At 71.6% G+C, this 55,210-nt stretch carries 55 protein-coding genes and 1 riboswitch (2 of these 56 only partly in view); of the genes, 29 read left to right on the top strand and 26 right to left on the bottom strand.

The genetic code is table 11. The features are described from left to right. Positions 1-1,101, bottom strand: partial view of a 3' terminal RNA ribose 2'-O-methyltransferase Hen1 gene (locus tag AB0J40_RS16965; RefSeq protein ID WP_364453445.1) — the 5' portion only. The gene continues 267 nt to the left of window position 1, outside the view; 1,101 of the gene's 1,368 nt are visible here — the first part of the coding sequence; the start codon lies at positions 1,099-1,101; its stop codon lies off the left edge, out of view. Positions 1,102-1,166: 65 nt separating this feature from the next. Between AB0J40_RS16965 and AB0J40_RS16960 the strand changes: the two genes are divergently transcribed. The 5 genes from AB0J40_RS16960 (at position 1,167) to AB0J40_RS16940 (ending at position 7,796) form a co-directional block, all read left to right on the top strand. Next, positions 1,167-3,134, top strand: coding sequence for a thioredoxin domain-containing protein (locus tag AB0J40_RS16960; protein WP_364453442.1), 1,968 nt, complete (start codon positions 1,167-1,169; stop codon positions 3,132-3,134). A 78-nt stretch (positions 3,135-3,212) separates the two neighbouring features. Beyond that, a complete protein-coding gene (locus tag AB0J40_RS16955) occupies positions 3,213-3,770 on the top strand; it encodes a hypothetical protein (RefSeq protein ID WP_364453439.1) in 558 nt (185 codons plus the stop codon). Between the two features lie 113 nt (positions 3,771-3,883). After that, positions 3,884-5,263: a glycoside hydrolase family 28 protein gene (locus AB0J40_RS16950; protein WP_364453436.1), complete on the top strand. Its 1,380-nt coding sequence runs from the start codon at positions 3,884-3,886 to the stop codon at positions 5,261-5,263. An 80-nt stretch (positions 5,264-5,343) separates the two neighbouring features. Then, positions 5,344-7,233: an acyl-CoA dehydrogenase gene (locus tag AB0J40_RS16945; RefSeq protein ID WP_364453433.1), complete on the top strand. Its 1,890-nt coding sequence runs from the start codon at positions 5,344-5,346 to the stop codon at positions 7,231-7,233. A gap of 104 nt (positions 7,234-7,337) precedes the next feature. Further along, positions 7,338-7,796, top strand: coding sequence for a hypothetical protein (locus AB0J40_RS16940; protein ID WP_364453431.1), 459 nt, complete (start codon positions 7,338-7,340; stop codon positions 7,794-7,796). Between the two features lie 45 nt (positions 7,797-7,841). Here the strand turns inward: AB0J40_RS16940 and AB0J40_RS16935 are convergent, their stop codons facing one another. After that, complete coding sequence (locus AB0J40_RS16935; RefSeq protein WP_364453429.1) at positions 7,842-8,627, bottom strand: PRC and DUF2382 domain-containing protein; 786 nt, start codon at positions 8,625-8,627, stop codon at positions 7,842-7,844. Between the two features lie 293 nt (positions 8,628-8,920). Here AB0J40_RS16935 and AB0J40_RS16930 point away from each other — a divergent pair, with 293 nt between their 5' ends. Continuing rightward, complete coding sequence (locus AB0J40_RS16930) at positions 8,921-9,394, top strand: carboxymuconolactone decarboxylase family protein (protein ID WP_364453426.1); 474 nt, start codon at positions 8,921-8,923, stop codon at positions 9,392-9,394. 248 nt (positions 9,395-9,642) lie between these two features. Here AB0J40_RS16930 and AB0J40_RS16925 read toward each other — a convergent pair whose 3' ends face one another. Continuing rightward, positions 9,643-10,314, bottom strand: coding sequence for a hemolysin III family protein (locus tag AB0J40_RS16925; RefSeq protein ID WP_364453424.1), 672 nt, complete (start codon positions 10,312-10,314; stop codon positions 9,643-9,645). A gap of 80 nt (positions 10,315-10,394) precedes the next feature. Here AB0J40_RS16925 and AB0J40_RS16920 point away from each other — a divergent pair, with 80 nt between their 5' ends. Continuing rightward, the gene (locus tag AB0J40_RS16920; protein WP_364453421.1) at positions 10,395-11,171 is read left to right on the top strand and encodes an isoprenyl transferase; all 777 of its coding nucleotides are present in this window, start codon (positions 10,395-10,397) and stop codon (positions 11,169-11,171) included. Positions 11,172-11,231: 60 nt separating this feature from the next. Here AB0J40_RS16920 and AB0J40_RS16915 read toward each other — a convergent pair whose 3' ends face one another. Next, on the bottom strand, positions 11,232-11,480 hold the full coding sequence (locus AB0J40_RS16915; protein WP_086683841.1) for a hypothetical protein: 249 nt from the start codon (positions 11,478-11,480) through the stop codon (positions 11,232-11,234). Positions 11,481-12,201: 721 nt separating this feature from the next. Here AB0J40_RS16915 and AB0J40_RS16910 point away from each other — a divergent pair. After that, positions 12,202-13,494, top strand: a complete 1,293-nt coding sequence (locus AB0J40_RS16910) for a PhoH family protein (RefSeq protein WP_364453418.1) — start codon at positions 12,202-12,204, stop codon at positions 13,492-13,494. Positions 13,495-13,534: 40 nt separating this feature from the next. On the opposite strand, the gene AB0J40_RS16905 is transcribed toward AB0J40_RS16910, so the two are convergent. After that, on the bottom strand, positions 13,535-14,974 hold the full coding sequence (locus tag AB0J40_RS16905; protein WP_364453415.1) for a GuaB1 family IMP dehydrogenase-related protein: 1,440 nt from the start codon (positions 14,972-14,974) through the stop codon (positions 13,535-13,537). Positions 14,975-15,018: 44 nt separating this feature from the next. On the opposite strand from AB0J40_RS16905, the gene AB0J40_RS16900 reads away from it, so the two are divergent. Together AB0J40_RS16900 and AB0J40_RS16895 are read left to right on the top strand one after the other, a co-directional pair. Then, positions 15,019-15,486 (top strand): DUF309 domain-containing protein, encoded by a 468-nt coding sequence (locus tag AB0J40_RS16900; RefSeq protein ID WP_364453412.1) that lies wholly within the window; start codon positions 15,019-15,021, stop codon positions 15,484-15,486. Further along, positions 15,480-15,977: a hypothetical protein gene (locus AB0J40_RS16895; RefSeq protein ID WP_364453410.1), complete on the top strand. Its 498-nt coding sequence runs from the start codon at positions 15,480-15,482 to the stop codon at positions 15,975-15,977. Before AB0J40_RS16900 ends, AB0J40_RS16895 begins: the two co-directional genes overlap by 7 nt. On the opposite strand, the gene AB0J40_RS16890 is transcribed toward AB0J40_RS16895, so the two are convergent. Beyond that, complete coding sequence (locus AB0J40_RS16890; protein WP_364453407.1) at positions 15,974-16,597, bottom strand: MBL fold metallo-hydrolase; 624 nt, start codon at positions 16,595-16,597, stop codon at positions 15,974-15,976. The genes AB0J40_RS16895 and AB0J40_RS16890 overlap by 4 nt on opposite strands. Before the next feature lie 97 nt (positions 16,598-16,694). Between AB0J40_RS16890 and AB0J40_RS16885 the strand changes: the two genes are divergently transcribed. Beyond that, entirely contained in the window at positions 16,695-17,903 is a 1,209-nt protein-coding gene (locus AB0J40_RS16885; RefSeq protein ID WP_364453405.1) for an NADH:flavin oxidoreductase/NADH oxidase family protein, read from the top strand. Here the strand turns inward: AB0J40_RS16885 and AB0J40_RS16880 are convergent. From AB0J40_RS16880 to AB0J40_RS16860, 5 genes are all read right to left on the bottom strand, one after another. Further along, positions 17,875-18,495, bottom strand: a complete 621-nt coding sequence (locus tag AB0J40_RS16880; RefSeq protein WP_364453403.1) for a Pr6Pr family membrane protein — start codon at positions 18,493-18,495, stop codon at positions 17,875-17,877. The two genes, AB0J40_RS16885 and AB0J40_RS16880, sit on opposite strands and share 29 nt — an antisense overlap. 118 nt (positions 18,496-18,613) lie before the next feature. Beyond that, the gene (locus AB0J40_RS16875; protein ID WP_364453401.1) at positions 18,614-19,054 is read right to left on the bottom strand and encodes a hypothetical protein; all 441 of its coding nucleotides are present in this window, start codon (positions 19,052-19,054) and stop codon (positions 18,614-18,616) included. A gap of 427 nt (positions 19,055-19,481) precedes the next feature. After that, complete coding sequence (locus AB0J40_RS16870) at positions 19,482-21,014, bottom strand: ATP-dependent DNA ligase (protein WP_364453398.1); 1,533 nt, start codon at positions 21,012-21,014, stop codon at positions 19,482-19,484. A 40-nt stretch (positions 21,015-21,054) separates the two neighbouring features. Continuing rightward, positions 21,055-22,713, bottom strand: a complete 1,659-nt coding sequence (locus AB0J40_RS16865) for a substrate-binding domain-containing protein (RefSeq protein WP_364453395.1) — start codon at positions 22,711-22,713, stop codon at positions 21,055-21,057. A 51-nt stretch (positions 22,714-22,764) separates the two neighbouring features. Then, entirely contained in the window at positions 22,765-23,628 is an 864-nt protein-coding gene (locus AB0J40_RS16860) for a helix-turn-helix transcriptional regulator (protein ID WP_364453392.1), read from the bottom strand. A 100-nt stretch (positions 23,629-23,728) separates the two neighbouring features. Between AB0J40_RS16860 and AB0J40_RS16855 the strand changes: the two genes are divergently transcribed. Continuing rightward, the gene (locus AB0J40_RS16855; protein ID WP_364453390.1) at positions 23,729-24,754 is read left to right on the top strand and encodes an aldo/keto reductase; all 1,026 of its coding nucleotides are present in this window, start codon (positions 23,729-23,731) and stop codon (positions 24,752-24,754) included. A 4-nt stretch (positions 24,755-24,758) separates the two neighbouring features. On the opposite strand, the gene AB0J40_RS16850 is transcribed toward AB0J40_RS16855, so the two are convergent. Then, positions 24,759-26,156 (bottom strand): class II fumarate hydratase, encoded by a 1,398-nt coding sequence (locus tag AB0J40_RS16850; RefSeq protein ID WP_364453388.1) that lies wholly within the window; start codon positions 26,154-26,156, stop codon positions 24,759-24,761. A gap of 93 nt (positions 26,157-26,249) precedes the next feature. On the opposite strand from AB0J40_RS16850, the gene AB0J40_RS16845 reads away from it, so the two are divergent. The 5 genes from AB0J40_RS16845 (at position 26,250) to AB0J40_RS16825 (ending at position 30,457) form a co-directional block, all read left to right on the top strand. Then, positions 26,250-26,882 carry a GntR family transcriptional regulator gene (locus AB0J40_RS16845; RefSeq protein ID WP_364453386.1) on the top strand — a complete coding sequence of 211 codons (633 nt, stop codon included), beginning with the start codon at positions 26,250-26,252 and terminating at the stop codon, positions 26,880-26,882. Continuing rightward, positions 26,879-27,331 (top strand): OsmC family protein, encoded by a 453-nt coding sequence (locus tag AB0J40_RS16840; RefSeq protein WP_364453384.1) that lies wholly within the window; start codon positions 26,879-26,881, stop codon positions 27,329-27,331. The genes AB0J40_RS16845 and AB0J40_RS16840 overlap by 4 nt, the downstream gene beginning before the upstream one ends. 92 nt (positions 27,332-27,423) lie before the next feature. Continuing rightward, entirely contained in the window at positions 27,424-28,722 is a 1,299-nt protein-coding gene (locus tag AB0J40_RS16835) for a lipase family protein (RefSeq protein ID WP_364453381.1), read from the top strand. A 51-nt stretch (positions 28,723-28,773) separates the two neighbouring features. Then, entirely contained in the window at positions 28,774-29,418 is a 645-nt protein-coding gene (locus AB0J40_RS16830; RefSeq protein ID WP_364453379.1) for a TetR/AcrR family transcriptional regulator, read from the top strand. 49 nt (positions 29,419-29,467) lie between these two features. After that, positions 29,468-30,457, top strand: a complete 990-nt coding sequence (locus AB0J40_RS16825; RefSeq protein WP_364453376.1) for an NAD(P)/FAD-dependent oxidoreductase — start codon at positions 29,468-29,470, stop codon at positions 30,455-30,457. Here AB0J40_RS16825 and AB0J40_RS16820 read toward each other — a convergent pair whose 3' ends face one another. The 6 genes from AB0J40_RS16820 to AB0J40_RS16795 form a co-directional block, all read right to left on the bottom strand. Then, positions 30,458-31,207, bottom strand: coding sequence for a serine protease (locus AB0J40_RS16820; RefSeq protein WP_364453373.1), 750 nt, complete (start codon positions 31,205-31,207; stop codon positions 30,458-30,460). Positions 31,208-31,215: 8 nt separating this feature from the next. Then, the gene (gene glpX / locus AB0J40_RS16815) at positions 31,216-32,268 is read right to left on the bottom strand and encodes a class II fructose-bisphosphatase (protein ID WP_364453371.1); all 1,053 of its coding nucleotides are present in this window, start codon (positions 32,266-32,268) and stop codon (positions 31,216-31,218) included. A gap of 82 nt (positions 32,269-32,350) precedes the next feature. Then, entirely contained in the window at positions 32,351-32,572 is a 222-nt protein-coding gene (locus AB0J40_RS16810) for an exodeoxyribonuclease VII small subunit (protein WP_013229792.1), read from the bottom strand. Beyond that, complete coding sequence (locus AB0J40_RS16805; RefSeq protein ID WP_364453368.1) at positions 32,569-32,967, bottom strand: hypothetical protein; 399 nt, start codon at positions 32,965-32,967, stop codon at positions 32,569-32,571. Before AB0J40_RS16805 ends, AB0J40_RS16810 begins: the two co-directional genes overlap by 4 nt. After that, positions 32,964-34,199, bottom strand: coding sequence for an exodeoxyribonuclease VII large subunit (gene xseA, locus AB0J40_RS16800; RefSeq protein WP_364453365.1), 1,236 nt, complete (start codon positions 34,197-34,199; stop codon positions 32,964-32,966). The genes AB0J40_RS16805 and xseA overlap by 4 nt, the downstream gene beginning before the upstream one ends. Continuing rightward, on the bottom strand, positions 34,196-34,921 hold the full coding sequence (locus AB0J40_RS16795) for a lipid droplet-associated protein (protein WP_364453362.1): 726 nt from the start codon (positions 34,919-34,921) through the stop codon (positions 34,196-34,198). Before AB0J40_RS16795 ends, xseA begins: the two co-directional genes overlap by 4 nt. 143 nt (positions 34,922-35,064) lie before the next feature. Here AB0J40_RS16795 and AB0J40_RS16790 point away from each other — a divergent pair, with 143 nt between their 5' ends. Then, positions 35,065-36,060, top strand: coding sequence for a 4-hydroxy-3-methylbut-2-enyl diphosphate reductase (locus tag AB0J40_RS16790; protein WP_364453360.1), 996 nt, complete (start codon positions 35,065-35,067; stop codon positions 36,058-36,060). A 232-nt stretch (positions 36,061-36,292) separates the two neighbouring features. Here the strand turns inward: AB0J40_RS16790 and AB0J40_RS16785 are convergent, their stop codons facing one another. Continuing rightward, entirely contained in the window at positions 36,293-37,219 is a 927-nt protein-coding gene (locus AB0J40_RS16785) for a DUF6542 domain-containing protein (protein WP_364453357.1), read from the bottom strand. A gap of 266 nt (positions 37,220-37,485) precedes the next feature. Further along, entirely contained in the window at positions 37,486-38,400 is a 915-nt protein-coding gene (locus AB0J40_RS16780) for a DNA recombination protein RmuC (RefSeq protein WP_364453355.1), read from the bottom strand. A 226-nt stretch (positions 38,401-38,626) separates the two neighbouring features. Between AB0J40_RS16780 and AB0J40_RS16775 the strand changes: the two genes are divergently transcribed. From AB0J40_RS16775 to AB0J40_RS16765, 3 genes are read left to right on the top strand one after another with little or no spacing between them, the layout of a single operon-like run. Further along, positions 38,627-39,778, top strand: coding sequence for an exonuclease SbcCD subunit D (locus AB0J40_RS16775; RefSeq protein WP_364453352.1), 1,152 nt, complete (start codon positions 38,627-38,629; stop codon positions 39,776-39,778). Beyond that, positions 39,775-42,726: an SMC family ATPase gene (locus AB0J40_RS16770; RefSeq protein ID WP_364453349.1), complete on the top strand. Its 2,952-nt coding sequence runs from the start codon at positions 39,775-39,777 to the stop codon at positions 42,724-42,726. The genes AB0J40_RS16775 and AB0J40_RS16770 overlap by 4 nt, the downstream gene beginning before the upstream one ends. Before the next feature lie 21 nt (positions 42,727-42,747). After that, the gene (locus AB0J40_RS16765; protein ID WP_364453347.1) at positions 42,748-42,897 is read left to right on the top strand and encodes a DUF1737 domain-containing protein; all 150 of its coding nucleotides are present in this window, start codon (positions 42,748-42,750) and stop codon (positions 42,895-42,897) included. Between the two features lie 37 nt (positions 42,898-42,934). Here AB0J40_RS16765 and AB0J40_RS16760 read toward each other — a convergent pair whose 3' ends face one another. Then, positions 42,935-44,317, bottom strand: a complete 1,383-nt coding sequence (locus AB0J40_RS16760; protein WP_364453344.1) for an AlkA N-terminal domain-containing protein — start codon at positions 44,315-44,317, stop codon at positions 42,935-42,937. A 102-nt stretch (positions 44,318-44,419) separates the two neighbouring features. Here AB0J40_RS16760 and ychF point away from each other — a divergent pair, with 102 nt between their 5' ends. Genes ychF through AB0J40_RS16745 form a run of 3 tightly spaced genes read left to right on the top strand, consistent with a single transcriptional unit; the run spans position 44,420 to position 46,611 of the window. Continuing rightward, positions 44,420-45,502: a redox-regulated ATPase YchF gene (gene ychF / locus AB0J40_RS16755; protein ID WP_364453342.1), complete on the top strand. Its 1,083-nt coding sequence runs from the start codon at positions 44,420-44,422 to the stop codon at positions 45,500-45,502. Between the two features lie 54 nt (positions 45,503-45,556). Next, the gene (locus AB0J40_RS16750) at positions 45,557-46,144 is read left to right on the top strand and encodes an ArsR family transcriptional regulator (RefSeq protein WP_364453340.1); all 588 of its coding nucleotides are present in this window, start codon (positions 45,557-45,559) and stop codon (positions 46,142-46,144) included. Beyond that, a complete protein-coding gene (locus AB0J40_RS16745) occupies positions 46,144-46,611 on the top strand; it encodes a hypothetical protein (protein ID WP_364453337.1) in 468 nt (155 codons plus the stop codon). The genes AB0J40_RS16750 and AB0J40_RS16745 overlap by 1 nt, the downstream gene beginning before the upstream one ends. Positions 46,612-46,813: 202 nt before the next feature. Here AB0J40_RS16745 and AB0J40_RS16740 read toward each other — a convergent pair whose 3' ends face one another. Both AB0J40_RS16740 and AB0J40_RS16735 read right to left on the bottom strand, forming a co-directional pair. After that, entirely contained in the window at positions 46,814-46,942 is a 129-nt protein-coding gene (locus AB0J40_RS16740) for a hypothetical protein (protein WP_364453334.1), read from the bottom strand. 74 nt (positions 46,943-47,016) lie between these two features. Beyond that, positions 47,017-47,301: a 4a-hydroxytetrahydrobiopterin dehydratase gene (locus tag AB0J40_RS16735; protein ID WP_364453331.1), complete on the bottom strand. Its 285-nt coding sequence runs from the start codon at positions 47,299-47,301 to the stop codon at positions 47,017-47,019. Between the two features lie 32 nt (positions 47,302-47,333). After that, positions 47,334-47,440, top strand: a riboswitch (TPP riboswitch). A 22-nt stretch (positions 47,441-47,462) separates the two neighbouring features. On the opposite strand from AB0J40_RS16735, the gene AB0J40_RS16730 reads away from it, so the two are divergent. From AB0J40_RS16730 to AB0J40_RS16715, 4 genes are all read left to right on the top strand, one after another. Further along, positions 47,463-48,515 (top strand): thiamine ABC transporter substrate-binding protein, encoded by a 1,053-nt coding sequence (locus AB0J40_RS16730; RefSeq protein WP_364453328.1) that lies wholly within the window; start codon positions 47,463-47,465, stop codon positions 48,513-48,515. Positions 48,516-48,625: 110 nt separating this feature from the next. Next, on the top strand, positions 48,626-50,182 hold the full coding sequence (locus tag AB0J40_RS16725; RefSeq protein ID WP_364453698.1) for an iron ABC transporter permease: 1,557 nt from the start codon (positions 48,626-48,628) through the stop codon (positions 50,180-50,182). Then, entirely contained in the window at positions 50,182-51,189 is a 1,008-nt protein-coding gene (locus tag AB0J40_RS16720) for an ABC transporter ATP-binding protein (RefSeq protein ID WP_364453325.1), read from the top strand. Before AB0J40_RS16725 ends, AB0J40_RS16720 begins: the two co-directional genes overlap by 1 nt. A 115-nt stretch (positions 51,190-51,304) precedes the next feature. Beyond that, a complete protein-coding gene (locus tag AB0J40_RS16715; protein ID WP_364453323.1) occupies positions 51,305-51,961 on the top strand; it encodes a DUF998 domain-containing protein in 657 nt (218 codons plus the stop codon). A gap of 58 nt (positions 51,962-52,019) precedes the next feature. Here AB0J40_RS16715 and AB0J40_RS16710 read toward each other — a convergent pair whose 3' ends face one another. Genes AB0J40_RS16710 through AB0J40_RS16700 form a run of 3 tightly spaced genes read right to left on the bottom strand, consistent with a single transcriptional unit; the run spans position 52,020 to position 54,957 of the window. Beyond that, the gene (locus tag AB0J40_RS16710; protein WP_364453320.1) at positions 52,020-52,892 is read right to left on the bottom strand and encodes an ABC transporter permease subunit; all 873 of its coding nucleotides are present in this window, start codon (positions 52,890-52,892) and stop codon (positions 52,020-52,022) included. Beyond that, positions 52,889-53,863 carry an ABC transporter ATP-binding protein gene (locus tag AB0J40_RS16705; protein ID WP_364453317.1) on the bottom strand — a complete coding sequence of 325 codons (975 nt, stop codon included), beginning with the start codon at positions 53,861-53,863 and terminating at the stop codon, positions 52,889-52,891. Before AB0J40_RS16705 ends, AB0J40_RS16710 begins: the two co-directional genes overlap by 4 nt. Next, positions 53,860-54,957: an outer membrane lipoprotein carrier protein LolA gene (locus tag AB0J40_RS16700; RefSeq protein WP_364453315.1), complete on the bottom strand. Its 1,098-nt coding sequence runs from the start codon at positions 54,955-54,957 to the stop codon at positions 53,860-53,862. The genes AB0J40_RS16705 and AB0J40_RS16700 overlap by 4 nt, the downstream gene beginning before the upstream one ends. A 148-nt stretch (positions 54,958-55,105) precedes the next feature. Between AB0J40_RS16700 and AB0J40_RS16695 the strand changes: the two genes are divergently transcribed. Further along, positions 55,106-55,210, top strand: partial view of a response regulator transcription factor gene (locus AB0J40_RS16695; RefSeq protein WP_285476454.1) — the start only. The gene runs 612 nt beyond the window's last position; the window shows 105 of its 717 coding nt (coding positions 1-105); the start codon lies at positions 55,106-55,108; its stop codon lies beyond the right edge, outside the window.

Raw genomic sequence — 55,210 nt, 5'->3', positions numbered from 1 at the left:
CACCGCGTGCTCCAGCGCCGGCAGCCGCTCCGGGTCGACGTGTTCGACGACCTCCATCAGCACGGCGGCGTCGTAGCCGGCCAGCGCCGGGTCGGCGTAGGTGAGCGCGGACTGCCGCAGCGTGACGCGGGAGTGCTCCTTCAGCCGCTTCTCCGCGACGTCGAGGGCGCTGGCCGAGACGTCGACACCGACGATCTCGGTGAACGTCCGGTCCTTCTCGAGGACGCGCAGCAGCGCGCCGCTCCCGCAGCCGAGGTCGAGCACGCGCCGCGCGCCCGCCGCCCGCAGCGCGGCGAGCACGCTGCCGTGGCGCTGCGTCGCCAGTGGCTCGGGGCGGTCCGGGACCTCGGTGACGAGCGCCTCGGCGTCCGCGGGGACGTCGTCCGCCTCGGCCAGCCGCGAAAGCGCGTAGCGCACCACCGGCCGCCGCCGGTCGAGGTAGCGGTTCGTGATGAGCGTCCGCTCGGGGTGCTCGGCGAGCCAGCCGTCGCCGGCGCGCAGCAGCTTGTCGGCCTCGTTCTGGCCGACCCAGTAGTGCTTGCCGCCATCGAGCGCGGGCAGCAGGACGTAGAGGTGCCGCAGCGCGTCGACGACCCGGTGGGTGCCGGTGAGCGTCAAGTCGACATAGCGGCTCTCGCCCCACTCCGGGAATTCCGGGTCGAGCGGGATCGGCGCGGTCGAGACGCGCCAGCCGAGCGGCTCGAACAACTTGTGCACGACCTCGGCCCCGCCGCGCGCGGACAGCGACGGCACGCGGATCTCCAAGCCGAACCGCTCGTCGACGAGGTCCGGACGCGCCGAGCAGCGGCCGGCGAGCGCGGTGGTGAACGCGGCCCGCAGCGCGACCGCGAGGTACGAACCACCCGCGTACGGCCGGTCGTTGACGTACTGGGTCAGCGAAGTCCCGCCGCCCCGGACGAGCCCGACCGGATCGATCTCGACGAACAACGCGACGGTGCAACGATCTTCGCCCGCCTCCGGGTAGAAGACGTGCGCGGTCCCGGCCGAGAGCGCGACGGACTGCGCCTTCTCCGGGTGCTTGTGCAGGAGAAAGCCCAGGTCGGTGGCGGGTCTCCGGGTGGTGGTGATCGTCAGCAGCACCGGCCCAGTGTGGCCGACGGCCCGGTGACCGCGCGCCCGGTTTTCCCGGGTGCCACCCTGGACGCATGAACCGTCTCGCGAGCGCGACCAGTCCGTACCTGCTCCAGCACGCGGACAACCCCGTCGACTGGTGGCAGTGGGGTCCGGACGCGCTGGCCGAGGCGCGCCGGCGGAACGTGCCGATCCTGCTCTCCGTGGGGTACGCCGCGTGCCACTGGTGCCATGTCATGGCGCACGAGTCGTTCGAAGACGCGGAAACCGCGGCCGCGATGAACGAGCACTTCGTCAACATCAAGGTCGACCGCGAGGAGCGGCCGGACATCGACGCCGTGTACATGGCCGCCACGCAGGCGATGACCGGGCAGGGCGGCTGGCCGATGACCTGCTTCCTGACGCCGGAGGGCGAGCCGTTCCACTGCGGCACCTACTACCCGCCGTCGCCGCGGCCGGGCATGCCGTCGTTCCGGCAGCTGCTGGCCGCCGTCGCCCAGGCGTGGGGCGAGCGCCCGGCCGAGCTGCTCGAGGGGGCGAAGCAGGTCGTCGCGCACCTCGCCGAGCAGACCGGGCCGCTCAAGGAGTCCGTTGTGGACGAAGCGGTGCTGGCCGGCGCGGTCGCGAAACTGGAGCAGGAGGCGGACCCGGTCAACGGTGGCTTTGGCCGCGCGCCGAAGTTCCCGCCGTCGATGGTGCTGGAGTTCCTGCTGCGCCACCACGAGCGCACGGGATCGGCGGTCGCACTGTCTCTTGTGGACAAGACGGCCGAGGCGATGGCCCGCGGTGGCCTGTACGACCAGCTGGCGGGCGGCTTCGCGCGGTACTCCGTTGACGCCGAATGGATCGTGCCGCACTTCGAGAAGATGTTGTACGACAACGCGTTGCTCCTGCGGTTCTACGCCCACCTGTGGCGGCGGACCGGCTCGGCGACGGCGTTGCGTGTCGCTTCCGGGACGGCTCAGTTCCTCTTCGACGCGTTGCGGACCCCCGAGGACGGCTTCGCGTCATCACTGGACGCCGACACGGAAGGTGTCGAAGGCCTGACCTACGTCTGGACACCGGAGCAGCTGCGTGAGGTGGTCGGCGACGACTCGGCGGCCGAGCTGTTCGGCGTCACCGAAGAGGGCACGTTCGAGGAGGGCGCCTCGACGTTGCGCCTGTTCGGTGACCTCCCGGAACCCCTGCGCGTCAAGCTCCTGGAGGTGCGCGCGAAGCGGCCGCAACCGGGGCGTGACGACAAGGTGATCGCGTCCTGGAACGGTCTGGCGATCACGGCGCTGGCCGAGGCGGGCGTCGCGCTGGACCGTCCACAATGGATCGACTGGGCGGTTGCCGCGGCCGAGCTGCTGCTGCGGGTCCACGTCGTCGACGGCCGGTTGCGACGCAGTTCGCGCGACGGCGTCGTCGGCGAGTCGGCCGGGGTGCTGGAGGACTACGCCTGCGTCGCCGACGGCTTCCTGGCCCTGCACCAGGCGACCGGCGAGGCGAAGTGGCTCACCGAGGCGACCCGGCTGCTGGACCTGGCGCTGGCGCACTTCGCGTCACCGGACGTCCCCGGCGCGTATTTCGACACCGCGGACGACGCCGAGACGCTGGTCCAGCGGCCGGCCGACCCGGGCGACAACGCGAGCCCGGCCGGGGCGTCCGCGCTGGCCGGAGCGCTGCTGACGGCGTCGGCGCTGGCGGGTCACGACGATTCGTCGCGGTACCGGGAGGCGGCCGAGCAGGCGCTGCGGCGGGTCGGCGTGCTGGCCGCGCGGGTGCCGCGGTTCGCCGGGCACTGGCTGTCGGTCGCGGAGGCGCTGCAGGCCGGTCCGGTGCAGGTGGCGCTGGTCGGGGCCGACCCGGCGTTGCGGCTGGCCGCGGCGCGGGGCGTGCACGGCGGCGGCATCGTGCTGGCCGGCGAGCCGGACGCGCCGGGCGTCCCGCTGCTGGCCGATCGGCCGTTGGTGGCCGGCTTGCCCGCGGCCTACGTCTGCCGGGGGTACGTGTGCGACCGTCCGGTCACTTCCCCCGAGGAGCTGGCGGCTCAGCTCTGAGTGAACGACCTGCTCTTTCACCTGTATTTGGCGTAGCGTCAGTAGCGTTGTAATCATGTAATCGCGGAGGTGGCGAACATGGGACGAGGCTGGCGAGGTGGCCGAGGCTGGCAGCAGGCCGAAGTGCCCCCGGCGGACGACGCGGCGGCCTGGTTCGGCGGGCGCCTGCCCGACGGCTGGTTCACCGGCGCCCCGGAGGTGACGGTCGACCGCGAGGAGATCATCGTGGTGGGCGAGCTGCCGGCGCTGACCGAGGAGTACGCGGACGACGCCGCCCGCGCGGCGGCCGAGGAGGGCCGCATCAGCCGCTACCGCGAGGAGACGCGCGACGAGCGCATCGAGATCGCGCGGCAGGCGGAGCACCGCTACCAGCGCAAGGTGGCGTGGGGCGCGAAGCTGGGTGGCACGAAGGCGCTGTTCACGACGCATTCGGCACCGGTGATGACCCGGCTGCGGCAGCCGGAGCGCCTGGTCCTGGACACGCTGGTGGACGCGGGCGTGGCCCGTTCCCGCTCGGACGCGCTGGCCTGGGCGGTCCGCCTGGTGGGTGAGCACGCGGACAGCTGGCTGGGCGAGCTGCGGGAAGCGATGAGCAAGGTCGACGACCTGCGTTCCAAGGGCCCCGACCTGGCCTGAGCGCGATCTGGTCTGGACCGCGGGCCGCGGGCACGCCTAGAGTTCGTCGTGCCCGCGGTCCACACCGGGGGTTCCGCCGTCGCACAGGGTCTTTCACGTGAAGGAACGCGCCCATGGACGGCAGGTTCACCCGACGGCAGCTCATCAAAGGCGGGCTGGCGGTGGCGGCGGTGCCGCTGCTGCCCGGCACCGCCTCGGCGGCGCCACGCTCGTACCGCGTCGACGTCCCCGCGCTCCCGTGGCCGGCGGCGAACGACATCGTCGCGAACACCACGATCCCCGCGTTCCCGGACCGGAGCTTCCCGATCACCGGTTACGGCGCGAAGAACGACGGCAAGACCGACAACACCGCGGCGATCAAGAAGGCGATCGAGGCGTGCGCCGCGGCCGGCGGCGGCCACGTGGTCGTGCCGAGCGGCACCTTCCTCACCGGCGCGATCCAGCTCAGGAGCAACGTAGACCTGCACCTGGAAAAGGGCGCGGTGCTCAAGTTCAGCGGGGACGCCTCGAAGTTCCCGAACGTGCTGACGCGCTACGAAGGCATCGAATGCGTCAACCGGTCGCCGATGATCTACGCCTACGGGGAGAAGAACATCGGCCTCACCGGCAGCGGCACGCTCGACGCCGCCGCGACGTCGTCGTGGAACAAGGGCAGCGATCGCGCCTACCTGGAAACGCTGGTGGCCAAGGGAACCCCGCCGGAGAAGCGCGTCGTGCCGGGGTCCGGGCACAGCATGCGCTCGGCGTTCGTCGAGCCGTACGCGTGCGAGAACGTGCTGATCCAGGGCGTCACGCTGAAGAACTCGATGTTCTGGCAGCTGCACCCGACGCTGTGCCGCAACGTCACCGTCGACGGCGTCAGCACCGATCCCAGCACCGCGCACTCCAACACCGACGGCTGCGACCCCGAGTCGTGCGACCACGTCGTCATCGCGAACTGCACCCTCGGCGCGCACGACGACAACATCGCGATCAAGTCCGGCCGCGACGCCGACGGGCGGCGGGTGAACGTCCCGTGCCAGAACCTCGTCGTCGTGAACTGCGTGATGAACGGCAACTGGGGCGCGATCACCTGCGGCAGCGAGCAGACCGGCGGGATCCGCAACGTCTACGCCTACCGGCTCACTGTCAAGGGTGACACGAAGTTCGCGCTGTACGTCAAATCGAACACGCTGCGTGGCGGGTTCTCCGAGAACATCAACCTCGACAGCGTTTCCGGCACCTTCGCGCGGAACTTCGTGTTCGTGACGTCCACCTACAACAGCCAGACCGGCGGCTACGTCCCGTCGTTCGGGCCGTTCACGATCAGCAACTGCTCGAGCACGAAGATCGCCGGCAAGACGTTCGACGTCAGCGGCCTTTCGAACGCCCACGTGCACGGGTTCGCCGTGGCGAACTCCACGTTTAAGGGTGTCTCCGACACGTCGAACACGCTGAAGTACGTGGACAACGCGCGCTTCACGAATGTGACGGTCAACGGCAAGCCGATCTGAACCTGCGCGATCGGCGAGGCTGCGGCAGGCTTACTACCAACGAGTAGGAAGCCTGCCGTCAGTCCTTTCCGGAGGTAGCCGTGGACGTTCCCGAAGTGCCCTCGAAGGTGGATCCGGACGCGCTGACCACCGTCCTCGACGGCCGCTGGGCCGAGCTGCGCCGCGGGGTCCGCGCGCAGATGGCCGGCGCGGAGTTCCGGGACCCGGTGGACCTCGATGTCGAAGCGCACCGCGCCCAGGTGCTCGACCAGCTGCGCGAGCTCGCCCGGACCGACCGGCCCAGCCTGGGTTTCGACCCGGCGTACGGCGGCGGTGGCGACGTCGGCGGCTCGGTGACGTCCTTCGAGCTGCTCGGCTACGGCGACCTGTCGCTGATGGTGAAGGCCGGCGTCCAATGGGGACTGTTCGGCGGCGCCGTCCAGCTGCTCGGCACCGAGCGCCACCACGCGCGCTACCTGCGCGACATCATGGACCTGCGCCTGCTCGGCTGCTTCGCGATGACCGAGCACGGCCACGGCTCCGACGTCCAGCACCTGCGCACCACGGCGACCTTCACCGACGGCGGGTTCGTCGTGCACACGCCGGATGCCATGGCGCAGAAGGAGTACATCGGCAACGCGGCCCGCGACGGCCGGCTGGCGGTGGTGTTCGCGCAGCTGATCACCGGCGGCGAATCCCGGGGCGTGCACGCGTTCCTGGTGCCGATCCGGGACGAGTCCGGCGCGCCGATGCCGGGAGTGTCCATCGAGGACTGCGGGCCGAAGGCGGGCCTGAACGGTGTCGACAATGGACGGTTGAGCTTCGACAACGTCAAGGTGCCCCGCGAGGCGCTGCTGAACCGCTTCGGCGACGTCGCCGAGGACGGGACGTATTCGAGCCCGATCGAGAGCGACGGCCGCCGGTTCTTCACGATGCTGGGCACGCTGATCCGCGGCCGGGTGAGCGTCGGCGGCAGCGCGGGGAGCGCGACGAAGCGCGCGCTGGCCCTGGCGATCCGCTACGGCGAGCAGCGCCGCCAGTTCATGACGCCGGACGGCGACGAGGTCGTCATCCTCGACTACCTCGGCCACCAGCGGAAGCTGCTGCCGGCGCTGGCGAAGACGTACGCGCTGCACTTCGCCCAGGAAGAGCTGGTCTCGAAGCTGCACGACATCGACTCGTCGGCGCCGGAGGAGGAGCAGCGCGAGCTGGAGTCGCGCGCGGCCGGGCTGAAGGCGCTGAACACGTGGCACGCGACGGCGACGATCCAGGCGGCGCGCGAGGCCTGCGGCGGCGCCGGGTACCTCGCGGAGAACATCCTCCCGGGCCTGAAGGCCGACACGGACGTCTTCACGACGTTCGAAGGCGACAACACGGTGCTGCTGCAGCTGGTCGCGAAGGGCCTGCTGACCAGCTACAAGCAGGACTTCGAGGACCTCTCGCCGCTGGCGACGGCCCGGTTCTTCACCGACCAGGTGGTCGGCACGCTCCTGGAGCGGACGTCGGTGCGCAAGGCGCTCGAGTCGCTCACCGAAGGGTCCGACGCCGACGTGTTCTTCCGTCGCGAATGGCAGCTGAAGCTGTTCGAGGACCGCGAGGAGCACGTGGTCGAAGGCGTGGCGAAGCGCCTGCGCAAGGCGGCCGCGGACCCGTTCGGGGTGTTCAACGCGGCGCAGGACCACGTGCTGCGCGCGGGCCGCGTCCACGTGGAGCGCCTGGTGCTGGAGGCGTTCGCGGCGGCGGTCGAGCGCTGCGCGGACCCGGACGCCCGATCGCTGCTGGAGCGCGTCTGCGACCTGTACGCATTGTCGGCGATCGAGGAGGACCTGGCCTGGTTCCTGGGCCACGGCCGCCTGACGGCGTCGCGCGGGAAGGCCGTGACCGCGGCGGTGAACGGCCTGTGCGCGCAGCTGCGTCCCCACGCGCGGGCGCTGGTGGACGCGTTCGCCATCCCGGAGCAGTTCCTGGCGGCGCCGATGCTGCGGTCGTGATCGGGCGTTTTGCGAGGTTTCTTCGGTGAGGCAACGGAAAGCGGGCCGCGGGGATCACTTACCCTTGCGCGTCCCGCTTCTCCGAACCCCCCGAAGGACCCCTGATGGGCGCACGCCGCGAAAGACGCTTGCTCGAAACCGCCGCACCGATGATGCAACCGGGCGAAACGCCCGAAGTGGTCGCCATGGCCAAGGTGGGGTCGCTGCGGAAGGTGCTGGGCGAGCACTTCGCGCTCAGCATCGCGACCGCGGTGCTGAGCGGCGGAACGATGTTCTCCCTCACCAGCCAGCGTGAGCTCTACCTGCTGCTGACCGACCGTCAGCTGCTGTTCTTCGAGGCCGACGCGTACACCGGCGGACCGGGCAAGGCCCTGTTCGGCGTGCCGCGCACGCACGTCGCGATCACCGAGCCCACGCGGGGCTTCCTGGTGAAGTTCGAGCTCCACATCCACGGCTGGGACCAGGCCATGACGCTGTCGATGCCGCCGATCCCGCCGTCGCTGCGGAAGAAGGGCCTGAAGCTGATCGCCGGCCTGCCGCGCGTCCAGGCCGCGGTGGCGTGACGAAGGGGTGGCCGGTGTCGGGAACCGGCCACCCCCGCGCGTTCGTCAGGACCGGCGGTGCTTCTTGCCCTCGTCGTCGGTCACTTCGAACTGTTCCTTGCGGACCTTGCCGGAAACGGTCTGCTCGTCGGTCACCGTCTCCTTGCGCAGGCGCGCCCGCTCGACCGGCACGGTTTCCTTGCGCACCACGGGTTTCTCCGAGTGGAGGACGACGTCCTGCTCGGCCTCGCCGATGTCGGTCCCGCGCTCCCCGTCCCTGATCGGCTCGCGTTCGATGCGCACCTCTTCGTGCCGCACCGGGACGGTGACCTGCTGCTCTTCGGTGACGACGTACTTGCGCAGCCGCACGTGCCCGGTCTCGACCTGCTCGGTGCCGACGTTGAGCCGTTCCTCGGACCGGGTCATGGCGTCCTTTTCGGACTTCCCGCGCGTCCCGGCGGCGTCCGTGCGGCCGCGGCCGCCCATGGCGGGGTCCCGGCCCATCCGGTCGCCCATCCGGCCGTCCGGCGACGTCCGCGGCACGGGCAGGCCGTAGTGCTGGTAGAGCTGGGTGCTCTCCTCGGGCGAGAGGTGCCCGTCGGCGTCGATGCGCGGCGCGTCCGAGACGGCGTCCTTGTCGACCTGGACGTGCACGCCGTCCTTGTCGGTGTGCGCGCCGGAGAGCGGGACGAAGCTTTCCTTGGTGCCGAACAGACCGGTCTTGACGGTGATCCACTCGGGTTGGTGGGTGGCGTCGGCGAGGTAGACGTTGCCGACCTTCCCGAGCTTGTTGCCGGCCGGGTCGACCACGGCACTGTCGATGAGCTCCTGGGGCTGCATGGTCTTGGCCATCGCTGGTGCTGCTCCTTTCGCGCGTTGGGTCTGTGGGAGCCACCGTGGAACGCGCCGGTGATCACGGCAACCGTCGTGGTGTCCCCGTGGGTGACCCCGGAAAGTGGTGGTTTGAGACGCCGTCCGCTGGCGAGGTCCGGCGGGTCCTCGCAGGTCCGGAGGGGTGTGTAAGCCGTGATCGGGAAGGTGGGTGATGGCGCGAAGGTGTGGATGTGACCGGCGCCACTTCCGACGCTGTCACAACGCCGCGGCGGGCCTCGTCAAGGGGGTGACACCGACGAAGGGAGACGGTCATGGAACCGCGGTTCAACATGTTCGAGAACGAGGTCACGAGCAAGTTCTTCAAGCGCCTGATCGCGGCGTCCCGCCCGATCGGGGAGTCGTCCCTCCCGAAGGCGACGCAGGAGCTGGTGAAGATCCGGGCGAGCCAGATCAACGGCTGCGGAATGTGCCTCGACATGCACACGAAGGACGCGGCGGCGGCGGGCGAGACGCCGGTCCGCCTGGCAATGGTGGCGGCGTGGCGCGAAGCGGTGGTGTTCACGGAAGCGGAGCGCGCTGCGCTGGCCCTGGCGGAGGAGGGAACGCGCCTGGCGGACAACCACGCGGGAGTGAGCGACGAGACGTGGGAGCAGGTCCGCAAGCACTACGACGACGAGCAGATCGGCGCACTGGTGTGCTTGGTGGCGGAGATCAACACGTGGAACAGGCTGAACGTGATCGCCCGCAACCCGGCGGGCGAGTACCAGCCGGGCATGTTCGGCTGACCAGGGGCTGGGGACTTCCAGGGGGAGGTCCCCGGCAACTGGCAGGACAAGCTCAAAAAGGGGGAGCCGTCAGCAAACCGGCAGCCGGCAGCAAAACCCGCACCCCATGAAGCCAGACCCGCCCCTGCATCCCGATCCCAAGCCAGAACACGGCCGGCCGCGCCGAGTCAAGACACGCTTTCCCGTCTTGACGCGGTGCTGCCGGCCGTAGTCACAATAAAGAGATCGGGATGAAGGGGCATGCCAGGCTAAGCGTACATGGCCAGCCAAATCGCGATGTAATGCGAAACGGCAGCCAAAACGGTACAGGCATGGAAGTACTCGTGATACCCAAAGGTATCCGGCCAATGATTAGGCCACTTGACGGCATAGAAAACCGCCCCAAGGGTATAGAACAACCCGCCGACACAAAGCAAAACCAAAGCCGCCACCCCAGCATGGGCCAACAGCTCAGGGAAGACGAAAACGGCAACCCACCCCAGGGCGATGTAGATCGGCACCCCAACCCACCGCGGAGCATGCGGCCAAAGCATCTTCAAGGCAACCCCGAGAACCGCCCCACCCCAGACGATCGACAGGATCACATACCCCGTCGGCTTGGGCATAGCCAACAACGTGAACGGCGTATAAGTCCCCGCGATGAACAAAAAGATCATCGAGTGGTCGGCACGCTTCATCCACTTGTAAGCCCGCGGGCCCCACAACCGCCGGTGGTACAACGCACTCACCCCGAACAGGCCGAGGATCGTCAACCCGTACACCGAAGTGGACAGCGCCGCGAGAGGCGACACAGTGGACGCCGCAATGATCAGCGCCGCCGCCGCGGCCAAGGCGCCGAAGAACGTCCAGAAGTGGATGTGGCCTCGCAACCGCGGGCGGAGGTCCACTACGGGCTCGGGTGGTTCCGTCGTCACGCTCACCACTCCAGGTTACGGGACCGTAGGTTCCCCGGCAGCGGTCGAGTCACGCGCCTCACACCGAGTGCGTAGGCTGCTTCGACGTGAGTGTTCGCTCGTTCTTGTCCGACGTCGTGTACAGCGCCTACGGCCGGCGCCTCATCCAGCAGGCCGCCGGCCGGCATCCCCGGCACATCGCCATCATGCTCGACGGCAACCGCCGTTGGGCCCGTGAAGCGGGCTTCACGGACGTTTCGGACGGCCACCGCGCCGGGGCGAAGAAGATCGCGGACTTCCTGAGCTGGTGCCAGGAGGCCGACGTCGAGGTCGTCACCATGTGGCTGCTCTCGACCGACAACCTCAACCGCGACCCGGACGAGCTCACGCCGCTGCTGAAGATCATCACCGACGTCACCGACGAGCTGGCCGCGCCCGGCAAGAGCTGGCGGCTGCGGATCGTCGGCGCGCTCGACCTGCTACCCAGCGACGTCGCCAAGCGACTCAGCGAAGCCGCCGCGCGCACCGAGGGGCGAACCGGGATGGAGGTCAACGTCGCGGTCGGTTACGGCGGGCGCCAGGAAATCGCGGACGCCGTGCGCAAGCTGCTGCTCCAGCACGCCGACGAGGGCCGGACCATTCACGAACTCGCGAAGATCCTCGACGTCGACCACATCTCCGAGCATCTCTACACGTCCGGGCAGCCGGATCCCGACCTCATCATCCGGACGTCGGGTGAACAACGCCTTTCCGGATTCCTGCTCTGGCAGTCCGCGCATTCGGAATTCTGGTTCACCGAAGCGTATTGGCCGGCATTCCGCCGCGTCGACTTCCTGCGCGCCATGCGCGACTACGCCTGGCGGCACCGCCGCTTTGGTTCCTGAACTTCCCGAAGACGCCGAAGGGCCCCGAAGCGGAACTCCGGGGCCCTTCGCAAGCCACACTCAGTGGTGGTGGTGCTCCAGCGAGTGGAGGATCAGCGCCGGGGTGGTGGCGATGCCCGTGTAGGCACCCGCGACCAGGGAGGCCGCACCGTAGCCCAGGGCGCCGCCGCCCTCGATGAACGTGGCGTAGGCGTCGCCGAACGTCGGGTCCGGGGTGCCCGTCGTGTCGCCCGTCGCGGCGAACGCGGTGCTGCCGATCATCATGAGGCCCGCAGCGGTGGCCGCGACGAAACCAGCCTTCTTCAGCACTTCGCACACTCCTAGGTAGAACTGTTGGGATTGGGGCACCGGGGGTCCGGTGGTGTGTCCCGCAGTGAGAAAATTACCTGTCGAACTGGCGTCTCGTCCGGGTTGTACGCCCATTGTGTGAGCCTGGAGCAGGCGCTTTCACTCGGACCGGTTCTCTGTTGGGCGCGTGAAATGCGCCGCTCAACCGAACGTGGTAAAAGCGCGTCAATCGATCTTGTGAATACGACGGGTCAGCAATTTCCGCAAGATCATTCCGACGAGTGTGCACCGTTCGAGAGGTCGATGACGCACGGTAGTCATCACCAAGCGTCGATGTCGGGCGACCGACAGTGAGGTGACGATCTGGCGAATCACCGTGTTGGCTCCCTGCGCGATCCGGCATTCGTGGGTACCTTCCGAAGAGAGGACACGCGTTCCGTGCGGGTCCTCGCGGGAGGCCCTGGTCGTGACGGTGATCGAGGGGGCGGCGCAGCCGCCCACGAGACGCACGAGGGGGCCGGCACCCGGCCCTCGTGGCCGCGCCACCTGACCCAGGTCAGGAGGAGTGGTCCAGCCAGGGAGGTGCCCGGCCCAGCGAGTGCGGGCGTGAGGTGCACACGCCCTCGAGGGAGATGCCGTCGTGACTGCGCAGCGTTTGCCCCGTAAGGCCTCTGGCCACTCTTCGACCGGTGCCGTTCCCGGCCCGGGGAAAGCCTCGACCTCGCCCGAATCCCAGCAGCACATGTACGTGCTCGACACGTCGGTCCTCCTTTCGGACCCGTGGGCCGTCACTCGGTTCGCCGAGCACGCCGTCGTGCTTCCGCTGGTCGTCATCAGTGAACTGGAGGCGAAGCGCCACCACCCGGAGCTCGGCTGGTTCGCCCGGGAATCCCTGCGCATGCTCGACGACCTGCGCCGGCAGTACGGCAGGCTCGACGCGCCGCTCCCCATCGGGGACCACGGCGGCACGCTGCAGGTGGAGCTGAACCACTCGGACCCGTCGGTGCTCCCGTCCGGGTTCCGGACCGACTCCAACGACCACCGCATCCTCGCCTGCGCGCTCAACCTGGCGGCGGAGAACGCGGCGGTCACGCTGGTGACGAAGGACATCCCGCTGCGGGTCAAGGCCGGGGCCGTCGGTCTCGAGGCGGACGAGTACCGCGCGCAGGAGGTGACGCCGTCCGGCTGGACCGGCATGGCGGACGTCGACGTCCAGCAGGAAGTGCTGGACGCGCTGTTCGGCGGCGGCACCGTCGACCCCGTCGAGTGGGGCATGGACGAGCTCGCGGCGCTGCCCTGCCACACCGGGCTGCGGCTGCTCGCGGGCACGTCCAGCGCGCTGGGGCGGATCACGGCTGACAAGCGCATCCGGCTGGTGCGCGGCGACCGCGAGGCGTTCGGCCTGCACGGCCGCAGCGCCGAGCAGCGCGTCGCGCTCGACCTGCTGCTCGACTCCGACGTCGGCATCGTGTCGCTGGGCGGCCGGGCCGGCACCGGCAAGTCGGCGCTGGCGCTGTGCGCCGGCCTCGAAGCCGTGATGGAACGCCGCCAGCACCGCAAGGTCGTGGTGTTCCGGCCGGTCTACGCGGTCGGCGGCCAGGACCTCGGCTACCTGCCCGGGTCCGAGAGCGAGAAGATGCAGCCGTGGGCGCAGGCGGTGTTCGACACCCTCGGCGCGCTGGTCAGCCAGGACGTCCTCGACGAGGTCTTCGACCGCGGCATGCTCGAGGTGCTCCCGCTGACCCACATCCGCGGCCGCTCGCTGCACGACACGTTCGTCATCGTCGACGAGGCGCAGTCACTGGAGCGCAACGTCCTGCTGACCGTGCTTTCGCGGCTCGGCACGGCGTCCCGGGTGGTGCTCACGCACGACGTGGCCCAGCGCGACAACCTGCGCGTCGGCCGCCACGACGGCGTCTCGGCGGTGATCGAGAAGCTGAAGGGCCACCCGCTGTTCGCGCACGTGACCCTGACGCGCTCGGAGCGTTCGCCGATCGCCGCCCTGGTCACCGAAATGCTGGAGGACCACGGCTGACGGACTCCGGGAGCGGCGTGCGAGCGCCGCTCCCGGCTCGTCACCAGCCCGAGGGCAGCGGACGTCCCTCCGCGAAGCCGGCCGCCGACTGGACGCCCAGCAGTGCGCGCTCGTGGAACTCCTCCAGGGTGCGCGCGCCCGCGTAGGTGCACGAAGAGCGGACGCCGGAGCCGATCGAGTCCAGCAGGTCCTCGACGCCGGGGCGCTGCGGGTCGAGCGCCATCCGCGACGACGAGATGCCCTCCTCGAACAGCGCCTTCCGGGCGCGGTCGAAGACGTTGTCCGTCCGCGTCCGCGCGCCCACCGCGCGCTTCGACGCCATCCCGAACGACTCCTTGTACGGCCTGCCCTGCTCGTCGAACCGCAGGTCACCGGGGGATTCGTAGGTGCCGGCGAACCACGAGCCGACCATCGCCGCGGACGCGCCCGCGGCCAGCGCCAGCGCGACGTCGCGGGGGTGGCGGACCCCGCCGTCGGCCCAGACGTGCTTGCCCAGCTCGCGCGCGGCGGCCGCGCAGTCGGCGACCGCGGAGAACTGCGGGCGGCCCACGCCGGTCATCATCCGGGTCGTGCACATCGCGCCCGGCCCGACGCCGACCTTGACGACGTCGGCGCCGGCCTGGATCAGGTCGCGCGTGCCTTCCGCGGTGACGACGTTCCCGGCGACCACCGGGACCTGCGGCGACACCGACCGGACGGCCTTCAGCGCGGCGATCATCTTCTCCTGGTGGCCGTGCGCGGTGTCGACGACGAGCACGTCGACGCCCGCCTTCAGGACGGCGTCGGCCTTCGCCGCGACGTCGCCGTTGACGCCGATCGCGGCCGCGACGCGCAGCTTGCCGTCGGCGTCGACGGCCGGGGTGTAGATGTCCGCGCGCAGCGCCCCGACGGCGGTCAGCACGCCCGCGAGGCGGCCCTCGGCGTCCAGGCCCAGCGCCAAGTTCGCGCCGTGGCTGTGCAGCTGCTCGAAGACCTCGCGCGACGGCGTGGTCAGCGGCACCGCGACGGCCGCGGGCTGCGCGACATCGGCGAGCCGCGCGAAGCGGTCGACGCCCGCGCAGGCCGCTTCGTCGACGATGCCGACCGGGCGGCCTTCGCCGTCGACGACCACGACGGCGCCGTGGGCGCGCTTGTGGACCAGGTTGAGCGCGTCGGCGACGGCGTCACCGCCGGTCAGCACCAGCGGCGTGTCCCACACGGTGTGCCTGCTCTTCACCCAGCCGACGATCTCCGCGACGGCTTCGGTGTCCACGTCTTGGGGGAGAACGACCAGCCCGCCGCGGCGGGCGACGGTCTCGGCCATCCGGCGGCCGGCGACCGCGGTCATGTTGGCCACGACGATCGGGATGGTGGCGCCGGTGCCGTCCGCGGTGGCGAGGTCGACGTCGAAGCGGGACTCCACGTCCGAACGGTTCGGCAGCAGGAACACGTCGTCGTAGGTCAGGTCGTGGGCGGGCCGGTGGCCGTCGAGGAAACGCACGAGTCACCAGACTACCTGCCGGGCCCGTGGCAGGATCTGAGGGTATGAGCCGCCGCGACCGGGACGCCGAAGGACGGGCACGCAACGCACGGCCGCGAGACGGCCTCGGCCGGCCGCTGCCGTACGGCGCCGACGGCGTCGAGCGCCAGCCCGAAGGCATCGAGCGAACCCCGGCGCAAACGCTTGCGGAGGCCCAGCGGCTGCTCGACGACGGCAAGCCGTTCCACGCGCACGAAGTCTTCGAGGACGCGTGGAAGACGACCGACGGCCCGGACCGTGAACTGTGGCGAGGGCTGGCCCAGCTGGCGGTGGGGCTGACGCACGCGGCGCGCGGCAACAACGTCGGCGCGGTGTCGTTGCTGGAGCGCGGGGCGGCGAACATCGAGCCGTTCCGGAGCGAGCCGCCGCACGGAATCGACGTCGCCGGCCTGCAGCGGTGGGCGCTCACGCTGGCGGAAGAGGCGAAGCGGCGGGTCCGGGTGTCGCCGAGCGCGCCGCGGCTGACGTGCTGACCGCGGTCGGGGCCGCGGGCATCGCCGCGGTGGCGTCGCTGGTCGGCGTGACGCTCGGCGCACTGCTCGAACCCCTGAAGCTCAACGCGGCCCGGCGCGCGAAGCTACGCCAGAACCGCGCCGACCGCTGTGGCCAGTTCATCGAGGCCGCGGCCCGGGCACGACAGCACCTCGTCAGCCTCAACGTCCTGCACCGCCGGCGGAAAAACGGCGAAGCCGTCGAGCCGGCGGACTACGAAGACGAGTACTACAAGGCGCGCGCGGAAATGCGCTCGTTGCTCGGGCTGCTGGTGATGAGCGGGCCGGACGAGCTGGTCGACGCGGCCAAGGACGTGCGCAAGAAGGAGATGGAGCTGCACCACGTGCGACACGAGCTCGACGAAGGCGAGTTCGACCGGAGCCAGCTGCCGCCGGTCGTGCGGCACGCCGTGACCGCGGCGGACCGGGCGATCGAGGAGTTCGCCCTCGTCGCCCGGAAGCACACCTCCTAAGCCGCGGCCCAGCCGCTCGACGCCGTCTTCTCCGCACCGAGCGTCGTGCCTTCGCCGTGGCCCGTGTGGACCTTCGTCGCCTCCGGGAGCGTGAACAGCTTCTCCCGGATGGACTTCACGATGGTCGGGTAGTCCGAATAGGACCGTCCGGTGGCGCCGGGGCCGCCGTGGAACAGCGTGTCGCCGGTGAACAGCACCCCCAGCTCCTCCGCGTACAGGCACACCGCGCCCGGCGCGTGCCCCGGCGTGTGGATCACCCGCAGCGCCGTGCCCGCGATCGTGATCGTCTGGCCGTCCTCCAGCTCGCCGTCCGGCGCGCGGTCCGGGTGGGTCTGGTCCCAGAGGACGCGGTCGTCGGGGTGCAGCAGGATCGGCGCGCCGGTGGCCGCGGCGAGCTCCGGGGCGGCGTTGACGTGGTCGTTGTGCGCGTGGGTGCAGACGATCGCGGCCAGCTTCCGGTCACCGACGACGTTCTCGATCGCCTTCGCGTCGTGCGCCGCGTCGATGACGATCACCGCCGTGTCGTCGCCCACGATCCACACGTTGTTGTCGACGTCCCAGCTGCCCCCGTCGAGCTGGAAGGTTCCGGACGTCACCAGGTTCTGCACGATCGCCGTCATGACGGCGACCCTAACGGTCATTCGGCGGGTAGATGACATACCGACGGTATGCTACTCTCGCGTCACCTTACTTCGAGTAAGTTCGAGAGGTGACGCGATGACCCTCCTGGCCGAACCGCTGAAGCTGCGCTGCGGCGCCGTGCTGCCGAACCGCCTGGCCAAGTCGGCGCTGAGCGAGCAGCTCGGCGACCGGCGCAACGCCCCGACGCGCGAGCTGCACGAGCTGTACCGCACCTGGGCGCGCGGCGGTGCCGGGACGCTGATCACGGGCAACGTCATGGTCGACCCGGCCGCGCTCGGCGAGCCGCGCAACGTCACGGCGACCGCGGACCCGGCCGGCTTCCGGGCGTGGGCCCGCGCGGTCGAGGGCACCGACACGCGGCTGTGGGTGCAGCTCAACCACCCCGGGCGCCAGAGCCCGCGGTACCTCTCGCGCGAGCCGGTCGCGCCGTCCGCCGTGCCCTTCGGCAGCCGGGGCATCCGCACCGCCTTCGCCGCGCCGCGCGCGTTGACCGGTGACGAGATCGAAGCGATCATCGAGCGCTTCGCCGCCGCGGCGCGGACGTTCGTCGACGCCGGCTTCCACGGCGTCCAGATCCACGGCGCCCACGGCTACCTCGTGTCGCAGTTCCTCTCACCGCTGACGAACCTCCGCACGGACGCCTGGGGCGGCGACGCGGTACGCCGTCGGCGGTTCCTGCTGGAGGTCGTGCGGCGGGTGCGGGCGGCCGTCGGCGACGACGTCCCGGTGGCGGTCAAGCTGAACAGCGCGGACTTCCAGCGCGGCGGCTTCACCGAGGAGGAGTCCCTGGAGGTCGTGCGCGAACTCGGCGATACCGGCGTCGACCTGCTGGAAGTGTCCGGCGGCACGTACGAGAAGGCCGCGATGATGGGCTCCGGACGCGCGAGCACGCAGGCACGCGAAGCGTACTTCCTGGACTACGCGGCGAAGGCGCGTTCGGTGTCCGACGTGGCGTTGATGGTCACCGGCGGCTTCGCGACGGCGGAGGGGATGGCGGAGGCGCTGCGCTCGGGCGCGCTGGACGTCGTCGGGCTCGGCCGGCCGCTGATCGTCGACCCGGGGTTGCCGGCGCGGCTGCTCGACGGCGAAGACGCCCGCGCGGAGCGGCTTTGCCCGAAGACCGGCGTCCGGCTGGCCGACAGCCTGCTGGAGATCCAGTGGCACACCCGGCAGCTGCACCGGATCGCGGCGGGCAAGCCGGTCGACCGGCGCGGCGCGCTGCCGACGCTGGTCCAGGCCGGGCTGAGCGACGGGCTCAACGCGTTCCGTCGGGTGCGGGCGTGAGCCGGCGGTCGTAGAGGAACGCGCCCGCGGCGAGCGCCGTGAAGAACAGCCCGATGAAGACGCAGTTGAGCGCGACCTGGCCGTAGCCGAGCGCGCCGGCGTCGACGAACGGGTACGGGTAGAAGCCGGTGACCGCGCCGCGCGGCAGGGTGAAGGCGAGCCAGGCCAGCGGGTAGAGCAGCGACCACCCGACGGTGGCCCAGGTCAGCACGCCGCGCGGCGCCGCGAGGAGCCAGCCGAGGACGAACAGGATCGGCGTGACCTTGTGCAGCATGGTGTCGGAGAACAGCGAGAGACCGTGCAGCTCGTACAGGCCGGCGAGGGCGACCTGGTAGACGATGCCGGTCACGATGATGCCGACGAGCGCGTCGAGCCAGAGCACGGTGAACAGCCTGCCGCGGGCCAAGCCGAGCGCGACCAGCGCGGACGTGATCGCGACCAGCAGGTTCGAGTCGATGGTGAAGAAGCAGAGCAGGTTCGCGACCCGGCCGCCCGGATCGGTGGCGGTGGCGACGACCTGGCTGACGAGGCCGGTCAGCGCGACCACGGCGGTAACCGCGAACCAGGCGCGGGTGAGCATCTCGCTGCGCATTTCCGGAGCTTAGCTCCACTGTGGACGAACCGGCCGGGATCACTCGATCGAGGCGCGCCGGTCACCCGGTTCCTGCCGGCGGCGCCCCGGTGCCGGCCGGCACCGGGACGCGCGGTCGTCAAGCCGAGACGAGGGCGTCCCGGAGGGTGGTGAACGCCTCGTACTCTTCCTTCTGGTCGACCGGCAGCTGGTAACTGGCGGCGAGCAGCTTCGGCACGGAGGGGATGATGCTGAGCCGGAAGGTCCGGCCGTCCGTCGTCTTGATCACGAACCGGCCCTGCAGGTCACGCTTCTTGACCGACGCGCGGTTGGCGTCCGTGATGGTCAGCGGGGTGCCCGCGGTGATCGTGCCGTTCTTTTCGTCGAGCGGGACGATGACGAGATCGGTCTGCCCCGGCCGGAAACCCACCGCGAAATTGCTGACGGTGGTGGTGCGGAAAACGATGAAGTTCTTTTGTTTGATTTCCGCGGCGTACACCTTCGTGTAGCTCGTCCCGTCGGCGACGGCCGCGTCGAAAGCGGCGTGGATGGCCGCCTTCATGTGTTCCTTGCTTGCCACTTGTACTCCTCCATGACCGCTCGGGGAGGTGAGCGGGACTTTGCGAGGAGCAGCATCGTAGCGGCGGCGGGCATCCCCTTCTGTGGGGAAAAATCTCGACATGATCATGCGTCGAACAAACCGAACTCCGCCGTTTCCGGTGAATTGTCAGCGCAGCGCTTTCACCACGCGACGCCGTCCTGGCTGTTGTCGCCTTCGACGACGTCGACGATGCCCGCCTTCGGGCCCGCCGGGCCCAGCTTCGTGTACAGCGCCGGGTCGATGTGGCCGAGCTGCCGTGCTCGGCCTGCACCGCGGGCGCGAGCACGCCGGCGAACGACTGCGCGACCGCCGAGAAGTGGTGCTTCGACGGCTGGTGCCCGGCATCCGGCGTGCTCGGCACGGGCGAGGCACCGGCGGCCGGCGGGCGCACCATCGCCTTTCGTCGTCAGCTCCCTTCCGAACGGTCGCCGTGCAGCAGGCCGCGGACGGTGTCGATCGTGTCCGCCTCGGCCGGGTCCTTGTCCGGGCGGTAGCGGACCACCCGCGCGAACCGCAGCGCCAGGCCGCCGGGGTAGCGCGTCGAAACCTGGGCGCTGTCCAGCTCGATCTCCACGACGACCTCCGGCCGGACGTACACCGTCCAGTCGTCGCGGTGGGTCTCGATCTCCTGGAACGTCCTCGTCTGCCACGCCAGCAGCTCGTCGGTCATGCCCTTGAACGTCTTGCCCACCATGATCGGCGGGCCCCCGTCCGGATCGCGGGCGCCCAGGTGCAGGTTCGACAGCGTGCCCGTGCGGCGGCCGTGGCCCCACTCCGCCGCGAGCACCACCAGGTCGATCGTGTGCACCGGCTTGACCTTCAGCCACGCGCGCCCGCGCCGCCCGGCCGCGTACGGCGACGCCAGGTCCTTGACCATCACCCCTTCGTGGCCGGCCTCCATCGCCGCCTCCAGTACCGCGGCCGCCCCCGCCACCCCCACCTCGCCGGGGATCACGTGCGCCCCCGCGACCTTGCGCAGCGCCGCGTTGCGCTCGGACAGCGGCGCGTCCAGCAGGTCGACGCCGTCGAGGTGCAGGCAGTCGAAGAAGTACGGCCGCAGCAGCAGTGCCTTGACCTGCTCCTCGCGCGTGCTGCCGAACCGGCTCATCGTGTCCTGGAACGGCCGCGGGCGCCCCGCGTCGGTCAGCGCGAGCGTCTCGCCGTCCAGCACCACCGACTCGCACGGCAGCGCCCGCACGAGTTCGACCAGCTCCTGGACGCTCCCGGTGATCTCGCGCAGCGTCCGCGTCCAGACGTGGACCTCGTCACCCTGGCGGTGCACCTGGATCCGGGCACCGTCCATCTTGTACTCGACGATCGCCTCGGCGTGCTCGGCGACGGCCTCGTCGAGCGACTCCGCCGGCGACGCCAGCATCGGCTTGATCGGCGTGCCCAGCGTCAGCCGGAACTCCGCCAGCGCGGCCCGCCCGCCGGTCATCGCCGCGACCCCGGTGACGCCCAGCTTCCCGGACAGCATGAACGCGCGCCGCACGTCCTCGGCCGGCACCTCGGCCGCCGCCGCGACCGCGTCGACCATCACGCCTTCCAGCGCGCCCTGCCGCAGTTCGCCGGTGACCAGCCGGAACATGAACTGCTGCTCGTCCTTCGTGAGCCGTTCGAACAACGCCCGCAGGACCTCCTGGCGCCGGGTCGCGGAGCCCGTGCCCGCCGCGACGCCGGCCGCCGCGGTGAGCGCCGCGTCGACCTCGGCCACCGTGACGACGGGTTCCGGCGCCGCACCCGCGCCCAGCCCGGCCAGAGTGCGCCAGCCCGCGCCCAGCCGGTCCTGCGCAGTCTGCCCGGTCAGGTACGCGATCACCACGGGCAGCTCGCCGACCTCGGCGGCGCGCAGCACTTCGGCCAGGAGGGCGATCTTCGCCTTCCTGGACCTCGTCGCCGCCAGCTCGGCGGACGCCCGGACCAACTCGCTCAGCAACACCCGGACATCATGACCCGGACCACCGACAATTTCAGGGCGGTCAGATGTCCGGCCTGGTGCAGAGGGGGTCGAGCAGCCCGTCCTTGGCCACGCAAGGGGTGTATCCGGCGTCCTGCAGCTCCGCCCGCGCGGTCGGGCTCGCCAGGTAGTCGAGGAACCGCTTCAGCACGCTCCCGTTCGACGGCACGCCCTTCGTGTACAGGTACTCGACGGTCCAGAACCGGTACCCCGCGTCCACGGTCGTGACGTCGGGGTAGTGGCCGTCGAGCTGCACGATCGTCACCTGCTGGTCGCGGGCGGCCGCGGTTTTGGCCGCCGGGACGTCGGCGTACCCGATCGCGCCCGGCACGGCGCCGACCTCGGTGAGCACCTCGGCGGTCGTGCCGCGCTCGCAGCGGGTCGTCGCCGCGGCCGGGTCGCGTTCGGGCTTGCGGCACGAATCCGACGTCAGCCGGTCCTCCGCGCCGCCGAGCACCTTTTGCTCGAACGTCTTGCGCGTGCCCGACTCCTGCCCGCGTCCGACGATCCCGATCGGCACCGACGGCCCCGGCCGCAGCTGGTCCCAGTTCCGCACGCGCCCGCTGAAGATGTCCTTGACCTGCTGGGTCGTCAGCTTGTCGACACCGGCCGCGCGGTTGACGACCAGGCTGTACACGACCACCGCGACGGCCTTCGCCTCCAGGCCGGGGCCCGCTTCGCCGGACCGGCCGTCGGAGAGCACCGCCAGCTCGTCCTTGCCGGACGCGTCGACCGGGGCGAGCGCCCGGACGCCGGTGACGCTGCCGGTGGCGCGGGTCGTGATGGCCGCGCCGTCGCACTGGCCGTGGTACTCGGCGGCGATGCGGTCGATGATCGGGACGAACGCGCTCGACCCTTCGACCGACAGCTTCCCCGTGGCGCACTGCGCGGAGTCGGCCGGCCGCGACCACGAGACGAGCAGCGTCGCCAGCAAGGCGCCGGTCAGCAGCACCCCGACGGCCGTCGTGACGACCGGCCAGCCGAACCGGCGCTGCTTGCGGTCGTCCTTGATCCGGCCGGCGGCCAGCCGGGCGTGGTGGTCGATCTCCTTGCTGATCTCGCCGTCACCGCCGGACTCGCGCAACACGACGACCAGCTTGAACTTCTCCTTGCGCTTCAGGGAAAGCCGCGCGAGCCGGACGCCGTGCCACTCCGGGGCGTCGGGCGCGGGCACCCCGGCGAGCCGTCTCGGCAGCAGCGCACGCACGCGGGAGAGCTTCGCGCTCTCGACCGGCTGGCTTTCGCGGGTGAAGAACTCGAGGCCTTCGCGGACGTGCTGGCGCAGGCCGTCGTCGGTGGCGTCCGACACCCGCGCGTCCCAGACGATCCGGCTGCCGAAGGTGAACGACAGCGGGATCTCGAAGTCACCCGGCGCGATGTCGAACCCGCCGGTGTTGTGGATCCGGATCACGACGACGCTCATCCGGCTCAGCAGCCGCGCGGTCCGCTCCAGCTGCGGGTCGGCCTGCGCGGAGCCGTTCTCGCCGTCGTGCAGGTCGATCGGGGACAGCCCGATCTTCGAGTTGTAGAGCACCCGGAACGTCAGCCGGCGCCGCCGGATGAAGTAGCGGTCGACGACCGGCGCGGCCATCGCGACCAGCGCGGCGATGCCGAGCACGAGGCTGCCCGAGTCCGAGCTGAGGATCTCGGCGAGGGACTGCATGGTCGCGCCGACACCCACCGTGCTGCTCCTCTGCCCCCGGCTCCCCAGGTAGAGCAGCGTAGGCAGGCCTCAGCCGGCGTGGGGTTGCGACGACCGAGTGTTCACCGGCCGTTCATCGGTGGCGATCCAGCTGGCCAGCAGGCCCAGCGCGCGTTCGGTCTCCGACCCCGGTTCGGCGTGGTAGACGACCATGCCCTGGTCGGGGTCCTGGGGCAGCCGCAGCGTCTCGTAGCGCAGCCGCAGCTCGCCGACGACGGGGTTGCTCAGCACCTTCCACCCCTGCGCCTTCTCCCGGACCGCGTGCTCGGCCCACAGCTTCCGGAACTGCTCGCTGGCCAGCGAAAGCTCGCCGATCAGCTGGGCGAACCGCGGGTCGCCGGGGTGCCGTCCGCTTTCCGCGCGCAGGTTCGCGACGAGTTCGCGGCACACGGCGTCGTACTCCGGGTGCAGCTCCTTCGCGCGTTCGTCGGTGAAGACGAGCTTCGGCATGTTGCGCTCTTCGAGGTCGGCGAAGGCGAACGCGACCGCGCCGCCGAGGGCGTTCCAGGCGAGCACGTCCAGGTACCGCCCGAAGACGAACGCGGGCGCCTGGATGGCGTCGAGCAGCTGCTGCAGCTCGGGCCGGACCCGCTGCGGCGCGCGCTCGTCCCGGCGCTTCGGCGCGGCGAGGTTGCGCAGGTAGGACTCTTCGCCTGCGTTGAGCCGCAGCGCGCGGGCCAGCGCGTCGAGGACCGCGTCCGACACGTTCTTCGCGCGGCCCTGCTCCAGCCGCGTGTAGTAGTCGACGCTGATCCCGGACAGCTGCGCGAGTTCTTCCCGGCGCAGGCCCTTGACCCGCCGCTGCGTGATCCCGGGCGGCAGGCCCAGGTCCGCGGGGTCCAGTGCGGCGCGGCGCGCCTTCAGGAAGGCGCCCAGCTCGGCTGCGTCACTCATGCCTCCAGTATCCCCGGCTCGGCGTTCCCCGCCTGGTACTGGCAGACCCAGGTCGAGCGTGACCTGGTCCGGTGGTGGTCCCGCCAGCAGGGTGGAGCCCATGGAACGACGAATTCTGGGCGGTACGGGCATCTCGGTCAGCGAGTACGCGTTCGGCGCGATGATGCTGGGCAAGTGGGGCAACCCCGATCACGAAGAGGGCGTCCGGATGCTGCACACGGCGCTCGACGCGGGCGTCAACTTCTGGGACACCGCGGACATGTACTCCGACGGCGAGAACGAGCAGATCGTCGGCAAGGCGCTCAAGGGCCGCCGCGACGAGGTCGTGCTCGCGACCAAGGCCTTCTTCCCGATGGGGGCGGACCCCAACCAGGGTGGGCTCTCCCGGCGCTGGCTGACCCGCGCGCTGGAGGACAGCCTGCGCCGCCTCGACACCGACTACATCGACCTCTACCAGGTCCACCGGCCCGATCCCACGACCGACATCGAGGAAACGCTTTCGGCGCTGACGGACTTCGTGCGCGCCGGCAAGGCCCGCGCGATCGGGTCGTCGGACTTCCCGGCCGAGCAGATCGTGGAAGCCCAGTGGGTGGCGGAAAAGCGCGGCTTGGCACGGTTCCGCGCCGAGCAGCCGCCGTACTCGATCTTCAACCGGGCGATCGAGGCGGCGGTGCTGCCGACGGCGCGGAAGTACGGCATGGGTGTGCTGACGTGGAGCCCGCTGGCCAGCGGCTGGCTGTCGGGCAAGTACGTGAAACCGTCCGATGTGGACCTGTCCGATGGGCGCCGGACCCTGCAGGCGCACAAGTTCGACCCGGCCCTGCCGGAGAACGCGGTCAAGTTCGAGGCGATCGCGCGGCTGAAGAAGATCGCGGACGACCTGGGCCGCCCGATGACCCACCTGGCGACGGCGTTCGTCCGCGCCCACCCGGCCGTGACGTCGGCGATCATCGGCCCGCGGACCCCGCAGCAGCTCGCCGACCTGCTCGCCGGCGCGGACCTCGTTCTCGACGACGAGGTGCTGGACCGGATCGACGAGATCGTCCCACCGGGCACGGACCTGAACCCGGCCGAGAAGGACTACACCCCGCCGACGCTGGCGGACCAGCGCCTGCGCCGGCGGTAGCGGGTCACTTGCCGCCGCGGGCCATGCGGAGGACGTCGAGCGCTTCGTCGAGCTGCTCCTCCGTGAGCTTTCCCTCGCGAACGTACCCGCGCTCGATGACGACCTCGCGGATCGTCTTCAGCTCCTTGAGCGCCTGCTTCGCGACCGCGGCCGCCTCTTCGTAGCCGATGTACTTGTTCAACGGCGTCACGATCGACGGCGAGCCCTCGGCGTAGGTGCGCGTGCGCTCGGTGTTCACCGTGATGCCCGCGAACACCTTGTCCGCCAGCAGCCGTGACACCGCGGCGAGCAGGCGCGCCGACTCGAGGACGTTCCGCGCGATCACCGGCAGGTTGACGTTGAGCTGGAAGTTGCCGGCCGCGCCGGCGAAGGCGACGGCCGCGTCGTTGCCGATCACCTGCGCGACCACCTGCAGCGTCGCCTCCGGGATCACCGGGTTCACCTTGCCCGGCATGATCGACGAGCCCGGCTGCAGGTCCGGCAGCGCCAGCTCGGCGAGGCCGGTGCGCGGGCCGGAACCGAGCCAGCGCAGGTCGTTCGCGATCTTGTTGAGCGACACCGCGATCGTGCGCAGGTGGCCGGACGTCTCGACGACGCTGTCCTGCGTCGCCTGCGCCTCGAAGTGGTCGCGGGCCTCCGTCAGCGGCAGCCCGGTCACGGTGGCGAGTTCCGCGGCGACCGACGAGCCGAAGCCGTCCGGCGCGTTCAGGCCCGACCCGACGGCGGTGCCGCCGATCGGCAGCTCGCCGAGGCGCGGCAGGCCCGACTTCAGCCGCTCGACGCCGAACCGGATCTGCGACGCCCACGCGCCGGCCTCCTGGCCGAGCGTGATCGGCACGGCGTCCATCAGGTGCGTGCGGCCGGACTTCACGACGTCGGCCCATTCCGCGGCGCGCACCTCGATGGCGCCGGCCAGGTACTCGAGCGCCGGGATGACGTCCTTGGTGACGGCTTCGGTGGCGGCGACGTGGATCGTCGTCGGGAAGGTGTCGTTCGACGACTGCGACGCGTTGACGTGGTCGTTCGGGTGCACGTCCCGGCCGAGCGCGCGCGAAGCCAGCGTCGCGATGACCTCGTTGGCGTTCATGTTCGACGACGTCCCGGAGCCGGTCTGGAAGACGTCGATGGGGAAGTGCGCGTCGTGGGCGCCCTCGGCGACCTCGTCGGCGGCGGCCGCGATGGCGTTCGCGACGTCGGCGTCGAGCACCCCCAGCTTGAGGTTGACGCGCGCGGCGGCGGCCTTGAGCAGGCCGAGCGCGCGGATCTGGGCGCGCTCCAGGCCCCGGCCGGAAATGGGGAAGTTCTCGACGGCCCGCTGGGTCTGCGCGCGGTAGAGCGCGTCGGCAGGCACGCGGACCTCGCCCATGGTGTCGTGTTCGATCCGGAATTCCTGGTCAGCCATACCCCCGATTCTGGACCTCTTCGCCGGTCCCCGCGTGGTGGCGTTGCGCACCCCCGGCCTCTTTGTATACGTTGGATACAAAGGAGGTCGCCGATGAACTCGGTGTACGAAGACGTGCGCGGCCTGATCGTGCTCGGGACTTACCCGGCGGGGCGGGCGGTGACCGAGCAGGAGCTGTGCGACCGGCTCGGCGTCAGCCGCACGCCGGTGCGGGAAGCGCTGCGCCGCCTGGAAAGCGACGGTCTGGTCGAGCCGGCCCGCCGCGGCGTGACGGTGGTCGAGCTGGACCCGAAAGCCCTGCGGGACGCCTACCGCGTGCGCGCCGCGCTGGAGGGGCTGACCGCGGAGCTGGCGGCGGAACGCCAGCGGTCGGGTGAACTCGCGCCGGCCGATCTCGCCCGCCTCGGCGCCCTCGCCGACGACGCCGACCGGGCGACCCGAAGCGGCGACCTCGCCGAAGGCGTCCGGCACAACCGGGCGTTCCACCGCCACATCGCGGCGCTCGCCGACAACCCGCCCGCGGCCGAGGCGCTGGACCGGCTCTGGGACCGGATCACCGTCTCGACCCGGGCCTCGCTCGCCGCGCCCGCGCGGACCGGCCAGGTCGAGGAGGAGCACCGGCAGCTGGTCGCCGCCATCGCCGACGGGCGGCCCGAAGACGCCGCCGCCCTCGCCCGAGCCCATGTCCTCTCGACGATGCACACACTGGAAGGAACCGGGAAATGAGCCGGGAACACCACTACGAAGTGACCGTGCGCTGGACCGGCGAGACCGCGCACTACCGCGGTTACGTCCGCGACCACGACGTCGAGGCGGCGGGCAAGCCGACGCTGGCGGCGAGCGCCGACCCGGCGTTCCTGGGTTCCGCCGACCGCTGGAACCCCGAAGACCTGCTCGTCGCGACGCTGTCGCAGTGCCACATGCTGACGTACTTGTCCGTGTGCGCGCGGACGGGCGTGGTGGTGACCGGGTACGTCGACCGCGCGAGCGGGGTGATGCGGGAGGACGGCGCCCACGGCGGTCGCTTCACCGAAGTCGTCCTGCGCCCGGAGGTGACGGTGGCCGAGGAAGGCATGCGCGAGAAGGCGATCGCGCTGCACCACGACGCCCACGAACAGTGCTTCATCGCGAACTCGGTGAACTTCCCGGTGCGGCACGAGCCCGTCGTGCGGTAGCCCGCCGATCGTGTACGCGGCTGTACACCACACCTACTCGCTGGTAGGTTACGGCGATCCGCGTGATCCACTTCATGATTCAAAGGGGAGTCATGATCGCTCGCTCAGCCGCGCTCGCCGCCGTGCTCGCGCTCACCCTCGCCGCCGCGCCGGCGAGTCCCGCCTTCGCGGCGGCCGATTCCTTCTACTCCTACGACGGCAGCGCACCGCTGTCGTCGTACGCACCCGGGACGGTCCTCAAGACCCGGACGCTGAACTACCACGTCGTCGGTCTCCCGACGCCGGTGCAGGCCGTCCAGCTGCTCTACCGCACCACCGACGCGCAGGGCCGCCCGGCCGCCAACGTCACCTCGGTCGTCCGCAGCATCACCGGCGACCGCACGAAAGCCGTGTCGTACCAGTCGGCCTACGACTCGCTCGACCCCGCCGACGCGCCGTCGCGGGCGATCGCCGGCGACGTCACCCTCGGCGGGCTCCTGCCCAACGCCGAGTCGCTGCTGCTCCTGCCGTCGCTCCTGCAGGGCTACAACGTCGTCGTGCCCGACACCGAGGGGCAGACCGCGGACTTCGCCGCGGGCCCGGAGTACGGGACGACCACGCTCGACTCGATCCGCGCCGCGACCAGCTCGGCCGCGACGGGGATGACCAAGAGCACGAAGTTCGGGCTTCTCGGCTACTCGGGCGGCGCGATCGCGACGGGCTGGGCGGCCGCGCTGGCGCCGAGCTACGCCCCCGACGTCAACGCGAACCTCGTCGGCTTCACCGAAGGCGGCGTGCTCGTCGACCCCGCGCACAACCTGAAGTACGTGAGCGGCAGCCCGGTCTGGTCCGGCGTCATCCCGATGGCGCTGATCGGCGTCGCGCGCGGCTTCGGCATCGACCTGCGGCCATACGCGAGCGAGTACGGGCTCAAGGTGCTCGACGAGCTGGAGCACGCGTCGATCATCACCGCGCTGGGCCGGTACCCCGGGCTGACGTGGCAGAAGATCGCGAAGCCCGAGTACGCGAACCCGAACTCGGTACCGCCGTTCGTCGAATCCGTGAACAAGGTCAACATCGGCTCCGCGCCCACGCCGTCCGTGCCGGGTTTCATCGCGCAGGGCAACGCCGGGTTCCTCGAAGGCACCACGAGCAACCTCCCCGGCATCGGCACCGGCGACGGCGTGATGGTGGCCGGCGACGTGCGCGCGCTGGCCCGCCAGTACTGCGCCACCGGCAACCGGTCGATCGAGTACCAGCAGTACGACCTGCTCAGCCACGTCGGCGGCCTGGCCGCGTGGGCCCCCGCGGCGATCGGCTGGCTGGCCGACCGGTTCGCGGGCCGGGCGGCGCCGTCGAGCTGCGGGCAGATCCCGGCGGGCAACTCGCTGGAGCCCGAACAGCCCGCCTGACCCCCTCGGCGGACCGGTCGCCGGGGCCGGTCCGCCGGGTACGGTTCCGCGATGCAGACCCGTTTCCCCAAAGGGCCGCACGGCCTCAGCCGGGAAGAAGTGGCCGGGGCGCAGCGCGCCCGGCTGATCGAAGCGGTACTGGCCAACGTCGGCGAACGCGGGTACGCGGCCACGACGGTCGGCCACGTCACGGCGTCCGCCGGCGTCTCGCGCACGTCGTTCTACGAGCAGTTCACCGGCAAGCAGGCCGCGTTCCTGGCCGCCTACCGATCGGCGACGGGGGAGTTCCTCGACCGGGGCGTCGCGGTGGCGGCCGAGGCGCCGACGCCGTCGGACGCCGTGGCCGCGTGCGGTGACTTCGTCGTCGGCTACGCGCGCCGCCGTCCGGTGCTGACCCGCGCGGTCCTCCTGGAGATCTACGCCCTCGGCGACGCGGGTCTCGAAGCGCGCGAAGAAGTGCTGCGCGCGGGTGAGGCCGTGTTCGACCGGACGGCGGCGTGGTTGCGCACCACGGACCCGAAGCTGCCGCTGCCGCCGTCGTTCACCGCGCGGACCGTCGTCGCCGCGACGATCGAGCTGCTCACCCAGGCCATCTGGCTCGACACCGTCGAGGCCTACGACCGCGCCCGCGAAGCCATCCGGCACACGTGGCTGCTCGGCCTGTTCGGGCACCGGAACGTCCCTGGCTCCGGCTAGGATCGAGTGTGTTCTCGATCACCGCCATCCACCACTGGCTGGAGCGAGCATGACTGAAGTTCCTGGGGACTCGTACGACCTCGTCATCATCGGCGCGGGCCCGACCGGCCTGTTCGCCGCCTACTACGCCGGGTTCCGCGGCCTTTCGATGGCGGTGGTCGACTCGCTGCCCGAGCCCGGCGGGCAGGTCACCGCGATGTACCCGGAGAAGATGATCTACGACGTCGGCGGGTTCGCCGAGGTCCGCGGCCGCGACCTGATCGACGGCCTGGTGAAGCAGGCCGCGCCGTTCGCGCCGACGTACCTGCTGGGGCGCAAGGCCGAGAAGCTCGAAACCGTGGGCGACGGCGTCGAGCTGACCCTCGACGGCGGCGAGACCCTGCGTGCGGGCGCCGTGCTGATCACCGCGGGCATCGGCGAGTTCACGCCGCGTCCCTTGCCCGCCGGCGACGGCTGGCTCGGCCGCGGCATGGTCCACTTCGTCCCGTCGCTGCAGGCGCACGCGGGCCAGCACGTCGTGGTCGTCGGCGGCGGCGACTCGGCGTTCGACTGGATCCTCGCCCTGCACCCGGTCGCGGCGAGTGTGACGCTCGTGCACCGCCGCGCCAAGTTCCGCGCCGCGGAGTCGATCGTGCGGCAGGCGCGTGAGCTCGGCACCCGGATCATCACCGACGCCGAAGTCACGCGGTTCGTCGAAGCGGCCGACGGCTCGCTCGAAGCGGTCGACGTCTCGGTCAAGGGCGCCGGCGACGAGCGGCTGCCGGCCAACGCCGTCGTCGCGGCGCTCGGGTTCACCGCCGACCTCGGGCCGATCGAGAGCTGGGGCCTGGAGATCGACCACCGCGCCATCGCCGTCGACACGACGATGGCGACCGCGCGGGAGCGCGTCTACGCCGCGGGCGACGTCGCCGCGTACCCGGGGAAGGTGAAGCTGATCGCGACCGGCTTCGGCGAGGCGGCGACGGCCGTCAACAACATCGCCGTCGCGCTCGACCCGGACGCGCACCTGTTCCCGGGCCACTCGAGCAACGCCGAATAGTCAGGCCTTCGTCTTCTCCGCGATCCACGGCGCGTACGCGACGACGGACGTGTAGATCGACGGCGCCGTCGCGCACTGCGGGTCGTTGTTGCCCGGCCGGCTCGTGACGCCGACGAGCAGCCAGTGGTCGCCGTCGCGGACGATCTCGGGGCCGCCGGAGTCGCCGAAGCACGCCCCGGCCTTGCCGCCGGGGTTGTCCGTGCACAGCTCGGCGGTGCCGTCGAACCCCGACGTGCACTTCGCGCCCTCGACGATGTGCGTGTCGAGCTGCTGCAGGTTCGTCGGGATCGCGCCGCAGTTGACCTTCGGGCACGTCTGGCCCCAGCCGAGGATCCGGGTCGCGGTGCCGGGCGACGCGGCCGTCGCGAGTCCGATCGGAGCCGTCTTGGCCGGTGTCGCCAGCCGCAGCAGCGCGATGTCGCCCGCCGGTTTCTGCGTGTCGAACGCCGGGTTCACGACGATGTCCGCGACCTGGCCGACCTCACCGCCCTGGCCGACGTCGTTGGTGCCCGCCCGCAGGGAGATCGCGGACGGGGCCTTGTCGAACGCGCAGTGCGCCGCGGTGACCACCCAGCCGGGGGCGATCAGCGCGCCGGCGCAGAACAGCTTGCCCGTCGAGGTGTGCAGCGAGACCGCGAACGGGTACGGCTGGTCCGCGTCGCCGCCCCCGACGATGGCGGGGCCGGCCGACGCGGTACCGGGGACCAGGGCGAACACCAGGACCAGCAGGACCAGCAATCGCCTGGGCACGGAACTCCTTACGGCAGCGGGGGAACGACGTCGTCGGCGGGCGCGTCCAGGTGGCCGTCGAAGTTGACCGAGGAGTACGCCCGCAGCTTGTTGAGCCGGTGGTAGCCGTCGATCATTCTGACGGTCCCGGACTTGGACCGCATCACGATGGACTGCGTCGTCGCGCCGCCCTCGCGGTAGTGGACGCCGCGCAGCAGGTCGCCGTCGGTGACGCCGGTGGCGCAGAAGAAGACGTTGTCGCCGCGCACGAGGTCGTCGTTGAGCAGGACGCGGTCGAGGTCGTGCCCGGCGGCGAGGGCCTTCTCGCGCTCGGCGTCGTCCTTCGGCCACAGCCGGCCCTGCAGCTCGCCGCCGAGGCACTTCATCGCGCAGGCCGCGATGATGCCCTCGGGCGTGCCGCCGATGCCGATCAGCATGTCGACACCGGTGGTCGGGCGGGCCGCGGCGATCGCGCCCGCGACGTCGCCGTCGGAGATGAACCGGATCCGCGCGCCGGCGTCGCGGACCTCCTTGATGATCTGCTCGTGGCGCGGGCGGTCGAGGATGCACACGGTGACGTCGCCGACGCTGCTGTTCTTCGCCTTGGCGACCCGGCGGATGTTCTCCGCGATCGGCGCGCCGAGCTCCACCTTGCCCGCCGCCTCCGGCCCGACGGCCAGCTTCTCCATGTAGAACACCGCGGAGGGGTCGAACATCGCGCCGCGCTCGGCGACGGCGAGCACCGCGAGGGCGTTCGGCATGCCCTTGGCCATCAGGGTGGTGCCGTCGACCGGGTCGACGGCGACGTCGCAGTCCGGCCCGTCACCGTTGCCGACCTCTTCGCCGTTGAACAGCATGGGCGCTTCGTCCTTCTCGCCCTCGCCGATCACCACGACCCCGCGCATCGACACCGTCGAGACGAGCTGGCGCATCGCGTCGACGGCCGCGCCGTCGCCGCCGATCTTGTCGCCGCGGCCGACCCAGCGGCCGGCGGCCATGGCGGCGGCTTCGGTGACCCGGACCAGCTCCATCGCGAGGTTGCGGTCGGGCGCTTCACGACGACTCTCTGCGGCGGACATCATTGCCTCCCGGATGCTGGAACTGGCGGGTCAACAGTCTGTCAGATACCCGCGCTGATTCCAGATACCGTCGGCATGGCCTACCTCACTGCTCGGAGTCGTCCTCCACGGACGCCAACGCAGCCTCGATCCGCTCGCGGGCGCCTTCGAGGTGGCGCTCACAGACCTTCGCGAGCTTCTCGCCCTTCTCCCACAACGCGAGCGACTGCTCGAGGGACAGACCACCGGCCTCGAGCTCGCGGACGACCTCGACGAGGCGGTCGCGCGCCTGCTCGTACCCGAGTTCCTCGCTGGCTGCTTCACTCACGCTCGGTGTTCTCCGACCTTCCGGGCTTCCACGCTGTTCGCGCACACTACCGCGCTGGCCATGGCGTGGTCGTACCCGACGAAGGCGAGGGCGAACTCCTGCCCGTCACCGTCCGCGATCGCCTCTTCGAGGTTCTCCTGCGCGCCGGCCACCCGCTTCCGGTGCCCCGCCCCTTCGGCGAACCACCAGCGCGAGCCGACCTGCATCGACGTCGCTTCGGACAGCCGGCGCAGCTGCGGGCCCAGGTCGCGGCGGGCCGCGGTGCCGCAGCCGGCGAGCAGCGCCGTCCAGCACTCGGCGGCGGCCCGGTCGGTGCGCACCGCCTGGTCCAGCAGCGGGCGCGCGCCCAGGCGCCGGGCCGCGTCCACGGTGAGCGGGAGGAACGTCGCTCTCACCCCTGCTCTCCTTCCGCCACCGCGCCGATCGCGCCGTCGCCCACGCGCACGCGCAGGTGGGCACCGGCCTCGACTTCGGAGACGGAGCGGAGTACCTGGAGGTTGCCTTGCTCGTCGAGGAACTGCACGACCGCGTACCCGCGGGCCAGCGTGGCGGCCGGGCCGAGCGCGGTCAGCCGGGCCCGCGCGCTCGCGAGCTCGGCCTGGTCCTTGGCGAGCAGCGTCAGCATGGCGCGGCGCGCGCGTTCGCGGTGGACGTCGACGTCGTCCTGACGGCGCTGGACCGGCCCGAGGGGATCGGCCAGCGACGGGCGGCTGCGGATCTGGTTCAGCAGCCGCGTCTGGGTGTCGACCCAGCCGTGCAGGGCGCGGCGGCCGCGGTCGCGCATCTGCCGGACCCGTTCGGTCTCTTCGCGCAGGTCGGGAACGATGCGCTTGCCGGCGTCGGTCGGCGTGGAACAGCGCAGGTCGGCGACGTAGTCGAGCAGCGGTGTGTCCGGCTCGTGCCCGATCGCGCTGACCACCGGCGTGCCGGCGGCCGACACCGCGCGGCAGAGCGCCTCGTCGGAGAACGGCAGCAGGTCCTCGACGCTGCCGCCGCCGCGGGCGATGACGATGACGTCGATGTCGGGGTCGGCGTCGAAGATCCGCAGCGCGCGCATGACCTGCGGCACGGCCTGCGAGCCCTGCACGGCCGTGTTGAGCACCTTGATCCGGACGTGCGGCCAGCGGCCCTGCGCGTTCGCCAGTACGTCCCGCTCGGCCGCCGACGCGCGGCCGGTGATCAGCCCGACGCCCTTCGGCAGGAACGGGATCGGCCGCTTGCGCTGGGCCGAGAAGAGGCCTTCGGCGGTCAGCAGTTTCTTCAGGCGTTCGATCCGGGCCAGCAGCTCGCCGATGCCGACGGCGCGGATCTGGTCGGCGCGCAGGCTGATCGTGCCGCGGCCGAAGAAGAACGACGGCTTCGCGTGCACGACGACGCTGGCGCCCTCGCGCAGCGGCGGTTCCATCTCGCGGATCAGCCAGTTCGGGCAGGTCACCGACATCGAGACGTCCGCCGACGGGTCACGCAGCGTCAGGAACGCGGTCTGCGTGTTCGGCCGCGAGCTGACCTGCGTGACCTGGCCTTCGACCCACACGCTGCCGAGCCGGTGGATCCAGTCGCCGATCTTGCGCGCGACCGTCCGGACCGGCCAGGGCTTTTCGGCGGTGCTCGGTTCGGTTTCGGTCACTGGCCGTTCTCTTGGCCGTCTTCCCCGGCCCGTTCGGCCTTGCGGGCGTTGGCGATCCGGCGCGAGAGCATCCCGGTGAAGGACGAGCGGTCGGCGTGCGCGCGCTCGTACTCGAGGATGGTCTCGAGCTGTTCGATCGACAGCTGGCGCAGCCGGGCGCGCAGCTGCGGGAGGGTGAGCTGGTCGTAGCCGGTCAGCCCGGCGGGACCCTCGTACCCGGCGGCACTGGTCCGCGGCGTCTCGCTCTTGGTCTTCTTGTCGATCGCGGGCGTGCCGGGCTTGGGCTTGTTGTCCGTTTCCGGCGGCGCGTCGTTCTCGCCGTCGGCGTGGTCCTCGGCGAGCGCGCGTTCCTCTTCGGCCCAGGGATCGCCCAGCTCCGCTTCGAGTTCGGCCGCCGACGGAATGTGACCGTTGATCTCCGAGCGCGGTTCGGGCACGTCGGCGACCGTCGACAGGTTCGGCCGCGGGACGTCGGGCTCGACGTCCTCGTCGAACGTCGCCCAGCTGGGCGTGTCCTCGACGGGGCGCAGGCTGGAGAGGGCGTTGTCGCCCTTGATCGCCAGCTCGGTGACGTGCTGCTGGACGCGCATGGAGGCCTGCAGCACCTGGCTGACCACGGTCACCGGGAGTCCGGCGAGCTGCCGGGGAAGCTCACGAACCCGCTCGGCGGTGGAGACGGCGAGGCCCGCGGCGACCCGGAGGGGGAGCGGGAATGGCTTCATGCGTCCCAGCCTGCCGCATGACCGCCGTCCCTGCCCAACCGGAAGTGCGCAGCGCGTGACGGCTGGCACACTTCCGTAGAGGGACGAAGCTCACCCGAAAGGGACTTCGAGTTCGTCTCGGACCTGCCCGTACCCTGGGTGCCATGAGTTCAGCGAGTCCCGGAATCGAGCCCGCGGGTACCCCGACGATCACCGGAACCGCTTCCGGCAAGCGGGTGCTGCTCGCCAAACCCCGTGGTTACTGCGCCGGCGTCGACCGCGCGGTGATCGCCGTCGAGAAGGCCCTCGAGGTCTACGGCGCCCCGGTGTACGTCCGCAAGGAGATCGTCCACAACAAGCACGTGGTCGAGACCCTGCGCGAGCGCGGCGCGATCTTCGTCGACGAGACGTCCGAGGTGCCCGAGGGCGCGCTGGTGGTGTTCTCCGCCCACGGCGTCTCGCCGATGGTGCACCAGGAGGCGGCCGACCGGAACCTGCGCACGATCGACGCGACCTGCCCCCTGGTGACGAAGGTGCACAAGGAGGTCAACCGGTTCGCGAAGGACGACTACGACATCCTGCTGATCGGCCACGAGGGCCACGAAGAGGTCGAGGGCACCGCCGGCGAGGCGCCCGACAAGGTCCAGCTGGTCGACAAGGCCGAGGACGTCGACAAGGTCCAGGTGCGCGACCCGTCGAAGGTGATCTGGCTGTCCCAGACGACGCTGTCGGTCGACGAGACGATGGAGCGCGTCGACCAGCTCCGCGAGCGCTTCCCGGGGCTGGCGGACCCGCCGAGCGACGACATTTGTTATGCGACGACGAACCGCCAGGTGGCGGTCAAGGCGATGGCCGCGGAGTGCGACCTGGTGCTGGTGGTGGGCTCGACGAACTCGTCCAACTCGAAGCGCCTGGTGGAGGTGGCCCTGAAGGCGGGGGCTCGCGCTTCGTACTTGGTCGACTTCGCCCACGAGGTCGACGAGGAGTGGCTGTCCGGCGTGACGACGGTGGGGGTGACGTCGGGGGCCTCGGTGCCGGACGTGCTGGTCATGGAGCTGCTGGACTGGCTGGCCGAGCGCGGCTACGGCGACGTCAACGAGGTGACGACGGCCAACGAGAAGATCTCCTTCGCGCCGCCCAAGGAGCTGCGGAAGGTCTGAAGCCGGTAGGTCGGTTCGGCGGCGGGTCGCGGGTGCGGCTCGCCGCCGAACTGCGTTGCGGGGTGCCGCGGCGTTGCCGTGCCGCGGAGCTGCCGTGCCATGCGACTTGCGCCCTTGCTCGCCGGGAAGCCGTGCAGCCGAAGCTCCCGCCCTGGCGGGCGCCGCCCGCCGTCACCGCGCATGCGAAAGGCCGGTCACCATCCGCAGATGGTGACCGGCCCTTCCCAGGTCGTCAGCGCTCTTCTTCGTCCCAAGGACGGTTCCGGCGCGGGGGCGCACTCCGCCCACCAGAGGGGCGGCGAGGCGGCGGTGTGTCACGGCCGTCTTCCGCGGGTGGGCGCGGGCGTCGCCGGGGAGCGTCGCCGCGGCGACGGGGGTCGCTGTCCGCCGGGGGTGGTGTTCGGCGCCCCGAGGGCGGTGGCTTGCGCGCGCCACGGTCGCGTTCGGCGGGTGCGCCGCCGCGGGGGGTGCGGCGTTCGCCGTCGGGGGAGGCGCGGCGTTCGCCATCCGCGGGTGGGCGGGGCCGTCGCGGTGGTTCGCCGCCGCGGCCGCGTCGCGGGGGTACCGGGGTCTGGCCGGTGCGGCTCGAGCCGGGCGGCCGCGGACGACCGCCGGCCGAGGTCGCCGCCGCGCGCGTCGACGGCTTCTCGTCGTCTTCGCCCGCCCGGCGGCGGTCGGCCGCCTTGCCCTTCTTCGGGGCGTCGGGGTCGCGCTCGCGGAAGATCCGGACGAACCCGATCAGCAGTGTGATGCCCGTGGTGATCGCCATGGTCGGGAAGCCGTTGATCAGCGGCGTGCCGATGTTCAGGGCCTTCGACAGCATGTCGTCGCCCTGGGAGCCCGAGGTCAGCAGGATCACGCCGGGCACGACCACGGCCAGCACCAGCGGCGGCATCACCATCGGCCCGAACAGCCCTCGCCGCCGCACCGCGCAGACCGCGATGACGGCCCCGGCGATGTAGCAGACGGTGAAGATCAGCGGGATGCTGCCCTGGCTCGGCTTGCCGATGAGGGCACCCACGATCGCCAGGCCGAAGCCGACGAGCACCGCTGCCCACCACGGCAGCCCGCGCCTCGAACCGACGACAGGACGCTCGTCCCACGGTACGGCGGCGTCGTCGGCATCTGGATCGCTCTGGCGATCGCGAATCGCGGTCACGAGACAACACCGTATCTCGTGGTTGTGAAGATCTTGCCAGCACCGCCGCCGACGTGGGTGTATCGCCACCCGGCGGCGTGACCGCGTGGCCCCGCCGGGCGCTGCTGTGACGTGCTGCACTTCCTGCCGGTTCGTCCCCTTTCCGTCGTCGCGATGGTCGAGTCGTCGCAGGTGGGAGCCCTGCGGCCGGGCCGGCCGGGGCACGACGGCCGTCCGTCCGATCGCCGGATATATCGGACATCCGATACCGGCGACCTCCGGTGCGCTCAGCTGGCCGCCAGCTCGTCCCCCTTCCGCACCTGGGGAACCGGGGCCGGGCTCCCCGCCGCGTCCGTCAGCGGTGCCACCGTCGCCCGGAACGCCTCGAGCGCCTCCAGCTCCCGCCGCCGCGCCGACAGGAACCGCTGCAGGTGCGTGCTCGACAGGTTCAGCGCGTCCACCGCGCCGCCCGCCGCCCGGTGCGCGGCCGCCGCCCCGGCGCGCACCTGCTCGACGTCGGCCTCCAGCGTCCGGTCGCTCGCCGCGAACAGCGCCGCCGACGCCAGCACCCCGAACCCGGTCGGCCCGCACAGGAACACCCGCCGGTCGATGAGCCAGCGCAGCAGCTCCGGGTCGGTGTCCAGCGCCGCGACCACGGCGGCGTCGGACGGGACGAACATGATCGTGCCGTAGATCGCGTCGGCCCAGCGCTGGTAGCCCTTGCCCGCCAGCTCGGCCGCCCGGGACCGGATCTGCCGGACGTGCGCGCGCAACGCGTCGATCCGCTCCGCCGGGTCGTCGGTCTCCACCGCCTCCGCCCAGATCGCCATGCTCGCCTTCGCGTCCACCGGCACCGTGCGGTCGCCGCCCACCCGCAGCACCATGTCCGGCTTCGCCGAGCCGCCGCCGCCCACGTCCGTCTGCAGCGTGAAGTGGAGGTTCTCCCGCAGCCCCAGCGCCCGCGCGGTCTCCACCAGCACCTGCTCGCCCAGTTCGCCGCGCCCGCTGATCGAGGCGAACGCGACCTCGTAGCGCCGCAACGCCAGCTGCTGCTGGTCCGACTTCGCCCGCTCGGCCGCCACCTGCCGGGCCGCCGCGTCCGCCCGGCGCATCCCGTCGTTGTACAGCCGCCACAGGACCGCGACGGCGAACAGCAGCAGGACCGCGAGCACGATCGCCGCGGTGGTCAGCACTGTCGCCACTTCCGTCTCCTCCCTCCGGCCGCCTGGTTCGGACCGCGCAGACATCATGGCGGACGGCACCGACAAAAACCGCAGCCGAACCGTCGCTCTGGGTAGCTGACCTGCGAACAAATGAAATTCCCGCAGGGCGTGTCCGGGTCGGCACGCTCGTGTTAGTACACACGTTCGAGTGAGGAGGCGGCGAGCCTGCGCGATTTCGTCGGGGCCGGGTCGTACCTTGGCCGTCGTGAGACTCCTGCACACCTCCGACTGGCACGTCGGCCGCACCTTCCACGGTGCCGACCTGCTCGCGGAACAGGAAGCGGTGCTCGGGCACCTCGCCGACCTCGTGGCCGGCGAGGCGATCGACGCCGTCCTGGTGGCAGGCGACCTCTACGACCGCGCGGTGCCGTCGGCCGAGGCCGTCCGGCTGGCCACGGCGGCGGTCGCGCGGATCCGTGCCGCGGGCGCGCAAGTGATCGTCACGCCGGGGAACCACGACTCCGCGCCGCGGCTCGGCGCCTTCGCGGAGTTCGCCGCGGCGGGCGGGCTGCACCTGCGCACCACCGTCGGCGGGCTGGCCGAGCCGGTGCTGCTGGAGGACGCCCACGGCCCGGTCGCCGTGTACGGAATCCCTTACCTGGAACCGGAACCGGCGCGCCACGCCCTGGGCGTGCCGGACGCGCGCGGCCACACCGGCGTGCTCACCGAGGCCATGCGGCGGATCCGCGCGGACCTCGAAACCCGGCCCGGGGTCCGATCCGTCGTGCTGGCGCACGCGTTCGTCACCGGGGGCGAGCCGACCGACTCCGAACGCACGATCGCGGTCGGCGGTGTCGAGCAGGTGCCCGGCTCGGTCTTCGACGGCGTCGACTACGTGGCGCTCGGCCATCTCCACGGGCCGCAGACGCTCGCCGAGCACCTGCGCTACTCCGGCAGCCCGCTGGCGTACTCGTTTTCCGAAGCGCGGCAACGCAAATCGGTCTGGCTCGTGGACTTCGACGCGGCCGGGCTCGGCGACGTCCGCCGGCACGAACTGCCGGTGCCGAGGCCGCTCGCCACCCTGCGCGGCGAGCTCGAAGACCTGCTCGTGGCGCCGGACCACGACCAGTTCCTGGAGCACTTCCTGTTGGTCACGGTCACCGACCGGGTGCGGCCGGTGGACGCGATGCGGCGGCTGCGCGAGCGGTTCCCGTTCGCGGTGCACCTGGAGTGGGAACCCGAAGGCGGGCACAGCGGTGCCCCGCTGCGGTACTCCGACGCCGTCCGCGGCCGGTCGGACATCGAGGTCTCGCGCAGCTTCCTCGACGACTGCCGCGGCGCGCCGCCCACCAAAAGCGAAGAGCAGCTCCTGTTCCGGGCCCTCGAAGCGGCCGACCGGGGGGCGCTCGCGAAATGAGGCTGCACAGGCTGGAGGTCGAAGCCTTCGGACCGTACTGCGCACGCGAAGTCGTCGACTTCGACGTGCTCGGCGCCGACGGTCTCTTCCTCCTGCACGGCGAAACCGGCGCGGGCAAGACCACGTTGCTCGACGCGATCGCGTTCGCCCTGTTCGGCGTGGTTCCCGGGGCCCGCAACGAGGCCAAGCGGCTGCGCTGCGACCTGGCCGAGCCCGACCAGGTCACCGAGGTCGCGCTGGAGCTGACCGTGCAGGGCCACCGGCTGAAGATCGTGCGCAACCCGGAGTACCAGCGGCCGAAGCGGCGCGGCGAGGGCACGACCACCCAGCAGGCGAAGGTGTCGCTGAGCTGGGTAGGCGCCGCGCCCGCCGGGTTGCCGCCGGAGGGCCTGATCCGGATCGAGGAGGTCGCGCGCACCGTCGAGCGGCTGCTCGGGATGACCGCGGCCCAGTTCTTCCAGGTGGTGCTGCTGCCGCAGGGCGAGTTCGCGCGGTTCCTGCGGTCCGACACCGCCGAGCGCGAGAAGCTGCTGGAACGGCTGTTCGGCACCGAACGCTTCGCCGACGTCGAACGCTGGTTCGCCGACCTGCGGGCCGAGCGCGGCCGGGAACTCGAGCTGCGACAGGGGAAAGTGCGCGAGCTGCTGGCCCGGTACGCGCAGGAAGCCCAGCAGGAGCCACCCGAGACCGACGTGGCGGAGTGGGTCGACGCCGTGCTGGCGGCGTCCGCCGACCGCGTCGGGCAGGCCACCGCCGAAGAGCTGCGGACGCGGTCGGCCGCCCAGCGCGCCGACGTCTACCTGCAGGAGGAACGGTCCGGCGCGGAGAAGATCCGCCGGGTCCGCACGGCGCACCTGCGGCTGGTCGAGATCACCGAGCAGGCGCCGCAACGCGCCGAGTGGGCCCGGGAGGTCGCGGCTGCGCGGCGGGCGGCCGGGGTCGCTGTGGAGGCCGACCTGCTGGACCGGCGCGCCGCGGAACTGGCCGAAGCCGAGCAGGCGGAGAAGGAGCGTGGCGCCCGGCTGCGGGAGTTCGGCACCCGGGCGACCGGCGACCTCAAGGCGCGGGCGGCTGCGGCGCGGGAAGAGGCCGGCGCGGTCGCGGAACTCGTCGCCGAGGCCGAGCAGCAGCAGCTCGACGTCATGCGGCGGGACGACCGGAAGCTCGCCGCCGTCACGGCTCAGCAGCAGGCCGAAGCGCTGACCGTCGAGCTGGCCGCGATGCCAGGGCAGCTGGCCAAGCTGCGAGCGGACGCCCTCGCGGCGGCCGAAGCCGAAGCGAAGCTCGATGGCGCACGCGCCAGGGTGGACGAGCTGCGGGGGTTCGCGCGAGACGCGGCGGAACTCCCGGAAGCACAGGCGAAAGTCGGGCGAGGCGAGGCGAAACTGCGCGAGGTCGTCGACGCGCACCAGGCGGCCCGGCAGCGGCGGCTCGACCTGCGCGAGCGGCGGCTCGACGGCATGGCGGCCGAGCTGGCCGCCGCGCTGCCGGACGGCGCGCCCTGCCCCGTCTGCGGGTCGGCCGAGCACCCGGCGCCGGCGAACCGTGACGCCGAACTGGTCGACCCGGCCGAGGAACGCGCCGCCGAGGAAGCCGAGCAGGCGGCGGACGCGGTGCGGCAGCGGGTGGTCGTCGCGCTGGAAGAGGCGAAGGCACGGCTGGCCGGGCTGGTCGAACGGCTGGCCGGGCGCACGGCCGAGTCGATCGCCGCGGAGCTGGCCGAAGCGCGGTCCACGGTTGCCGTCCTCGCCGAGCGGGCCGCGGCGAAGGCGAAGCTCGGCGAGCAGGTCGTCCTCCTGGAACACGATCTGGAGCTGCGGGCCGAACGCCGCCGCCAGGCCGAGCAGGCCGCGACGGAGGCGACGACCGATGTCCGGGCCATCGAGGAACGGCTGGCGGAGCGCGAACGCCGGCTCGTCGCCGGGCGCGGCGAGTTCGCGGACGTCACGGCCCGGCGGGAGCACCTGATCGGGCTGGCCGAAGCCCTCGAAGGGGTCGCGGAGGCCCGGACGGCCGTAGCCGGTGCCCGGGAGCGCGTCGCCCAGCAGCGCGCGCTGGTCGAGGCCGCGGTCAAGGCGAAGGGCTTCACTTCGCTGAGAAAGGCGCGGGCCGCGATGCTGCCGGACGAGCAGATCGAGAAGCTGGAACAAGGCATCGCGGAGGCCGAAGCCGCCGCGGCGGGAGCCCGGGCACTGCTGTCGGAGCCGGACCTGTTCGGGATCTCGCCGGACGACGTGGCGGACGTCGACCGCGCGGCCGACGCGGCCCAGCTGGCGCGGGCGCGCGCGGACTCCGCGTACGCGGCGCTGCGGGTGGCGACGGCCCAGCACGAAGAGCTGACGCGGCTGGCCGTCCTGCTGCGCGAAGCGCTCGCCGGCCTCGCACCGGCCGAAGCGGCGTACGCGGAGCTACGCGCGCTCGCGGACGTCGTCAACGGGCGCGGGCAGAACAGCCGGAAGATGTCGTTGCGCTCGTACGTGCTGGCGGCGCGGCTCGAAGAGGTGGCGGTCGCCGCCACCCACCGGCTGCGCACGATGAGCCAGGGCCGGTACTCGTTCGTGCACTCCGACGCCGCCGGCGCGCGCGGCACCCGCGGCGGGCTGGGCATCGACGTGCTGGACGACTACTCGGGCACGATCCGCCCGGCGAAGACCCTGTCCGGCGGCGAGTCGTTCCTGGCGTCGCTGGCCCTGGCGCTGGGGCTGGCCGACGTGGTGGCGGGCGAGACGGGCGGCGCGCTGCTGGACACGCTGTTCGTCGACGAAGGGTTCGGCACGCTGGACGCCGAAACCCTCGACGTGGTCATGAACATCCTCGACGAGCTCCGCGCGGGCGGCCGGGTGGTCGGCCTGGTGTCCCACGTGGAGGAGCTGCGGCAGCGCATCCCGACGAGGCTGCGGGTCCGGAAGTCCCGCACGGGCTCGACAGTGGAGGTGCGCGCCGGTTGACGATTCGGACAAGATGAAGCCATGACGGACCAACCGCCGAACGGCCTGCCCCGCTACCGCCTGCTGACCGGCCCGGACGACGCGAAGTTCTGCCACCGGGTCAGCGAGGCGCTCGAGCTGGGCTACCGGCTCCACGGCTCCCCGGCGGCGACGTTCGACGGCAACAGGTGATCGTGGCGCAGGCGCTGCTCTGGCAAGGCGAGCAGGGCTAGCGAACGGCTTGACGGAGGTACATCCCGGCGTAGGAGCACCACGGGGTCCAGGCGCGCGCCCGTTCCGGCAGCGAGTCCGCCACGATGCCCAGCGCCTCCGCGCCGCGCCGGACCGTGGGGTCGGCGGTCAGCAGGACGTCCGGTGCGCCGAGGACTCGCATCAGCACGTAGTCCGCCGTCGACGCGTCGATCCCCGGGCACGCCAGCAACTCCGCGCGCAGCTCGGCCGCGTCCCGGCCGACGTGCACGTCCAGCCGTCCGGAGGCCAGCGCCTCGGCCACCGGGTGGCCCGTCGCGGCGATCTGCGCCGCCGTCGGGAACAGCCGCGTCACGCCCCACTCGCCCGGGACCTCCTCACCGGCCGGCAACTGAACGTCGGACACCGCCCGGAGCAGCAGCTCCTCGCCGTCGACCGTGCCCGGTACCCGGATCCCCGGCACGGCCGCCACCACCGGGGCCAGCGCCGGGTCGGCGCCGAGGACCCGCGCCACCGCCGCCGGGTCGGCGTCCAGGTCCAGCAGCCGGCGCACGCGGCTGACCGCGCTGCCCAGGTCGCGCAGGTCGGTGAGGCTCAGCTCGCACCGCACGTGGTCGGCCGACGGCGTCAGCCGGACGACCCCGGTGCCGTGCGCGAGCCGCAGCGTCCGCGCGTAGAACGTCGACGTCACCTCTTCGACCCCCGGCAGCGCGTGCGCCGCGAAGAACCGAAGCAACCCAGCCGCGTCGAAGGGCGGTCTGAACGGCAGCCGGAGGCTGAGCCGGGTTCCGCTCACGTCGTGCCGGCGTCGTGACGCGGCGAAGGCGCGAAGCTGCGACGGCGTCGTCGCGAACACCTCGCGGATCGTCTCGTTGAACTGCCGCACGCTGGAGAAGCCCGCCGCGAACGCGACGTCCGTCAGCGGCAGCCCCGACATCTCGATCAGCAGCCGGGCCGAGTGCGCGCGGTGCGCCCGGGCCAGGGCGAGCGGGCCCGCACCCAGCTCGGCGGTGAGCACCCGGCCGAGCTGACGTTCCGAATAGCCGAGCCGCCGCGCCAGGCCCGGGACGCCTTCGCGCTCCACCGTCCCGTCGGAGATCAGTCGCATCGCCCGCGCGGCGAGGTCGGCGCGCACGTTCCAGTCCGGCGAGCCCGGCACCGCGTCGGGCAGGCAGCGGCGGCACGCGCGGAACCCGTTGGCCTGCGCGGCCGCCGACGTCGGGAAGAACCGGACGTTCCGCTCCTTCGGCGTCGACGCCGGGCACGACGGACGGCAGTAGATGCCGGTGGTGCGGACCGCCATGATGAACTGGCCGTCGAAGCGCGAGTCGCGGGCGGTGACCACGCGGTAGCAGCGCTCGGCGTCGCGCCAGAGCGCCGGTGCTTCCGTCGATGTGACCATGGATTCGAGCATGCCAGCAGGTCAGCGCGGTCGCTGGCGGAAATCCGACGCCGCGTTGGGTGCGTGGGGCTCGAGCGGAACAGCCACGTAGACTGCGGGGTCGTGAGCCTCACCCTCGGTATCGTCGGCCTGCCCAACGTCGGCAAGTCCACCCTGTTCAACGCGCTGACCCGCAACGACGTGCTCGCCGCGAACTACCCGTTCGCGACGATCGAGCCGAACGTCGGCGTCGTGCCGCTGCCGGACCCCCGGCTGGACAAGCTGGCCGAGCTGTACAAGTCGGAGAAGACGGTCCCGGCCGTGGTGTCCTTTGTGGACATCGCGGGCATCGTGAAGGGCGCCTCCGAGGGTGCCGGGCTGGGCAACAAGTTCCTCGCGAACATCCGTGAGGCCAACGCGATCTGCCAGGTCATCCGCGTGTTCGACGACCCCGACGTGGTGCACGTCGACGGCCGGATCGACCCGTCGAGCGACATCGAGACGATCAACACCGAGCTGATCCTCGCCGACCTGCAGACCCTCGACAAAGCGCTGCCGCGGCTGGAGAAGGAAGCGCGGACGAAGAAGGAGAACAAGCCCGCGCTCGACAACGCCCAGAAGGCGAAGGAGATCCTCGACGCCGGGCGCACGCTCTTCCAGGCGCAGAAGGAAGTCGACTTCGACGCGCTGCGCGAGCTGAGCCTGCTCACCACGAAGCCGTTCCTGTACGTCTTCAACGCCGACGAGTCGGTGCTCACCGACGAGGCCCGCCGCGAGGAGCTGACGAAGCTGGTCGCGCCGGCGGACGCGGTGTTCCTCGACGCGAAGGTCGAGGCGGAGCTGCTGGAGCTGGACGACGAGGAGTCGGTGCGCGAGCTGCTCGAGTCGGTCGGCCAGCCGGAGCCGGGCCTGTACGCCCTCGCCCGCGCGGGCTTCCACACCCTCGGCCTGCAGACGTACCTGACGGCGGGCCCGAAGGAGTCCCGCGCCTGGACGATCCCCCAGGGCGCCACGGCCCCCCAGGCGGCGGGCGTTATCCACACGGACTTCGAACGCGGCTTCATCAAGGCGGAGATCGTCTCCTACGACGACCTGATGGAGGCGGGCTCGATGGCGGCGGCCCGGGCGGCGGGCAAGGTCCGCATGGAGGGCAAGGACTACGTCATGGCCGACGGCGACGTGGTCGAGTTCCGCTTCAACGTCTGAGAACCCTCAACTACTGGTTGTTACTTTCATTGGGCGCAGGATATACTGCGTCCAATGAAAGCTTCGCCGAGCTTGCTGCCCCTGCTGCGGTCGCGAATGCAGGGTGAGCTGCTCGCGCTGGTCCTGCTGCACCCGGAGCGCGAGTACAGCATCACCGAACTCGCCGAGGCTTGCGGTGTCACGCCCACGGCCGTGCTGCGCGAAGTCGAGCGGCTGGTCGGCGGCGGCATCCTGGCCGACCGGCGGGTGGGCCGGAGCCGGCTCGTCAAAGCCCGTACCGACACCCCGCTCTACCGCCCGCTGAGCGACGTCATCGCGGTCACGTTCGGGCCGATGTCCCTGCTCGCCGAGGTCCTCTCCGGGCTGGCGGGCGTCCGCGAGGCCTACATCTACGGGTCCTGGGCCGCGCGCTACAGCGGCGAACCGGGGCCGCCGCCTGGTGACGTCGATGTCCTCGTCGTCGGTTCGCCCGATCCGGACGAGCTCTTCGACCTGGCCGAGAGCGTGTCGCGACGGCTGGGCCGCGAGGTCAACGTGCACCGGATTTCGCCCGAGTCGTGGGCGGCGGACACGGCGGATCCGTTCCTCACCAGCGTTCGCGAACGTCCGCTGGCTCGGCTGAACCTCGAGCAGGAGTCCTGATGCCCCAGTGGAACCAAGGGCGCGAACGGATCGACGCCTTCATCGCGCGCGGCGCCATCGAGCACGTTCCGGCGTCGCGGGAGGCCGCCGAGGCCGAGCTGGTCCGGGCCCGCACCCACCTCGCTTCGGCGCGGCAGCTGCAGGACACCGACCCCGAAGGCGCGTACACGCTGGCCTACGACAGCGCGCGCCGGGCGCTGGCGGCCGTCCTGCAGAACCAGGGCCTGCGGGTGACGAGCCGGGGTGGGCACGTGACCGTCTACGAGGCGGTACTCGCCCAGCTGGACCCGCCGCTGGGACACGTCCTGCGGCCCTTCAACCGGATGCGAGCCCGGCGCAACGAGGTCGCCTACCGATCTTCGGAGGCTCCGTCGATGACCGCCGAGGACGTCGCGGCCGACGTGCCGAAGGTGCTGGCGCTCATCGAAGTGGCCGAAAAGGCGATCCCGAACATGCCGCGCTACTGAGCGGCGCGGCCTGGCCCGGGAGCCAGGCCGGCGACCGGCTCAGCCGAAGAGGCCCAGCAACGCGATCGCGATCAGCACGACCGCGGGGGCGAGTGCGTTGATCCAGGCGCGCTGGGCGGGCGTGGGGGCGGTGCTGTTCATGGCGTTTCCTAGGGCCGAAACCGATGCTTCCGCCTGCTCAGCGCGCTGATCATGCCCTTCGTTAGCGGCTGTGATCGAATTCACCGGCATCCGGGTGACGACGTCCCCGTGCGGTGAACCAGAGCACTCCGCCCGCCGCCGCCACCATCGTCGCGAATGCCGCCGTCCCGACCACGATCGCCTGGGTCATGCCATCCCTCCATAGCAGTGCCGTTTACCGAGAGACGCCGAAACCGCGAAAAAGTGCACCCAGAGTTACCGACGTCACATCGAGTCGAGCACCGCGTCGATCTGCGCCGCGAGGGCGAAGTCCTTCTCCGTCAGGCCGCCCGCCGAATGGGTCGAGAGCCGGAACGTCAGCGTGCGCCAGCGGATGTCGATGTCCGGGTGGTGGTCGGCCGCTTCGGCCAGCACCGCGACGCGGTCCACCACCTCGATCGCCTGCGGGAAGCTCGCCAGCTCCGCCTCGCGCGAGATCACCGCGCCGGCCCGCGTCCAGCCGGCGCCCAGCCGTTCGTCGGCCTCGGCGTCGCTCAAGATTTCCGTCATGTCTCCATGGTCGTACGTCCTGGACTACGCTGCACGGTTGCCACGGGAGTCCGGTCAGCCGGGCTGAGAGGCGGGTCACCCGCGACCGTTCGCACCTGACCGGATCATGCCGGCGAAGGGAGGGCTTTCCCTCCTCGTCCGGCGAAGTGCAGGAGGGGTAGATGAAACGCAGGGCTGTTCGCGCCGCGACGGCCGTCGCCGTCGTCAGCGTCGTCGCCGCGGGGTGCTCACTGTCGGACGGTGACGGTGGCACGCAGCAGACGCCCACCGTCACCCTCGTGACGCACGACTCCTTCCTGGCGCCGCAGGAGGTGCTCGACGCCTTCCAGAAGCAGTCGGGCATCAAGATCTCGGTGCTCAAGCAGGGCGACGCCGGTTCGCTGACCAACAAGCTCGTGCTGACCAAGGCCAACCCGATCGGCGACGTCGCGTACGGCGTCGACTCGACCTTCGCCTCGCGCGCGCTCTCCGAAGGCGTCTTCGAGCCCTACACCAGCCCGGAGGCCGACCGCGGGCCGCAGCGCTACGCCGTCGACCCCGAGCACCGGCTGTCCGCGGTCGACGTCGGCGACGTCTGCGTCAACGTCGACACGAACTACTTCACGAGCAAGGGCATCCCGGCGCCGGAGTCCTACGACGACCTCGCCGACCCGAAGTACAAGGACCTGCTGGTCGCCGAGGACCCGGCGACGGCGTCGCCCGGGCTGGCGTTCCTCCTCGGCACCATCGCGAAGTACGGCGAAGCCGGCTGGAAGGACTACTGGGCGAAGCTGAAGGCGAACGGGGTCAAGGTCGTCAGCGGCTGGGAAGAGGCCTACACCAAGGACTTCTCCGGCTCGTCCGGCAAGGGGCCGCGCCCGATCGTCGTCTCGTACGCCTCTTCGCCCGCCGCCGAGGTGGGCGACGACGGCAAGCCGCGCACCAAGGCACTGCTCGACACCTGCTACCGGCAGGTCGAGTACGCCGGCGTGCTGGCGAACGGCAAGCAGGCCGAAAGCGCGCGCAAGGTCGTCGACTTCCTGCTGTCGCAGCAGTTCCAGGCGACGGTCGCGGCGAACATGTACGTCTACCCGGCGCGCCAGGGTGTCGACCTGCCCGCGGGCTGGGCGCAGGTCGCGCCGCTGCCGCAGAAGCCGCAGTCGCTCACGGCGGACCAGGTGCAGGCCGGGCGCGAGAAGTGGATCGGCGAATGGCGCACGCTCGTGCAGCAGTGACATCCGGGGCTCCGCCCCGGGCCGGGGGCTCCGCCACCCGGAGCCCCCGAAAAACGCCAGTCGTAGCCCCGCCCCGGACCGCGCGTGGCCTGGGCCTGGCACTGCTCGGGCTGGCCCCGATCGGGTTCCTGGTGGTGTTCTTCGCCTGGCCGGTGCTGGCGATCGTCGGCCGCGGGTTCGCCGCGGGCGGCCTGGACGTCGTCCTCGGCGACGCGCGGACCTGGCAGCTGGCCGGGTTCACCGTCGCGAGCGCGGCGGCGTCGACGGTGGTCGCGGTGCTGGCCGGGCTGCCGGTCGCGTTCCTGCTCGCGCGGGTGCGGCTGCCCGGCGCCGGCCTCGCGCGGACGCTCGTGCTGGTGCCGTTCGTGCTGCCGACCGTCGTCGTCGGCCTGGCGTTCCGGGCCCTCTGGCCGGACGGCGGCGTACTGCCGATCGTGCTGGCCAACGCGTTCTTCAACGTCGCCGTCGTCGCGCGGACCGTCGCCGGGCTGTGGACCCGGCTCGATTCGCGGACGACCGACGCCGCCCGCGCGCTGGGCGCGTCACCGTGGCGTGCGTTCCGTTCGGTGACGCTGCCCGCGCTGGCGCCCGCGATCGCCTCCGCCGCGGCCGTGGTGTTCCTGTTCTGCGCCACCAGTTTCGGCGTCGTCCTGATCCTCGGCGGCGCGCGCTACCGGACCCTGGAAACCGAGATCTACCTGCGGACGGTCGACCTGCTGGACCTGTCGGGCGCGGCGGCGCTGTCCCTGATCCAGTTCGCCGCCGTCGTCGCCGCGCTGGTGCTCGGCGGGCTGGCGCGGCGGCGCAAGGACGGTGCCCGGATCGGTTCCGGCGGGCCGCGGCGGCCGCGGGGCGGCGAGTGGTGGGTCGTCGGCGCCGCGGGGGTCGTCCTGGCGTTGCTGGTGACGCCGATCGTCGCGCTGCTCGCCGAGTCGGTGTCCACTCCGGACGGTTGGAGCTTCGCCGGTTATCGGGCGCTGGCCGGCACCGGTGAGAAGGGCACGCTGCAGGTGTCCGGCTGGGACGCGGCGGTGAACTCGCTGAAGGTGGCGATCGACGCGACGCTGCTCGCGATGGTCGTCGGCGTGCTCGCGTCCGTGGTGCTGGTGGCGCTGCGGCGCTCGCCCGCGAAAGCCGCGCGTGGGCTGGGCGAGACCATGGACGCCGTCCTGATGCTGCCGCTCGGCGTGTCCGCGGTGACGGTCGGGTTCGGCTACCTGGTGACGCTCGACGCGCTGCCCGGCGACCTCCGGACGTCGCCCTACCTCGTGCCACTGGCCCAGGCGCTGGTGATCATCCCGCTGATCGTGCGGATGGTGCTGCCGGTGCTGCGCTCGGTCGACGTCCGGTCGCGGCAGGCCGCGTCGACGCTGGGGGCGAGCCCGCTGCGGGTGTGGCGGGAGATCGACCTGCCGCTGACGCTGCGGCCGCTGGTCGCGGCCGCGGGCTTCGGGTTCGTCGTCGCGCTCGGCGAGTTCGGCGCGACGAGCTTCCTCGCCCGGCCGACGGCGCCGACGCTGCCGGTCGCGATCGCTTCCCTGCTGGGACGCCCGGGGGAGCTGAACAACCAGATGGCGTACGCCGCGTGCGCGCTGCTGATGCTCGTGACGGTGCTGGCGGTCGCGCTGATCGACCGGCTCGGGCGCGGCCGGGTGGGAGAGTTCTGATGGCGCTGTCGGTGCGGGACCTGACCGTCCACTACGGAGACTTCGCGGCGGTCCGCGACGTCCGGCTGGACATCGCCGACGGCGAGGTGCTGGCGCTGCTCGGCCCGTCGGGCTCGGGGAAGTCGACGCTGCTGCGCGCGATCACCGGGCTGGAGCCGTCGGCGCGCGGCAGCGTGAGCTGGGACGGCGACGACCTCGGCGCGGTGCCGGTCCACCGGCGCGGCTTCGGGCTGGTGTTCCAGGACGGCCAGCTGTTCGGTCACCGCGACGTGGCGGCGAACATCGCGTTCGGCCTGCGGATGCACGGGGTGCCGCGGGCTTCGTGGGCGCCGCGCGTGGCGGAGCTGCTGGAGCTGGTGGGTCTCTCGGGTTTCGAACGACGGCGGGTGACGGAGCTGTCCGGCGGGCAGGCCCAGCGGGTCGCGCTGGCTCGTGCGCTGGCACCGGAGCCGCGGCTGCTGCTGCTCGACGAGCCACTGTCCGGTTTGGACGCCGGCCTGCGCGAGCAGCTGGCGATCGACCTGGCGGACCTGTTGCGCCGCAGCAAGATCACGGCGTTGCTGGTGACGCACGACCAGGAGGAGGCGTTCACGCTGGCCGACCGGGTGGCGGTGCTGGACGCGGGCGAAGTGCGCCAGGAGGGCGCGGTCCGCAGGGTGTGGCGCAACCCGGCGGACGACGACGTGGCCCGGTTCCTGGGGGTGACGACGTTCGTCGCGGGTGTCGCGGCCGGCGGGCTGGTGCAGACGCCCTTGGGCGACGTCGGCTTGCCGGAGGTGACCGACGGCCCAGTGCGGCTGGGGTTGCGGCCGCACGCGCTACGGGTGGCTTCCGAGGGCGTGCCGGGCGAGGTCACCGCGGCGGTGCACCGGCGCGAACACGTGCGGCTGGTGGTGCGCCTGGCTGAGTCCACTGTGGACGCGGTGGCGCCGGCGGCGTCCGACCTGCGGGCCGGGGACGCGGTGAAGCTGGAGTTCGACCCGGATGGCGTAGCGCTGGTGGGCTAGCCGAGGACACGGCGCGAAACGCAGCTGCGTAACGTTTCGGTGTCCATCGTATTCGCGGCGTCGGGCCGCGCGACTTACGTCGTGCACAAAGCGACGACGGCCCGAGGAGCTGGTCATGGTCATGGTCAACGGTGACGCACGCATGGTGCACTCCTACCGATTCCTGCGCAAGGCGATCGGCATCATCGGAATCGCCTTGCCGTGGGTGCTGATGCTCGGGAAGTGGCTCATCTGGGGCGGTGGCCTGCTCGCCTCGATCAGCGGCTACTACTACAGCGACCTGCGGGGCGTCTTCGTCGGAAGCCTGTGCGCGGTCGGGGTTTTCCTGTTGTCCTACCGCGGCTACACCAGGACCGGCGACTGGCTCAGCACCTTCGCGGGGATCGCGGCGATCGTCGTCGCGCTCTTCCCGACCACGCCTCCGGCGAATTACAACGGGACGGACAAGCTGCTGGCGGGAGTGCACGCCACGGCCGCTGCGTGTTTCTTTCTGGCGCTGGCGGTCTTCTGCCTGTGGCTCTTCCCGCGCCGGCCCGAAATTCCGCCTGGCAGCCCGCAACAACCGGCGGGCGACTGGCGCGGAAAGCTGTACATCGCGTGCGGTTCCGTGATCGTCTTGGCGCTGCTGCTCATCGTGATCGCCGGGTTGGTCGGCGACAACCGGCTCGGGTCGGTGAATCCGGTGCTGTGGCTGGAGACGATCGCGATCTTCGCGTTCGGCGTCGCCTGGTTCGTCCGCGGTACGACCGAACGGCCGGGCGCTGGAGCTTGACGCCGGACGAGGTTCCCCCGGGCCAGGTCCGCGCCCGGCCCGGGGAGCCCGGCGAACTTCAGCCGTCGCGAGTGGACAGTCGGGCGTACGCCAGGGACAGCCCGATCACGATGTAGCAAGCCGCCCGCAGCGCCCCCTCGCCCAGCAGCTGGCCGCCCATCGGGTCCTGCAGCACCTCCGCCGGGGCCAGCGACCAGTTCTGCGTCAGCAGGAACGGGTGCAGCCAGTCCAGCGACGTCAAGAACCCCAGGATCGTGAACACGATGTCGGCCGCCAGTACCGACGCCACCACCAGCATCGGGTGCTCCGTCCAGCTGGAGATCGCCAGCGCCACCGCGCCGACCGCCCACAGCTGCAGCACCACCCAGCCCGCCACCAGCAGGATGCGGGCCAGCGCGCCGCCCACGGACAACGTCGTGCCCGACAACGTGAACAGCGAGTCCGTCCCGTTGATGATCAGGCCGGTCACCACGCCCGTCACGCACATCGCCAGCACCGAGACCACCGACACCGTCGCGACGCCGAACGCCTTGACCGCCAGCAGGCGGCCCCGGCCGACCGGCGCGATCAGCCAGCCGCGCAAGGTGCCGTGGGCCGTCTCGCCCGCGATCGCGTCCGCGCCCGCCATCGCCGACGCCAAGGGCAGCAGCAACGCCAGGGACATCACGATCGCCGCGATCGGCAGCACGAACGCGTTGTTCACCGCCGACGCCAGCAGCGCGCCGTCGGGGTTCGGGCCTCCGGCGTCGGGCTGCCCGCTCACCAGCGTCAGGCCGATGCCGATGACGATCGGGATCAGCGCCAGCAGCCCGAGCACGGCCAGCGTGCGCGGCCGCCGGAAGATCCAGCGCAGCTCCGCGGCCAGCAGCCGCGGCAACGGCACCGTGTCGTGGCCCGTGCGGGCCGCCGGTACCTCCAGGACCGCCGTCATTCCGCCCCCTCCGTCAGCCGCGCGAACAGGTCTTCCAGCCCGGTGCGGGCCCGCGTCGCCTCGTGGACCGCGACCCCCGCGCCCACCAGGACCTGCAGCACGCGCGGAGCCTCGGTCGCCGTCAGGTCCGCGCGGACGCCGTCCGGGGTGAGCCGGACGCCGATCCGGTGCTCCCGCAGCACTTCCACGGCCTGCTCCGCGTCCGGCGTGCGGACCAGCAGCGCCGCGTTGCCGGACTCCAGCAGCTCGGCCAGTTCGCCCTGCGCGACGACGTTGCCCGCCTGCAGCACGGCCACGTGCGTGCACGTCGCCTCCACCTCGGCCAGCAGGTGCGACGACACCAGCACCGTGACGCCGGCGGCGTGCAGCTCGGCGACGATCCTGCGGATCTCCCTGGTACCCGCAGGATCGAGGCCGTTGGTCGGCTCGTCGAGCACGACCATCTTCCGCGGCACGAGCAACGCCGACGCGAGTCCGAGCCGCTGCTTCATGCCGAGCGAGTAACCCTTGTAGCGGCGCCGCGCCGCGCCGGTCAGCCCGACGCGCTCCAGCGCGGCGTCCACCGCCGCCGGGATCCCGGCCGACGTCAGCCGCGGTTCCGCCGCGGCGAACCGAAGCAGGTTGTCGCGCCCGGACAGGAACGGGTGGAAACCCGGCCCCTCGACCAGCGCGCCGACGTCCGGCAGCGCGTGCGCCGCGGCGTCCGGCATCGGACGGCCGAGCAGCTCGACCTCGCCCTCGGTCGGCCGGACCAGGCCGAGCAGCATCCGGATGGTGGTCGTCTTGCCCGAGCCGTTCGGCCCGAGCATCCCGACGACCGCGCCCTCCGGGATGTCGAGGTCGACGTGGTCGACCGCGACCGTGCTGCCGTAGACCTTGCGCAACCCCCGCGTGCGCGCGGCCAGCGGGACCGCCGGGGCGGACGCCTCCGAAGAGACGTCCGCCCCGGACTGGATGGCCGTGCTGGTCACTTCTGACCCAGCGCTTCGTACAGGACCTGCTCCGGCACCGCGCCGGCGGCGAAGCGGCCGTCGTCGGTCAGCACCGCGCTGCCCACCTTCGTGGTGACGAGGTAGCCGCTGCCCCAGGCGCCGCTGACCTTCTTGGCGAACCGCTCGAGCAGCGCCTTCGGGTCGGCGTTGCCGGCCCGGCCCTCGCGGCCGGACTGCTGCTTCGGCGCCGCGTTCAGCGCGTCCGCCGGGACCTTGCCGGTGACGACGGTGTCCCAGCCGTCGCCGACGATCTTGGTGTCCTGCTTGGCCTGCTCGGCCAGGTCCTTGTGCTCCTGGTCGATCGTCGGCGTCTTCTCCTGCACCTTCGCGCCCTTCGGCGGGGTGAAGGTGAAGAGGTCGGCCGGCTGCTGCGTGAACTCGATCTCGCTGAACGCGACCTCGAGCGCCGGCGTCGACGTGCCGTTGCTCAGCACCGACACCCGCAGCGGCATCCGCGTCTGCGAGTCGACCGCGACGCGGATCTCGCGCAGCAGCGTCCGCTCGCTCGGCTTCGGCGTCAGGACCAGCTCGTAGGCCGGGCGGTCGGCGACGGTCGCGGTGCCGTCGACCGACACCGTGCTGCTCTCGCGGACCTTCGCGAGCAGTTCGGTGGACGCCGCGACCGGGTCGGCCAGCTTCTCGCTGCCCGCGCCCTTCTGCTTGGCCACGTCGGCCGGGATGGTCACCTTCGTCGCGGTGTTCGTCCGGGAGCTGTAGTCCCAGACGGTCGTGCCGTCGTGGACCACGGTCTCCTGGCTCGCGCCCTGCGTGGCGGCCAGGCGGCTCTTGCCGGCGCCGTCGCTGAAGATGTGCGCCGAGTCGATGTTCAGCGCCGACGCCCCCGGCAGCGCGTTCCCCACCGACGGCAACCCCAGGTCGTTGCTGATCTTCACCGTGCCGTCGAACGCGCCCGGCTTCGCCTTCAACACGGACTGCACCAGGTCCTCGGCGCTCACCTGGGGCAGCGCCGGCTTGTCGTCGGCGCTGGCCGGCATCGCGACGAACGCGAGCCCGCCCGCGCCGAGCGCGGTGCCGACGACCGCGGCGGTGATGCCCTTCGTCTTCGGTTTCATGCGTCTCTCCCTGTGGTGTTCCCGGGCTCGAGTGTGCCCGGCTTCCCGGCACCGACGCTTCCCTCTCGAGACTGAGATACCCCTGAAGGTTCTCCCCCTCCGGCTGAGATCGTGCTGAGAGCTGACGCACGACCTGCGGAAACCGGCCATGATGAACCTCGTGAAACCTCGGGTGCTGGTGGTCGACGACGAACCGGGCGTGCGGAAAGCACTGCAGCGCGGGCTGCGCGCGGAGGACATGGACGTGGTCACC

Source organism: Amycolatopsis sp. NPDC049691, from assembly GCF_040675005.1.
Lineage (GTDB): Bacteria > Actinomycetota > Actinomycetes > Mycobacteriales > Pseudonocardiaceae > Amycolatopsis.
Note: the sequence above shows the minus strand (reverse complement) of the source record. Positions and strands in the feature narration are given on the sequence as shown.

Bases quoted from the DNA above. Each gene is read 5' to 3' on its own strand.
- AB0J40_RS16790 (WP_364453360.1), top strand. From the start codon at position 35,065: ATGAGTTCAGCGAGTCCCGGAATCGAGCCCGCGGGTACCCCGACGATC.
- AB0J40_RS16760 (WP_364453344.1), bottom strand. From the start codon at position 44,317: ATGGTCACATCGACGGAAGCACCGGCGCTCTGGCGCGACGCCGAGCGC.
- AB0J40_RS16930 (WP_364453426.1), top strand. From the start codon at position 8,921: ATGGAACCGCGGTTCAACATGTTCGAGAACGAGGTCACGAGCAAGTTC.
- AB0J40_RS16765 (WP_364453347.1), top strand. From the start codon at position 42,748: ATGACGGACCAACCGCCGAACGGCCTGCCCCGCTACCGCCTGCTGACC.
- AB0J40_RS16885 (WP_364453405.1), top strand. From the start codon at position 16,695: ATGACCCTCCTGGCCGAACCGCTGAAGCTGCGCTGCGGCGCCGTGCTG.
- AB0J40_RS16700 (WP_364453315.1), bottom strand. From the start codon at position 54,957: ATGAAACCGAAGACGAAGGGCATCACCGCCGCGGTCGTCGGCACCGCG.
- AB0J40_RS16850 (WP_364453388.1), bottom strand. From the start codon at position 26,156: ATGGCTGACCAGGAATTCCGGATCGAACACGACACCATGGGCGAGGTC.
- AB0J40_RS16710 (WP_364453320.1), bottom strand. From the start codon at position 52,892: ATGACGGCGGTCCTGGAGGTACCGGCGGCCCGCACGGGCCACGACACG.
- AB0J40_RS16940 (WP_364453431.1), top strand. From the start codon at position 7,338: ATGGGCGCACGCCGCGAAAGACGCTTGCTCGAAACCGCCGCACCGATG.
- AB0J40_RS16890 (WP_364453407.1), bottom strand. From the start codon at position 16,597: ATGACGGCGATCGTGCAGAACCTGGTGACGTCCGGAACCTTCCAGCTC.
- AB0J40_RS16935 (WP_364453429.1), bottom strand. From the start codon at position 8,627: ATGGCCAAGACCATGCAGCCCCAGGAGCTCATCGACAGTGCCGTGGTC.
- AB0J40_RS16855 (WP_364453390.1), top strand. From the start codon at position 23,729: ATGGAACGACGAATTCTGGGCGGTACGGGCATCTCGGTCAGCGAGTAC.
- AB0J40_RS16860 (WP_364453392.1), bottom strand. From the start codon at position 23,628: ATGAGTGACGCAGCCGAGCTGGGCGCCTTCCTGAAGGCGCGCCGCGCC.
- AB0J40_RS16735 (WP_364453331.1), bottom strand. From the start codon at position 47,301: ATGACGGAAATCTTGAGCGACGCCGAGGCCGACGAACGGCTGGGCGCC.
- AB0J40_RS16795 (WP_364453362.1), bottom strand. From the start codon at position 34,921: ATGAAGCCATTCCCGCTCCCCCTCCGGGTCGCCGCGGGCCTCGCCGTC.
- AB0J40_RS16770 (WP_364453349.1), top strand. From the start codon at position 39,775: ATGAGGCTGCACAGGCTGGAGGTCGAAGCCTTCGGACCGTACTGCGCA.
- AB0J40_RS16840 (WP_364453384.1), top strand. From the start codon at position 26,879: ATGAGCCGGGAACACCACTACGAAGTGACCGTGCGCTGGACCGGCGAG.
- AB0J40_RS16825 (WP_364453376.1), top strand. From the start codon at position 29,468: ATGACTGAAGTTCCTGGGGACTCGTACGACCTCGTCATCATCGGCGCG.
- AB0J40_RS16830 (WP_364453379.1), top strand. From the start codon at position 28,774: ATGCAGACCCGTTTCCCCAAAGGGCCGCACGGCCTCAGCCGGGAAGAA.
- AB0J40_RS16745 (WP_364453337.1), top strand. From the start codon at position 46,144: ATGCCCCAGTGGAACCAAGGGCGCGAACGGATCGACGCCTTCATCGCG.
- AB0J40_RS16750 (WP_364453340.1), top strand. From the start codon at position 45,557: ATGAAAGCTTCGCCGAGCTTGCTGCCCCTGCTGCGGTCGCGAATGCAG.
- glpX (WP_364453371.1), bottom strand. From the start codon at position 32,268: ATGATGTCCGCCGCAGAGAGTCGTCGTGAAGCGCCCGACCGCAACCTC.
- AB0J40_RS16720 (WP_364453325.1), top strand. From the start codon at position 50,182: ATGGCGCTGTCGGTGCGGGACCTGACCGTCCACTACGGAGACTTCGCG.
- AB0J40_RS16950 (WP_364453436.1), top strand. From the start codon at position 3,884: ATGGACGGCAGGTTCACCCGACGGCAGCTCATCAAAGGCGGGCTGGCG.
- AB0J40_RS16880 (WP_364453403.1), bottom strand. From the start codon at position 18,495: ATGCGCAGCGAGATGCTCACCCGCGCCTGGTTCGCGGTTACCGCCGTG.
- AB0J40_RS16960 (WP_364453442.1), top strand. From the start codon at position 1,167: ATGAACCGTCTCGCGAGCGCGACCAGTCCGTACCTGCTCCAGCACGCG.
- AB0J40_RS16845 (WP_364453386.1), top strand. From the start codon at position 26,250: ATGAACTCGGTGTACGAAGACGTGCGCGGCCTGATCGTGCTCGGGACT.
- AB0J40_RS16740 (WP_364453334.1), bottom strand. From the start codon at position 46,942: ATGACCCAGGCGATCGTGGTCGGGACGGCGGCATTCGCGACGATGGTG.
- AB0J40_RS16955 (WP_364453439.1), top strand. From the start codon at position 3,213: ATGGGACGAGGCTGGCGAGGTGGCCGAGGCTGGCAGCAGGCCGAAGTG.
- AB0J40_RS16730 (WP_364453328.1), top strand. From the start codon at position 47,463: ATGAAACGCAGGGCTGTTCGCGCCGCGACGGCCGTCGCCGTCGTCAGC.
- AB0J40_RS16910 (WP_364453418.1), top strand. From the start codon at position 12,202: ATGTACGTGCTCGACACGTCGGTCCTCCTTTCGGACCCGTGGGCCGTC.
- AB0J40_RS16835 (WP_364453381.1), top strand. From the start codon at position 27,424: ATGATCGCTCGCTCAGCCGCGCTCGCCGCCGTGCTCGCGCTCACCCTC.
- AB0J40_RS16715 (WP_364453323.1), top strand. From the start codon at position 51,305: ATGGTCATGGTCAACGGTGACGCACGCATGGTGCACTCCTACCGATTC.
- AB0J40_RS16900 (WP_364453412.1), top strand. From the start codon at position 15,019: ATGAGCCGCCGCGACCGGGACGCCGAAGGACGGGCACGCAACGCACGG.